A 56,301-nucleotide genomic window follows, 5' to 3' on the forward strand; every position below is an offset into this window, starting at 1 on the left:
AGCTGACGCTGGATAACGCGCTTAAAAATGGCCTTGGTCACGTGCGCATCGGCGACAGCAGCTGGCGTGTGCAGGCGGATAGCGATCTGCCTGCGGGCACGCCAGTGATTGTCACCGGCGTGGTTGGCATCACGCTGATGATTCAGCCGCGCTTTCCATCGGCGTGATGGCAGCAACCGGCCAGGTGATTGATGATCGGGCACTCGGCGCTGTCATCGCCCGGGCAAGCCTCCGCCAGCTTCAGCAAGCGCGCGCGCATCGCATGTAACTCTTCAATGTGCGCAGCAATCTCGTCGGCTTTCTGCAAGGTGCGCGCTTTGACATCGGCGCTGTGGCGCGCGGGATCGTTGAACAGCGTCACCAGTTCACGGCACTCTTCCAGCGTGAATCCCACCTGACGCGCCTGACGCAGCAGATTCAGCTCATCAATATGGTGCGCTGCGTAATGACGATAACCATTGTCACTGCGCGAGGGCGGCGTCACTACGCCCTTCTCTTCGTAGAAGCGAATCGCTTTGCTGGTGAGTCCGGTTTTTTTTGCCACATCGCTGATGTTCATTTTTCCCCCTTGACCTTCCATTCAGGGGAAGGTTTAGGCTTTAGTTCTAATGCAAATTTTGCATGCAGTCAAAATCATTACCTGAGGAGTTAACCATGTCACACAGCCAACTACTGGCGCTGGACGGCTTGTCCTGCGGCCACTGTGTTAAACGCGTCAAAGAAGCGCTGGAGCAGCGCAGCGATGTTGAACAGGCCGACGTCACGCAGCAAGAAGCGCGCGTCAGCGGCGCGGCGAGCGCCAGCGATCTAATCGCTACGGTTGAACAAGCCGGTTATCACGCGGTGCTGAAAGACGGCGCAACCAGCCCAAAGCCTGATCCGTTGACAGCTACAGAGCCGCCGCCGGAGGCGCTGACAACGGAGTCGCAACCGGCACCCTCCACTGAAGCCGATCTTCCTGTGCATCACTTACTGATTGGCGGCATGAGCTGCGCCAGCTGTGTGAGTCGCGTGGAACAGGCGCTGCAAAAGGTGTCGGGCGTCAGTCAGGCACGCGTCAATCTCGGTGAGCGCAGCGCGCTGATCATCGGCGATGCAAGCGCCGAAGCGCTGGTGAGCGCGGTCGATGAGGCCGGTTATTCCGCCGAAGTGATCGATGACGAACAAATCCGGCGCGAACGCCAGCAGGTCAGCGCGCAGCACGCTATGCGCCGTTTTAGCTGGCAATCGGCGCTGGCGTTGCTGCTCGGCGTGCCGATGATGATTTGGGGCATGCTCGGCGACAACATGATGCTGAGCGCAGATAACCAAACGCTGTGGCGCACACTCGGCGTGATTACCTTGCTGGTGATGGTGATGGCCGGCGGCCACTTCTATCGCAGCGCGTGGCGCAGTTTGCGTCACGGCACAGCCACCATGGACACGCTGGTGGCGCTGGGAACCGGCGCGGCGTGGCTCTACTCGATGAGCGTCGCCCTGTGGCCCGAATTCTTCCCGCATCAGGCGCGTCATCTCTATTTCGAAGCCAGCGTGATGATCGTTGGCCTGATCAATCTTGGCCACGCGCTGGAGCAGCGCGCACGCCAGCGCGCCTCGAAGGCGCTGGAACGTCTGCTGGATTTAACCCCGGCGCAGGCGCGGGTCATCAGCGATCAGGGTGAAACGCTGCTGCCACTTAGCGAGGTTCAGTCCGGCATGACGCTGAAACTGGTCACCGGCGATCGCGTACCGGTGGACGGTAACGTTGCCAGCGGCGAAGCCTGGCTGGATGAAGCGATGCTGACCGGTGAAGCGGTGCCGCAGGCCAAACAGCCGGGCGACAAAATCTTTGCTGGTACGCTGGTGCAAGACGGCACGCTGCACTTTGTGGCGCGCGCCACCGGCAGCCACACTACGCTGGCGCGCATCATCAATCTGGTGCGCCAGGCGCAAAGCAGCAAACCGGATATTGGCCGGCTGGCCGACCGTATCTCCGCAGTGTTTGTACCGGTGGTGGTGGCGATCGCGCTGCTAAGTGGTTTGATTTGGTATCTGGCGGGTCCGCAGCCGCAGCTGGCTTACACGCTGGTGATTGTGACGACAGTGCTGATCATCGCCTGCCCTTGCGCTTTGGGTTTAGCCACGCCGATGTCGGTGATTGCAGGCGTCGGACGCGCCGCAGAGCTGGGCGTGCTGGTGCGTGACGCCGATGCGCTTCAGCGGGCCAGCGAAGTCGATACCATTGTGTTTGATAAAACCGGCACCCTGACACGCGGCACACCGCAGGTCAGTGATGTCGTGCTATATAGCGACTGGAATCGCGAGCAGGTGCTCAGCGCGGCGGCGCAGATGGAGCAAGGCTCCAGCCATCCGCTGGCTAAAGCGATCCTCGATGCTGCGCCAGCGGTGAATGCCGAAGCGGTTAAGCAATTTCGTACAATACGCGGCAAAGGTATCAGCGCTACAGTGGCCGACAGAACGCTGCTGCTGGGAAATCAGGCGCTGCTGGATGAGCAGCAGATTGATTATCGCGCCGCGCAGGCCGACATCGAACGCTTCGCCGCACAAGGCGCAACGCCGGTGCTGCTGGCCGATAATCAGCAGCTACTGGGATTGATCGCGCTGCGTGACAGCTTGCGTCCGGAGAGCAAAGCGGCGCTGCAGCGTCTGCATCAGCAAGGTTATCGCCTGATTATGCTGACCGGCGATCACCAGAAAACCGCGCAGGCGATTGCCGCCGAAGCCGGTATTGATGAAGTGATTGCCGGCGTGTTGCCGGATGGCAAAGCGCAGGCGATTACGAAATTGCAGCAGCAAGGTCGCAAAGTGGTGATGGTCGGCGATGGCATCAATGATGCGCCCGCGCTGGCACAAGCCGATGTCGGCATTGCCATGGGCGGCGGCAGCGATGTGGCAGTAGAAACCGCCGCCATGACGTTGATGCGAAACGATCTGCACTGCGTCGCCGATGCGCTGTCGATCTCCAGCGCCACACTGCGCAATATGCGGCAAAACCTGTTGGGTGCCTTTATTTATAACAGCCTGGGGATTCCAATTGCGGCGGGCGTGCTCTATCCATTTACCGGCATGCTGCTGAGCCCGATTGTCGCGGGCGCGGCGATGGCGCTGTCATCAATTACCGTGGTGAGCAACGCTAACCGTTTGTTGCGCTTCAAGCCCGCGCAACGGCAATAGCCATTACAGCCCTGTTTTTCATCGGATGAAATCGCTAGCATGGTTTTTTGCCTTAAAAAGGACAGGGAATGAGACACGGTCTGTGGCACAGCATCCAACAACGGATCGCGACCCTTTTCCCGGCCAGCTACAGCTGGCCGGCGATGGATATTCAGCTGGGCGATCGTCGTTTGCATCTGGCGGGCAGCATTCACATGGGCACGCGCGATATGCAGCCGCTGCCTGCCGGGCTGTTGCGCCAGCTGCATAAAGCCGATGCGCTGATTGTCGAAGCCGATATCACACAAGGCGGATCGCCGTTCAGCAATGATGATGAACATCCGCCGCTGGCCATGCGGCTCGACGACGAGGTGCTACAGCGTCTGCAGGCCTTATGCGATGAACTTTCGCTGTCATTGAGCCTGTTCGATACGCTGCCGTTCTGGCAGATCGCGCTGATGTTGCAGGCGCAACAGGCGCAGCGGCTGGGATTGCGTCCGCAGTTTGGTATCGATTATCAGCTGTTGCAGGCGGCCAAAGCAGCCAACAAACGCGTTATCGAGCTGGAAGGTCCGGAAACGCAGATCGCCCTGCTCAAATCGCTGCCGCAGGATGGTTTGCCGCTGTTACTGGATACGCTGGAACACTGGCACACCAATGCGCGCCTGCTGCAAACCATGATCAGCTGGTGGCTGGACGCGCCGCCGACGCAGCAACCGGTGGCGCTGCCGACCACCTTTAGCAGCGAGCTGAACGACACGCTGATGCGTAACCGCAATCAGCACTGGCGCGAGTTGCTGCTGGCGTTACCGAAAGGACGTTATGTGGTGGCGGTGGGTGCGCTGCACCTGTATGGCGATGATAATTTGCCGGATTTGCTTAGTGGTTAACGTATTGGTCGCCATAAATGGCGCCCCTACAAAAATGCACCAAACACAAAAAAAGAAGGCCAATAATGATATTGGCCCGTCAAAGAGGAATTTGTTTATGATTTTGGTTATCACCAACAATCTCTTGCTGGCGCGGGCCAATTCTCGCGCAAAGTTCAGAATTTCGCCACTGTTTTTCCATCAAAACGGAAATAAGAATTTTCCTAACAAGGACCGATCATGACGCCTGCGGTAAAACTTCTGGAAAAACAAAAAGTCACCTTTACCCTGCATCCGTACGACCACGATAGCCATGAAACCAATTTTGGCGACGAAGCGGTACGCAAGCTGAATCTTGATGCACGTCAGGTGTTCAAAACCTTGCTGGTGTCGCTCAACGGCGATGCCAAAGCGCTGGCGGTTGCGGTGACGCCGGTCTCAACCCAGCTGGATCTCAAAAAGGTCGCCAAAGCGCTGGGCGCGAAGAAAGCGGATATGGCCGATCCGCAGCTGGCACAGCGCGTGACCGGTTATCTGGTGGGCGGCATCAGCCCGTTAGGACAGAAAAAACGTCTGCCGACGGTGATCGATCAGCAAGCGGCCGAATTTGCCACCATCTTTATCTCCGGCGGCAAACGCGGCTTGGATCTGGAGTTGGCCGCACACGATTTGTCTCGCCTGCTGGACGCACCGCTGGCCGACATCGCGCGGCGCGATTAATCGGGCTGCTGAGCGCAAAGTTGATCGATCATCCAGCGCCCAGCCGGTCCCGGCGGATTACGTCGCGACCACACCACATCAACCGCAATACGCTGCGGCCAGCCCGGCACCGGCAACTCCTTTAGCACCTGATGCCCAAACTGCTCCACCAGCCAGCGCGGCAGTATGCTCCAGCCAAAACCCTGCTCCGCCATCTCAAGTAAAAGTAAGTAAGATGGAGCGGCCCACACTCGCCCCGCCGGCAGCGGATCGTGGTTTTGTACCCAGGTATTAAGCCGCAGATGCCGTAGCTCGCCCAACTGCCCTTCACTGACCTGATCCAGCTGGGAAAAAGCATGGTTCTGATGCAGATAGATCGCCATCTGCGCGCCAACCTGCAAGCGCGCCACTGCCAAATCCGGCGGCAGTTGCGGCTGCGCACGCACCACACCAAGATGCACGCGTCCGGCTTGTATCAGATCTAACGCATCAGCATCCTCGGCAATCATGCACTCGAATTCGATATCTGGGTAACGAGCCTCGAACCGGTTGAGGAGATTTTCATGGTGATCGGCCTGCCAAAAATCGGAAATCGCCATGCTGAGACGCGGCTCAACACCCTGCGACAAGCGCACTGCCAGCTCATCCAGCCGCTGGCTCGCTGCCAAAATCTGCTGCACCTGCGCCAGCGCACGTTGACCTTGCTCAGTCAGTACCGGCTGACGGCCGCTGCGATCAAACAGCGTGAAACCGAGATCATCTTCCAGATTCGCGATCGCGCTACTGATGGTGGACTGGCTTTTGCCCAACGCACGCGCTGCCGCTGAAAAGGATCCGCTGGCCACAGTTTGCACAAATGCCTCAAGGGATTCCGGGGAATACTTCATGGTGAACCATCGCTTTTATCGATAGGTGATCATTTTATCTTAGCATCACACAGTGCGAAAATGCGTGTTGTCACCAATAAGGAGGTTTATATGCGTACCCGTTCACTGAAAGAACGTTTTTGTCATGCCGCAGGCTTTGAGGGGTTGGCACTTATCACTGTTGCACCGCTGGCTGCCTGGATCATGGAGAAACCGCTGTTTCAGATGGGCGCGCTGGCGATTATGCTGTCGACCGTCGCCATGCTGTGGAACATGATCTATAACAGCGGTTTTGATCGCATCTGGCCGCCGCAGGTTAAACGCGGATTCGGTTTGCGCGCGATGCATGCGCTGGGCTTTGAAGGCGGGTTTATCCTGATTGGCTTGCCGATTGCCGCCTGGATGCTGAATATTTCGTTGCTGGAAGCCTTTGTGCTGGAAGTGGCGTTCTTCCTGTTCTTCCTGCCCTACACCATGGTTTACAACTGGATGTGGGATAAGTTGCGCCACCGTTGGGTGACGCAGAAATCCTGTCAGGCTTGAGGCGCTCATTTCGAAAGAGGTCGCCATGAATGGCGACCCTACGTGCGCAGAGTTCAATGTTGCTGTGCAGCGCGCGGCCAGATCCATGCCAGAATCATTTGTGGATAGCTTGGCTTGCGTTGCTTCTCCTGCGCTTTGTTGCGCTCTTCAATTTGTGCCGCCGTCAGATGCACAATCCCGCTCGGTTGATAGTCACTCACTTTTAAAGGTGAATGCTGACTGACGTAGTCACGCAGCACATCCGCATCGCGCTGCCCGCTGTTGCTGAAACCAGCATGAGTTTCAATATTCGGATAGCCGTCGCCGCCGCTGGCGTTAAAGCTGTTGGTCGCCATGCGGTAGGTTTTATCCTTTTGCAGCGGTTTGCCGTTGATCTTCACGTCGCTGACGCCTTTGCCATCCGCCACCAGACTGATGTTGCTGAACTGCGCGAAGCCGCCGGAATCCACTTTGATATTGGCCACCGTCGCCAGATAACTCAGCAGTTCATTGCCGCTCAGCGTAACTGAGACCACCTGATTGCCGAACGGCTGCACCTGCAGCAAATCGCGCCAGCTGAGATTGCCTTGCGCCAGCGACGTACGAATGCCGCCGCCGCTCATTACCGCAAAGTCCGCTTTGGTTGCCGCCATTTGTGCGCGCAAAATCAGCTGCCCAAGATTGGTTTGCTCGAAGCGTACTTTGTCGCGCTCGCCGACAAACACGCCGTCGCTGCTGCCGACTTTGACATCCAGCTGCTTGCCAGCACGCAGCTGGAAAGGCGTTAACAGCTTCATCATCGCGCTGTTCGGCGGGATCTCTTCCTGCCAGGTGAGCCAGGATTCGCTGCCATCAAGATTCTTCACTTTGTGCTTGAGGTTAACCGGGATTAGCTGGTAATTCTCCAGCGTCAGCTCGCCATTGCGAAAGGTGAAGTCGCCGCGCCCAACAAATTTGCCCCACTCTTTCGCCTGCATGATCCACACGCCGTTTTGACGATCCGGCTGGCAAGGCTGGCCCGGCTGATAATCTTTTACGCTGACGTTCTCTTTCTCCATGCACACCGCATCCTGTGAATGGCCACCAATGATCACGTTGATGGTGCCCGGCGGCAGGCTGCGCGCCAGCTCCACGTCACCCGGCGCATTGCTGCCGTGCTGGCCGTCGTCGTAATGGCCCATGTGCGTCAGCGCGATGATCACGTCAGGCTTTTCGCTGGCGCGTAATTCCGCCACCGCTTTCTCGGTCTCTTTCACCGGATCGCGAATATCAATGGTCGCAATATTTTCTGGATTGGCGATACGTAGCGTGTCGGTGGTGGTCAGGCCGATCACCGCAATCTTCAGCCCCATGCGGTTAAAGGTCGCCCACGGCTTAAATAAGCGTGTGTCGGTGCCTTTTTGATAGATGTTGGCCGAAAGGAAAGGGAATTTGGCCCACTTCTGCTGCTTTTGCAGCACGCTAAGTGGTTTGTCGAATTCGTGATTGCCCAGCGCCATGGCGTCATAACCCACCAGGTTCATGCCGCGAATATCGGGTTCAGCATCCAGCATGTCTGACTCGGGTACACCGGTGTTCACATCGCCTGCCGACAGGATCAGCGCGCCGCCGCCTTTGGCCTGCACATCGTAGCGCTGTTGATCCATCAGGGTTTTCTGCGCGGCGAGGCCATATTCGCCCTGCGCGTTGGTCCAGTAGCGACCGTGATGATCGTTGGTATGCAGAATACTAAAACGATAACTGCGATCCGTTTGCCACGCCTGCGCCAGCATCGGCAGCAGTAACACTGTCAGCGCCAGCCAGCGCCCCTTTCGCGGTGATAAAAACAAAGCCGATCTCCTTATTCTGCGTTTTTCCACTTAGCGGTGGACTTAATGTGCGTTATCGCCCTTCTGTTTCGCACAGATGGCTGGCTAACTCAAGATGAAACTGGCAAAGCATCAATCAAACAAGCTGCATAACCGTCAGGCGCTTCATTGGATAACCCAATTCTACGCCTGGCGGCGACTTTATCGACTTAGGACCGCTTTAACCGCAACAACACCTGCTGCGAAGCCAGTTTCCCGTCGCAACTATTTTTCCGCGCCACTCTTCATTCTGCGTATTTCCAGCCGATATAGTGAGATAACTGACGAAAATGGAGCTTCAGCTGCGTTTTAGTCTCATTTTTTCAATTTAGTGCGTTTTTACCGCTCAAATGTTTAAACGCGGTCAGTGATTGTGCATTACACTAGGTTGTTACAAGCGGATACATTTGCACACAAGGAGACAGGCATGCATCACACCACACCGTTGATCACTACCATTGTCGGGGGGCTGGTCCTCGCATTTCTCCTTGGTATGCTGGCAAACCGCCTGCGCATCTCACCGCTGGTTGGTTATCTATTAGCTGGCGTATTGGCCGGCCCTTTCACGCCAGGCTTTGTCGCGGATACCAACCTTGCTCCAGAACTGGCTGAACTCGGCGTTATTCTGCTGATGTTTGGTGTCGGTTTGCACTTCTCGCTCAAGGATTTGATGTCGGTAAAGTCCATCGCCATTCCTGGCGCCATCGCGCAAATCGCCGTGGCCACGCTGCTGGGAATGGGACTTTCCTGGACGATGGGCTGGTCGTGGATGACCGGTCTGGTATTTGGTCTGTGTCTTTCCACCGCCAGTACTGTGGTGCTGCTGCGCGCGCTGGAAGAGCGTCAGCTGATTGATAGCCAGCGCGGGCAAATCGCCATTGGCTGGTTGATCGTGGAAGATTTGGTGATGGTGCTGACGCTGGTGCTGCTGCCAGCGATTGCGGGCATGCTGGAACAAGGCAACGCCAGCCCAACGCTGCTGTTGTGGGATCTGCTGCTGACCATCGGTAAAGTCGTCGCCTTTATGGTGCTGATGATGGTGGTAGGCCGTCGCGTGGTACCGTGGATTCTGGCAAAAAGTGCCGCAACCGGTTCGCGTGAGCTGTTTACCCTTGCGGTGTTAGCGCTGGCGCTCGGTATCGCCTTTGGCGCCGTTGAATTCTTTGATGTCTCCTTCGCCCTCGGCGCTTTCTTTGCTGGCATGGTGCTGAACGAATCCGAACTCAGCCACCGCGCGGCGCACGATACCTTGCCGCTGCGCGATGCGTTCGCGGTACTGTTCTTTGTATCCGTCGGCATGCTGTTTGACCCGATGATCCTGATTGAGCAGCCGCTGGCTGTATTGGGCGCGCTGGCGATTATCGTACTGGGTAAATCCATCGCCGCCTGGCTACTGGTAACGCTGCTTGGCCATTCACGTCGTACCGCGATGACCATTTCGGTGAGCCTGGCGCAGATTGGTGAATTCGCCTTTATTCTGGCCGGTCTCGGCATCTCGCTTGGCATGCTGAGCGAGGAAGGCCGCAATCTGGTGCTGGCGGCGGCGATTCTCTCCATCATGCTTAATCCGATTCTGTTTAGCATGCTGGAACGCTACCTCGACAAAACCGAGACCATCGAAGAGCAGACGCTGGAAGAAGCGATCGAAGAAGAGAAACAGATTCCGGTGGATATCTGCAATCACGCGGTGCTGGTTGGTTATGGTCGCGTCGGCAGCCTGCTGGGGCAAAAGCTGATGGAAGCGGATGTACCGCTGGTGGTGGTGGAGAACTCGCGCCCGCGCGTTGAAGCACTACGCGAGCAGGGAATCAAAGCCGTGCTGGGCAATGCAGCACGCGTTGATACCATGGAATTAGCGCGCCTCGACTGCGCCCGCTGGCTGCTGCTGACTATTCCAAATGGTTACGAAGCCGGTGAAGTAGTGACGGCGGCGCGCGAGAAGCGCCCGGATATTGAGATTATTGCGCGTGCGCATTATGACGACGAAGTGACCTACATTATGGAGCGCGGCGCAAATCGCGTGGTGATGGGCGAGCGTGAGATTGCCAACAGCATGTTGCATGTGCTGGAAGAGGAGATTGCGCAGAACCCGATTGTGCGTGAGTGCCCGATTTAAGTGAGTGCGGTCATTGAGAAGGTCGCCATGAATGGCGACCTTCCGTTTTATCGGTCCCAGTAAGACTCTTCTAAGCTGTCTTCCCGCTCCGGCAGGCCGCGCGTCAGACGCGGGGAATGCTGGTTCAGCACCTGATAACTGACCCGGTTCGCGTATTTACACACCTGTGCCAGTGACGAATAGGTCAGGTAGGCGCGGCCGTGTTTGCTGGAGTTAGGTACTTTTTGGCGGTGGAAGTTGTTGGCGGTGATGTCGTGCAGCAGCGCCGCCAGCGCACCATCGCCCGCGCCGTTGGTGTTCATGATCTTCTCTGGTCCGCCCATATAAGGCGCGATATGCGAGAAGATGCGCAGCGGCTGATCGCAATCCTTGTGGCGCATCGCGCGGCTAAATTCATATTGGTTGAACTCAGCCAGCGCGCCCGGCAGCAGCGGATGATTGGTTTTGCGTTTGTACTCTTCTTCGGTGAAACCGGCCATGTACAAACCGGTTGGCCCGGCGGTACACAGCACCAAATCCACCCAATCCAGCGCCATATTTGACGCCAGCAGCGGATCCTGTTCACCGGTCAGCGCATAGGCTTCCTCTTCGTTCATCGCCACAATCGAGACGTGGTCGCGCAGGAAATCGCGCCAGAACTGCGGGTTATCCTGAATCACGTATTTGGTGCCGAGCGTCAATACCACCGGCACATTGTGTTTTTTGGCGTATTCGATGGCGCGCAAGGTGGCTTCCGGCATCGGTTCGCCCGGCTGGCAGCGCACCAGATAGGAAGTCAGCACCAGCGCCGAGGCGCCCGCAATCACCTCTTCCGGAATGCTGTTGGCCTGCAGCTGGTTCATTAAGCCAGGGCTGATGGCGAAGGTACGTTCGCCCTGCTCGCCAATCAGCGTGAAGCAGCGGCCAATCGCGCCATCAACGCCCTGCAGGAAGTTCAGATCCATACGGCTGGAGGTGTTGCACAGGTAGCGATAGGCGTAGCCGCCGATCTGGATGTTATTGCACATCACGCCGAGCAGCACCGAGCGATCATCCGCCAGCACCGAGTAGTTATGCAGGGTATTTCCGATGGTGCCACCGGCAAATTGATGGCTGATAAGCGCTTCGCGCATCAGGTCGTTGTAGAGCGCTTCGGCGGTAGCATCGTCGATCACCAGCGAGTGACCGGCGCTTAAGCCGTAACGCTGCAGAAAGTCGTCATCAACTTTGGCTTCAATATCCACCAGCGTCTGGTCGATACCCACCACCCAACTGCCCTCTTCCTGCTCTTGCTGCGTGGCTTGCAGCAGCGGATCGCGCGCGTTGACGGGGAAATAGTGTTTGGATTTGCGTTTGCCGGGAAATTTCATCGAGAGTGCCGTCAGGGAAAATCAGGCAGAGAATGATATCACACTCTCTGCCACACCCTTAACGGCGCGCGTTGACCAGCTGCACCATCATTTCAATGTGCTCAGCATCGTCGTTGAGCGCTGGAATGTACTCGAACTTTTCGCCGCCGGCATGCAGGAAGATCTCGCAGTTTTCACCGCTGATCTCCTCGAGCGTTTCGAGGCAATCCGCCGCAAAGCCCGGACTCATCACCTGCACGTGCTTGATGCCTTTGGCCGGCAAACTCTTCATGGTTTCGTCGGTATACGGCGTCAGCCACGGCTCGCGACCAAAGCGCGACTGGAAGGTCATCATGATCTTGTGCGGCGCAATACCCAATGCCGCTGCCAGCGCATCGGTGGTGTCTTTGCAGCGCAGCGGATAATCATCGCCTTCATTGGCGAAACGCTGTGGAATGCCGTGATACGACAGCACCAGCAGATCCGGTTCGCCATGCAGTGCAAACGAGCGCTCAACCGAGGCTTTCAGCGCGGCGATGTAAGCCGGATGCTCCGCATAATCGCGGATAAACGCCACTTCCGGCAGCGAACGCAACGGTTTGAAGCTGGTGGCTAAGCCGTCCCAGACTGCGGCTACCGTCGAGCAGGAGAACTGCGGATAGAGCGGCAGCACGATGAGTTTGGTCACGCCCTGATCCAGCAAGCGTTTTAACGCGCTGTCGAGGCTTGGCTGGCCGTAGCTCATACCGAGTTCAACCGGCATATCGAGGCGCTGCGCCAATGCGTCACGCTGACGCTTGCTGAAGACCATCAGCGGTGAACCTTCATCCATCCACACGGAAGCATAAAGTTTCGATACGCGTGGCGAGCGGAAAGGCACGATGATGAAATTGAGAATCGGCCACCACAATAAGCGCGGTGTATCAACCACTCGTGGATCGCCGAGGAATTGTTTCAGATAGCGTTTAACCGCAGGTGTTGTGGGTGCGTCTGGTGTGCCTAAGTTAACCAGCAAAACCCCGGGCTTTTCTTGCCTCATGGTATTTCCTTGATGTCGAAACGAATGGGTCGAATGCAAAATCAGGGGGAAATTGTAGCGGAAATCGAGGGAGGGGAAAGCAATTGCTGCAAAAGGGCCGGACAACCGGCCCCATCAACGCATTAACCGAGAATCGTGGCCAATTGCGTGCTCACTTCAGCGACAGGACGCGTGCCGTCGATTTTGTGATATTCGGTGTTGCCGTCTTGCGCTTCTTTGCCATAGTAGGCAATCAGCGGCGCGGTCAGCTGATGGTATTCCACCAGACGCTTACGCACGGTCTCTTCCTGGTCATCTTTACGTGTGGTCAGCTCTTCGCCGGTCAGGTCATCTTTACCTTCCACTTTCGGTGGATTGTAAGTGACGTGATACACGCGGCCCGATGGCGTATGAACGCGACGACCAACAATACGATCCACAATCAGCTCGTCCGGTACAGCGAACTCCAGCACGTAGTCAACCTTGATGCCCGCTTCTTTCATGGCGTCAGCCTGCGGGATAGTGCGTGGGAAGCCATCGAGCAGAAAACCGTTTTTGCAGTCTTCCTGAGTGATACGCTCTTTTACCAGCGCAATCACCAGCTCGTCAGTCACCAGTTTACCGGCATCCATGATCGCTTTTGCCTGTTGGCCCAGTTCCGTACCTGCTTTGACTGCCGCACGTAACATGTCACCGGTGGAGATTTGCGGAATACCGTATTTCTCCATGATGAATTGAGCCTGAGTGCCTTTACCTGCGCCCGGAGCTCCGAGCAGAATAATACGCATTGCGTAATTCCCCTTGCGAATCGCATTGTTCAATCTGAGAAGGCGAAGAACATACCATTATGGCCCGCGCACCACAAGGAAACGGGCGCGCTCGTCACGAAAGGTCTACTTTGACCTGCTTTGTCAGCAAATACCAGCAGAGTGCCCGTTTTTAGGAATTACGGCTAAGCATGAGCGCGTCTTTGAGCCGTTTTTTCAGTGTTAGCGTGACGTTCTGCTGCTTGTTGACGCCGCCACGCACGTCGGCGCGCAAGCGTAAACGCGCCTGTTGCGGCAGCACCTGAATATCCTGCGGCAATTCACTGGCATTGAGGCCGTTCGGCAGCGGAAAAAGCGCAAAGGGTAAACCCGGTTGCTGAATGGAGTGCAGGATAAAGGGCGAGTCGAGTGCGATATTTTCCACCATCGCAATATTGAACGGACGCCATTCGCTGTTCTCGATCATCGTCAGCGCCTGTTCGGGTGCGTCACGAAGCGCTAATCCTTGCTCAAACAGCCGCAGTTCGCTGCGCACCAGCGTGCTGAAATCGGCGGTGCGCAACGCGATCAACACCAGATCGCCGCATAACGCCGCGTGGCGATCGAGGCGAGCAACAAACAGGCGCGCATCGCTCACCAACCGCTTATGTAGCTGCGTGGCAAATGACTCCGACGCATCGGTAACGCCGTGGCTTTGGCATTCGCTTAGCGCCCGCACCCGACCTTGCTGCATATCGACATGATCCACCAATGCAATGTTGCCCGCCGTCATCGGCAAGGTGGGCAGTACGCTGAGTTCGCTGACCGGATGGTGGGAGGCATAGCGCGTTTGATTGCGCGACTGTTCCTGACGGAGAAACAGCTGGGAAAGCAGCACCCGTGAGATATGCAAAGACGGAGCGAAGAAGAGATCGTAATTTTCAAGCCGGTAATGGCGGGAAAGCAAGCCGCGAAGCTTATCGCGCGCCGCCGCCGTCCTGGCAATAGCAAGTTGTGGAGCCATCGCGTGATAGGTCTCTTATTATTGTGCTGTGTGTGGGAGGTGAAGCCTGCGGTGATAGTCGGCGTGAAACACAGAGAGCCGGAGCCGTCAACCCGCCAGAATCTGGGGGAAAGGTTAGGCCAATGCGGCTGGACATTAAAATGATATAAACTGACAATCCCTGTTAGGTTTTTACACAGGGGACGAGTATGACCGCGCTTCCATCGTTACGTGCACTGCACTATTTCCACCAGGCGGCACTGTATAGCAGTTTTAGCTTGGCGGCCGAACGTCTGCATGTCACCCATAGCGCCATTAGCCATCAGGTTCGACAGCTGGAGAGCTGGATGGGGAAGCCGTTGTTTGTGCGCACCAATGGACGCGTCAAATTAACCTCACACGGTGAACGTTTGCTGGTGAGCTGTCAGAAAGCCTTTAGCGAACTCTCCACTACCTGCGAAAGCATCCGTACCGGCATGCGCCATCACCTTAGCGTCTCCTGCGCGCCCAGCTTTCTCTCACAATGGCTGATTCCGCGTATTGCCAGCTTTTATCAGCGCTATCCCGATATCGAAGTGCAGTTTCAGTCGCTGGTGGAGATCGACCAGCTGCGCAGCGAACACACCGATGTGCTGATTCTCAGCGCCGAGCAGTCGCCGGATGACGATATTGATGCCACTTTGATCAGCGATGATTACATCGGCCCGTTGTGCGCCCCGCAGTTTGCGGCCTGTTTTCAGAGCGAGCAGGATCTCGCCTCGCTGCCGCTGCTGCACGCCGATACGCGGCTGCATGCGTGGGCCGAATGGGCGAAAACCAGCGGCGTGCGCGGCAATTACTGGATCGGCAAGCATTTCGATAATTTGACATTAGGCATTCAGGCAGCGAGAAATGGATTGGGCGTGATTATGGCGCCGCGCTTGCTGGTGCGTCAGGAGTTGAGTGATGGCACCTTGATCGCGCCGCTGGGCTTTGTACGCGTCGATCGCGCGACGTTGATGATGACCAAGACTTCGCGCCAGCACGATGCGGAGATTACCTTGTTTCGTGATTGGTTGCGGGATCAGGCGCAGATATAAAGCGGATAAAAAAAGGTCGCCATGAATGGCGACCCTACGAGTTTGGTGCGATTACGCCGTCAGCAACTGGTTCATGCGACGGATAAACTGGTTGGGATCGTCCAGCGTACCGCGTTCGGCGAGCAGCGCCTGATCCAGCAGCAGCTCAACCCACTCGGCAAAGCGCGTTTCGTCCTGGGTATCAGCCACGCGTTTCACCAGCGTGTGATCCGGATTGATCTCGAAGATGTACTTCACGTCCGGCACGTCCTGACCGGCAGCAGCAAACAGCTTCGCCATCTGCGTGGTCATTTCGTTGGCATCGGTGGTGACGATCGCTGGCGTATCGGTGAGACGATGCGTCAGACGCACCTCTTTCACACGCTCGCCCAGCAGCGTTTTCACGCGCTCAACAAACGGCTCCAGCGCCTTCTCCGCTTCTTTCTGCTCTTCGGTCTCTTCGTCGGCCAGTTTGCTCAGCGAATCATCCGCTTTGCTGACTGACTGGAAAGTTTTGCCGTCGAACTCGGTGAGGTAGCTCATCATCCATTCGTCGATGCGATCGGAGAGCAGCAGCACCTCGATGCCTTTCTTGCGGAACAGTTCCAGATGCGGGCTGCTCTTCGCGGCGGCATAGCTGTCGGCGGTGATGTAGTAAATCTTATCCTGACCTTCCACCATGCGCGTCAGGTAGTCGTCGAGCGAAACGTTCTGCTCGGCGCCTTCGCTCTGGCTGGTGGCAAAGCGCAGCAGCTTGGCAATCTGTTGCTGGTTAGCGTTGTCTTCCGCCGGGCCCTCTTTCAGCACCAGACCGAACTCTTTCCAGAACTGCTGATATTTCTCTGCGTCGTCTTTCGCCAGTTTTTCCAGCATCTGCAGGCTACGCTTGGTCAGCGCGGCGCGCAGGCTCTGGGTCACGCGGCTGTCCTGCAGGATTTCACGCGATACGTTCAGCGGCAGATCGTTGGAATCTATCAGGCCGCGCACGAAGCGCAGGTAGTTCGGCATGAACTGCTCAGCGTCATCCATGATGAACACGCGTTGCACGTAAAGTTTCAGGCCGTGCTTGCTGTCGCGGTTGAACATGTCAAACGGCGCGCGTGACGGCAGATACAGCAGGCTGGTGTATTCCTGCTTGCCTTCCACGCGGTTGTGGCTCCAGATCGCCGGATCGCTGAAATCATGGGCGATATGTTTGTAGAACTCGTTGTACTCTTCGTCGCTGATCTCTGACTTGTTACGCGTCCACAGCGCCTGGGCTTTGTTGATCTTTTCCCAGGTGGTGGTGTCGCTCTCTTCGTCTTTGTTTTCAATTTCAACCGGCAGCGCGATGTGATCGGAGTATTTGCTGATCACGTTACGTACGCGCCACGCATCGAGGAAATCATCTTCGCCTTCACGGAAGTGCAGCGTGATTTCGGTACCGCGATCGGCTTTCTCAATCTCCGCCAATGTGTACTCGCCTTCGCCGGCCGATTCCCAGAACACCGCTTCATCCGCTTTCGCGCCTGCGGCGCGGGTGCGCACGGTGACTTTGTCCGCCACGATAAACGCCGAGTAGAAGCCCACGCCGAACTGGCCGATAAGCTGGCTGTCTTTCGCCTGGTCGGAGCCCATGGATTCGAGGAAGGATTTGGTACCGGATTTGGCGATGGTGCCGAGGTTCTCAATCACCTCATCACGGCGCATACCGATGCCGTTATCGCTGAGCGTCAGCGTGCGATTTTCCGGATTGACCGAGATACGTACGCGCAGGTCGCCGTCGCCTTCATACAGATCGGGCGTCGACAGCGCGCGGAAGCGCAGTTTGTCGGCGGCATCTGAAGCGTTGGAAATCAGCTCGCGCAGGAAAATCTCTTTATTTGAATAGAGCGAATGGATCATCAGGTGCAGAAGTTGTTTTACCTCTGACTGGAAGCCACGCGTCTCTTGTCCTTTCATGGTCATTGCTACCTCAACTGAATCGGGGTTGATGATACGTTGAGAGAGAAATGGGGATGAAGGAGAGGATTTCAAGCCGATGTCTGCGAAGACATCGGCAAGTGATTAGAAATTAATCTTGTGGCGTCCAGCGAGCGAGTGCGACAGCGTGGTGCCATCGACCATTTCCAGCTCACCGCCAACCGGTACACCGTGTGCGATGCGGCTGGCATCAACGCCATATTGTCCGCACAGCTCGGCGATGTAGTTGGCCGTGGCTTCCCCTTCCACCGTGGGATTGGTGGCGAGGATCACTTCGGTTAAGGTTTCGCGCTCGAGACGCTGCTCCAGCCGATCCAGGCCGATATCCTGTGGACCAATGCCATCCAGCGGTGACAAGTGGCCCATCAGCACAAAGTAGCGGCCGCCAAACTGGCCGGTCTGCTCAATGGCGTGGATATCTGCCGGGCTCTCCACCACGCAAATCTGGCCGTTTTGCTGACGACGCGGATTGGCGCAGATGGTGCAGATTTCCTGCTCGGTGAAGGTACGGCAATCAGCGCAGTGGCCAATTTCCGACATGGCGCGGGTCAACGCCTGCGCCAGACGCATGCCACCGCTACGATCGCGCTGCAACAGCTGAAAAGCCATGCGCTGCGCCGACTTCGGGCCAACGCCCGGCAGGCAGCGCAACGACTCCATCAAAGATTCAAGCAGTGGACTGGTTTGCATCAGAACGGCATCTTGAAGCCAGGTGGCAACTGCATACCTGAAGAGACCGCAGCCATCTTCTCTTTCTGCGTTTCATCAATACGACGTGCCGCATCGTTGAAGGCTGCCGCGATCAGATCTTCCAGCATGTCTTTGTCATCTTCCAGCAAGCTTGGATCGACTTCGACACGACGGCAGTTGTGTGCACCGTTGATGGTTACTTTAACCAAGCCAGCGCCTGATTCACCGGTCACTTCGATCGCGGCGATCTCTTCCTGAACTTTGGCCATTTTGTCTTGCATCTGCTGGGCCTGTTTCATCAGGTTGCCCAATCCGCCTTTACCAAACATAGTTTTCTCTCTCTGCTGGGGCTGCGCGCAGTTGACGCGCGGCAGCATGTTCACACCGGTCGAATACTCTCTTCATCCAAATCGGCATCGAAGAATCGACGCAATGTCTGAATATGGGTATCGCTACTGATCGACTGCCGCGCCTGCGACAGCTTTTCTTCATAAATGGCCTGACGCCACTCCAGTGGCGTCAATACCGTGGGATTATCGTCTTCAATAATGGTCAATTCAACCGGCTGACCGGCAGACTGACTCAGCGCGTCTGCCAGCGCTTGCTTTGCCGACGCAGAATTCAGATGGCGCTGGCTGCTACGCAGATGCAGCGTAATACCATTTGTGCCCACCTCTTTCCACGCGTTGAGCGCCACTTGCTGCACCAGTTTCGGCAGCGTCAGCGCGGCGATTTCAGCGGCCCACGCATCGCGCTGCTGGGCTTCTTCCGCCAGACGCAGCGCCAGCTCTGGCGTTTTCTCATGCTCAAGTGCCGAACGCAAGGCTTTTGGCGTCGCCACCGGCTCCGCTTTAACCTCAACCGGCAACTGCGTTTTCCAGCGATAGGCTTCCGGTTTGGCCGGGGCTTTTACCGTGGGATCAGATGCACGTTGTTGCACACGTTCAGTGACGCTAGCGAATCGTTCCAGCGCCGGATTCGCCGGCCGCGCGGAACGCGCTGCCGGCTCACTCTTTTTTGCTTTGCCGGCTCCCTGACGCAGCAACTGCGTTCGCGCCTGTAACAACTGGCTGGTGGCGTCGGGTAACGGATCGGGCGCAGGCTGCATGTCTGGATAATCATCCGACATTGGCGGCGCGTCATGGTTCGGCGGGGCCATCTGCGGCTGCGCAGCCGGTGCGGGCGCGGCTTTTGGTGCGGCTTGTGGTGCAGCAACCTGCGGAGCAGCTTGTGGCGTCAAGGTGGGACGCGCCACCGGCTCGGCAATCGTCGCCTGCGGATGGAACGCCAGCGCACGCAGCAGCGTCATCTCCACGCCTAAGCGCCGATCCGGTGCCAGCGGCAGATCTTTACGTCCCATCAACAGCGTTTGGTAATAGAGTTGTACGTCAGCCGGTGGCATCACGCGCGCTAACTCGCGCAGGCGATCGGCCTGGCTAAGATCGTCCTCGCTGAGCGAGCTCGGTAACAGCTGCACCATCGCAATGCGGTGCAGCAAACGCAGCATCTCGACCAACAGCGCTTCCCACTCCACCCCGCGCGACGCGGCCTGATTCAGCAGCGCCATTACCTGTTCGCCCTGGCCATCCACCAGCGCTTCGATCAGCGCCAATGGCTGTTCGTCGTCGAGCGTGCCGAGCATTTGTGCCACGGTGTCACGCGTTACGCTGCCCTGCCCCATGGCTATCGCCTGGTCGGTCAGGCTGAGCGCATCGCGCATACTGCCGTCAGCGGCGCGCGCCAACAGATGCAGCGCACGCGGTTCGGCAGCAATCTGCTCCAGCTGCAACACATGCGCCAGCTGCTGCTGGATTTGCTCAACGTCGAGCGCCTTGAGATGGAATTGCAGGCAACGTGACAGAATCGTCACCGGCAGCTTCTGCGGATCGGTGGTCGCCAATAGGAATTTAACGTGCGATGGCGGCTCTTCCAGCGTTTTCAGCAGCGCGTTGAAGCTGTGGCGCGACAGCATGTGCACTTCATCGATCAGATAGACCTTGAAGCGACCGCGCGCCGGCGCGTACTGCACGTTATCGAGCAGATCGCGCGTGTCTTCAACTTTGGTGCGTGAGGCGGCATCGATCTCAATCAGATCGACAAAACGGCCCTGCTCGATTTCGCGGCAGTTGTCGCATTGTCCGCACGGCGTTGAGGTGATGCCGGTTTCACAGTTAAGGCCCTTCGCCAGCAGACGGGCGATCGAGGTTTTCCCCACGCCGCGGGTGCCAGAAAAGAGATAAGCATGATGGATTCGTCCCAGTGACAACCCGTTGGCCAGCGCAGTCAGCACATGTTCCTGACCGACTACGTCAGCGAAGGCCTGGGGACGCCATTTTCGCGCAAGTACCTGATAGCTCATGTGGATTCAATCACTGGAATTTAGGGAGAAGGGAGAAAATGCAGCTTCGCAAACCCTGTTTATTTTGGCAGTAGTTTAACAGCCACCAGCGGATCAGCAACCACTAACTTTGCAGAGGTGGCGCCCCGCCGTACAGCGGAGCGCGCAGGCCTTAGTGGCCGGGGAAATTCACCAGGCTGAAGCACTCGACGCCCATGGCGGTCAGGCGGGCTTCGCCGGTCAGGTCAAACAGATTAATCACGAATGCGGCGTCTTTCACTTCACCACCGGCGCGGCGGATCAGTTTCACCGTTGCTTCCAGCGTGCCGCCGGTTGCCAGCAGATCGTCCACCACCAGCACCACATCGCCTGGCTTAATAGCATCTTTGTGCAGTTCCAGCGCATCGGTGCCGTACTCCAGCTCATAGCTTTCGCTGAAGGTTTCACGCGGCAGTTTGCCTGGCTTACGCACCGGCACAAAACCCACGCCCAAACCCAGCGCCACCGGCGCGCCAAACAGGAAGCCACGCGCTTCCGTTCCCACCACCTTGGTGATGCCTTTGTTACGATAACGCTCAACCAAAATGGCGATCGACGCGGCATACGCCTGCGGATCTTCCATCAGACTGGTCACGTCACGGAACAGAATGCCCGGCTTCGGATAGTCAGGAATGCTTTTAATGCTGTTTTTGATGAGTTCAAGCTGCTGCGCAGTTGCGGTCATAAATGTTACGCCTGGAGAAAATATCTAATACGCGCAGCTTCTCTAGCGCCAAACCCCGGAAACCGGGTTGAGCGAAGTCGTTTATAAGGGAAGCCACGCACGAAGATGCCCAAATCTATGCAAATACCCGGCTAAATGCAACCCTCACGCTACTGTTGTGGCGGGCTGATATCCTCGGCGACGACCGGAATGCGCCACATGAAAAGCAGCAGCATGCACAGCATCACGCCTAACAGAATGCGCACCCACAGCAGGTTCACCAGATAAATCGAGACCGAAAAGGTAATCACAATCAGCAACATGGCGCGAGTTTTGGCACCGGGCGGCATGGCACGATGCTGCTGCCAGTGACGAATGTAGCGGCCAAACGGCGATTTCCACAGCAGCCAATGGTGGAAACGCGGCGACGAGCGGGCAAAACACCAGGCCGCCAGCAACACAAATGGCGTCGTGGGTAATAAAGGTAATACAATGCCCAGCGTGCCTAGCACAATCGCCAGCCAGCCAAGGCTCAGTAGTAAAATGCGCTGCATGCCTGATGCCTGAATGAGTCAAAACAGCGTTACGTTAACACAGTCGGAAACAGAGTGATGCCCCAACCGCCCGCACAGCAGCGTCTCCACGCCATGTTAGATCTACTGCGCCAGCAGATTGCGCAACAGCCGGATGGTGCCTGTCGTCAGCCGCGCTTTGATTCCCAACTGTTTCGCACTAGCGGCACGCGTCTGGCGGATTATCTGCGCGAACTGGAAGGCAATATTACGCAGTTAACCGCAGCCGATACCGATGTGGCACGGCGTCAATGGCTGGCGGAGAAAGTGCTGGATCAGATTGCCGCGCTGCAACGCGAATGCCAAAGCCAACAGCTGCGGGTGAAGCGCGAGCGGCCACGCGTCGATGCACGCCAGACCAAACGTGAAGAGTATCAAGGCTACGAAAAGCGCTTACTGGCGATGATTCAAGAGCGCGAGCTGCATCTGGCGCGCGCCGAAACCCTCAGCGTTCAGCAGCAGCTAATTCGTGAAGTTGATCAATTGCAGGAGCGCCTGGCACGCTGCCGCGCCGCTATCTACAAACTGGAGTTGCCGGCTATGCCACGCTAAACGCGGCGCTTTTTCCTCTATACTCATAGCGGTGAAAAAAAGGAGAAAAATCATGACGCTGGTTTTTTGGATTGTAATGGGTTTAGCGGCAGGCTGGCTTAAGCGAGTGATTTTTCCCGGTCGTCCGGGAGGTTTTGTGCCTACGCTGGTGTTGGCGGTGATTGGCGCGCTGATTGGCGGCTATATCGCCACCTACTTCACCACCGGCGATCTTGCCGCCTTACATCCAGCCGGTTTCGCCAGCGCGCTACTGGGCGCACTGTTAATGCTGCTGGTCGCGGCGAAATTACGTATTTAGGAGAAACCATGTCACTGGACAGCGCACCCGACGAAATCAAGCTTGCCGTCGATCTGATTCAACTGCTTGAAGAGAATAATGTTCCCACCGCCACCGTGCTGGCCGCGCTGGCAATTGTTCAGCGGGATTATCAACATAAGAAAGCGGCGGAAGATGCTGCTTAACGTGGCCCGGTGGTAAGTGTTGGACTAAGGCGCAACATATCCAAAAATGCATCCACCAGCTGCGGCGCATCGGCAGCCAAATCATAAGCCTGCGGATTGAATAGCCAGTTTTCCATCATGCCGTTGATGTAGCCGCACATCAGGTGTGCAGACTGGCGCGTGTTGATGTTGCTGGGCAGCTGACCGACCTCAATACACTCTTTCAACACCACTTCAATGCGGTCGTAACACTCCAGCAGTAAGCTTTGGCGCATATCCTGTAACGTCGACATTTCGCCAACAAATTCACACTTGTGGAAGATAATCTCCATTAATGCGCGTCTTTGCGGATCCTTTGCTGTGGCGTCAAGGATATAGATCAACATTGAACGTACAACAGAAAGTGGATCACCCGGGTATTTTGTCTGATACTCAAGTTCCACATCGTCCAGCCCAGCGTCACAACGCAGCCAGATTTCATGCAAGAGATCGGCTTTGTTTTTGAAATGCCAGTAGATAGCCCCGCGCGTGACGCCGGCCGCTGTTGCGATATCCGCCAGAGACGTGGCGGCCACACCATGTTCGGAAAAGTGTGCTAATGCGGCGTCAAGAATTTGATGCCGTGTTTCAAGAGCTTGCGCTTTGGTTTTTCGTGCCATGCTGGGCTTTTTTTACAAACTTGTAAGTTTACATACATTTGTGAATGTATGTACCATAGCACGACCCGTGTTTTAACGCAGCAATGGGTTTATCGGTTTGTGATCCATTGATCATTTGATATCGGACACTAGAGGTTTATTTATGAATAAAAACAGAGGATTAGCGCCTCTGGCGGCCGTCCTGATGCTTTCAGGCAGCTTTTTGTTAACAGGATGTGATGATAATAAATCCCAGCAAGCCGCCCAGCAGCAGCCCCCAGAAGTGGGTGTTGTGACGTTAAAAAACGAACCATTGCAAATTACCACTGAGCTGCCGGGCCGTACCTCGGCTTTCCGCGTTGCGGAAGTTCGCCCTCAGGTGTCAGGGATTATTCTCAAACGTAATTTTGTTGAAGGTAGTGATGTAAAAGCCGGTCAGTCGCTGTATCAGATCGATCCTGCCACCTATCAGGCGGCCTACGACAGTGCTAAAGCGGATTTAGCCCAGGCTGAAGCAAATGCTCGTGTGGCGCAGTTAACCATCACGCGCTACAAGCCGCTGCTGGGTACTAAGTACATCAGTCAGCAGGACTACGACACCGCCGCAGGCACAGCAGCCCAAACGGCTGCAGCCGCTCAGGCTGCGCGTGCCAACGTCGAAACCGCGCGCATCAATCTGGCTTATACCAAAGTGACCTCGCCCATCAGCGGTCGTATTGGTAAATCGTCAGTCACCGAAGGTGCGCTGGTTTCAAATGGGCAAACTACCGCGCTGGCCACCGTGCAACAGCTCGATCCTATGTATGTCGACGTGACCCAATCCAGTGATGAATTCCTGCGTTTGCGCGCAGAACTGGAATCCGGTCAGCTGAAACAGAACGACGGTAAGGCCAACGTCACCCTGCTAATGCAAAACGGTAACGCATACCCGCAAACAGGCACATTGGAATTCTCTGATGTGAGCGTGGATGAAACCACCGGTTCAATCACGCTGCGTGCCATCTTCCCGAATCCGGACAATCGCCTGCTGCCAGGTATGTTTGTGCGCGCACGTCTGGATGAAGGCACCAATCCAACCGCATTGCTGGTACCGCAACAGGGCGTAACGCGTACCCCAACCGGTCAGGCAACGGCGATGGTCGTAGGCGCGGATAATAAAGTGGAATCTCGCAATATTACCGCTAATCAGGCATTTGGTGACAAATGGCTGGTAACGGAAGGTCTTAAAGCAGGCGATCGGGTGATCACCACCGGTATCCAGCGCGCCAAACCGGGTGCGCAGGTGACGCCACAAGAAGTCTCCGATGATGCCAAAGCTGCACCAGAATCACCGTCTGCTAAATCATCGTCATAACAGGAGCCACTGATACATGGCTAAGTTCTTTATTGATCGCCCCATTTTTGCGTGGGTGCTCGCCATCATCATCATGTTGGTTGGTGTGCTATCGATTATCAGCCTGCCGATTGAGCAATATCCCAATGTTGCGCCGCCGGCGGTTGAGATCCAGGCGACCTATCCGGGTGCTGATGCGAAAACGCTGCAAGATTCGGTGACGCAGGTCATCGAGCAAAACATGAACGGTATCGATGGCCTGATGTATATGTCATCGAGCAGTGATTCGTCGGGCACATTGACGCTGACACTGACCTTCCAATCCGGTACTGACGCAGATATCGCGCAGGTTCAGGTGCAGAACAAACTGCAGCTGGCCACGCCGTTACTGCCACAAGAAGTGCAGCAACAGGGGATTCAGGTTAAGAAATCTTCCAGTAGCTTCCTGATGGTGGCGGGTTTCGTCAGCGATGACGGCACCATGACGCAGAATGATATTTCTGACTATGTTGCCTCTAACATCAAAGATCCGGTCAGCCGTATGCCGGGCGTGGGTGATACACAGGTGTTTGGTGCGCAATATGCCATGCGTATCTGGCTGGACCCGCACAAGCTGAATAACTATTCACTGACGCCAGTAGATGTCATCAGCGCGTTGAAAGTTCAGAACACCCAAATTGCTGCTGGCCAACTGGGTGGTACGCCACCTGTGCCCGGTCAACAACTTAATGCCTCGATCATTGCGCAAACCCGTCTGACTTCAACAGATGAGTTCGGTAAGATCTTGTTGAAAGTGAATCAGGATGGTTCTCAGGTGCGCCTGCGTGACGTGGCGAAGATTGAACTCGGTGGTGAAAACTACGAGATCATCGCGCGTTATAATGGCAAGCCCGCTTCTGGTATCGGTATCAAACTGGCAACGGGCGCTAACGCGCTGGATACCGCCGATGCGGTAAAAGCTGAGCTGGCAAAACTGCAACCGTTCTTCCCGTCAGGCATGAAAACGGTTTATCCGTACGACACCACGCCGTTCGTGAAAATTTCGATTTTCGAAGTGGTGAAAACGCTGTTTGAAGCGATCGTGCTGGTGTTCCTGGTGATGTATCTGTTCCTGCAAAACTTCCGCGCAACGCTGATTCCTACCATTGCCGTGCCGGTAGTTTTACTCGGAACCTTTGCGATCATCAGTGCCTTTGGCTACTCGATAAACACCCTGACGATGTTCGGGATGGTGCTCGCCATCGGCCTGCTGGTGGATGACGCCATCGTGGTGGTCGAGAACGTTGAGCGTGTGATGGCGGAAGAAGGCTTGCCGCCGAAAGAGGCCACCAAACGTTCGATGGAGCAGATCCAGGGCGCGTTGGTCGGTATCGCGTTGGTGCTGTCTGCGGTATTTATCCCGATGGCATTCTTCGGCGGTTCAACCGGTGTCATCTATCGCCAGTTCTCGATCACCATCGTTTCCGCGATGGCGCTGTCGGTGCTGGTGGCGTTGATTCTGACTCCAGCGCTTTGTGCCACCTTGCTGAAACCTGTTCCTAAAGGCGCTCACGGTAAAACCACCGGTTTCTTTGGTTGGTTTAACCGCGTGTTCGATAAGAGCACCAACCACTATGTTGATAGTGTGGGCCATATCGTGCGCAGCACCGGTCGTTACCTGCTGATTTATCTGGTGATCGTGGTCGGCATGGCGTATCTGTTCCTGAAACTGCCGACCTCATTCCTGCCGGAAGAGGATCAGGGTCTGTTACTGGCGCAGGCGCAGCTGCCGGCTGGTGCTACCCAGGAACGTACCCAGAAAGTGCTGGATCAGGTGACGGATTACTTCCTGACTAAAGAGAAAGACAGCGTGAATTCGGTGTTTACCGTCAACGGCTTCGGCTTTGCCGGTCGTGGACAGAACACCGGTATCGCGTTCGTCAGCCTCAAGCCGTGGGATGAGCGTGGCGATGCCAGCCTGAAAGTCCCTGCGATTGCCGGTCGTGCCATGCAGGCGCTCGGTCAAATCAAAGATGCGATGGTGTTCCCGTTCAACCTGCCAGCGATTATCGAACTGGGTAACGCCACCGGCTTCGACTTCATGCTGACCGATCAGGGCAACCTGGGTCACGAAAAGCTGACCGCCGCGCGTAACCAGCTGTTTGGCATGATTGCCCAGCATCCGGATACGCTGGTGGGCGTGCGTCCAAACGGTATGGAAGATACGCCGCAGTACAAACTGATTATCGATCAGGAAAAAGCGCAGGCGCTGGGTGTGTCGCTGTCAGACATTAACACCACGCTGGGCGCCGCATGGGGCGGTTCTTACGTCAACGACTTCATCGACCGCGGTCGCGTGAAGAAGGTGTACGTAATGGGCCAGGCCGATTCACGTATGTTGCCGGACGATATCAGTAAGTGGTTCGTGCGCAACAGCGGCGGCACCATGGTTCCGTTCTCCGCCTTCTCTTCGGCGAAGTGGCAGTACGGTTCACCACGTCTGGAGCGTTACAACGGCTTGCCATCAATGGAGATTCTCGGCCAGGCAGCACCAGGCAAGAGCTCCGGTGATGCCATGAACCTGATGGAGGAGCTGGCTGGAAAACTGCCTGCGGGTATCGGTTACGACTGGACCGGCATGTCCTATCAGGAACGCTTGTCAGGTAACCAGGCACCGGCGCTGTACGCTATCTCGCTGATTGTGGTGTTCCTGTGTCTGGCCGCGCTGTATGAGAGCTGGTCGATTCCGTTCTCAGTGATGTTGGTGGTACCGCTGGGTGTGGTCGGCGCACTGATCTTCACCACGGCGCGTGGCTTGAGTAACGACGTCTACTTTGTGGTGGGCTTGTTGACCACCATAGGATTGTCGGCGAAGAACGCCATCCTGATCGTCGAATTCGCCAAGGATTTGATGGAGAAGGAAGGCAAAGGGCTGGTGGAATCAACGCTGGAAGCATCCCGTATGCGTCTGCGTCCGATTCTGATGACCTCGCTCGCCTTTATCCTCGGCGTAATGCCGCTGGCGATCAGCACCGGTGCGGGCTCTGGCGCACAGAACGCGGTAGGTACCGGCGTAATGGGCGGGATGGTCACAGCGACCGCGCTGGCTATCTTCTTCGTTCCGGTGTTCTTCGTGGTGGTACGTCGCCGCTTCAGTAAGAACAAAGGTGACCTGGAACAAGGTCATCCGGTAGAGCACAAACACTAAGTTCTACCCTTCCCTAAAAGGCCGCTGATGCGGCCTTTTTTATTGCTGCTTCCCTGCCCCGCCAAAATCCCTGTGTTTTTCACGGTTGCAATCAGCCATTTTCAGGCTCATAATATTGTTATAGTATAACATTACATAACGAGGTGACTATGAAACCGAATATCCATCCCCTTTATCGCCCAGTGGTGTTCCACGACACCTCGGCCAACGAATACTTCAAAGTCGGCTCCACGATTAAGACTGAGCGCACCATTGAGTTTGAAGGTGAAGTGCTGCCGTATGTCACGCTGGATGTCTCGTCAAAATCTCACGTGTTCTATACCGGCAAGCAGAAAGATTTCGCCAAAGAAGGCAGCACCGCGCGCTTCAATCAGCGTTTTGGCAGCTTCCTGTCGCGCAACAAGTAAGGCTGGAGAGAAGAGATGCAGGTATTGAGTTCATTGCGCTCTGCCAAGACGCGCCATAAAGATTGCAAAGTCGTGCGTCGTAAAGGTCGCATCTATGTGATTTGCAAAACCAACCCGCGCTTTAAGGCGGTTCAGGGAAGAAAGAAAAAAAGGTAGGAAAGTGTCGTGATAATTGGCCGGGATGCTCCCCGGCCTTTTTTTTACTTCATGCTATGCAGAATGGCGTCCACATTGTGTTTGAATGCGGCCACATAGGTCGCTGCCGGGCCATTCGCTTCCGACAAGGCCTCCGGATAGAGTTCCCCGCCCGGCTGTGCGCCGGTTTCGCTGGCAATCTGTTTTACCAGACGCGGATCGGTTTGATTCTCCATGAAGTAAGTTTTGATGTGCTCGGCCTTCAGCTGTTTGATGATCGAAGCCACATCGCTGGCGCTGGCTTCCGCTTCAGTCGAGAAGCCCACCGGCGCAAGGAAGCTGACGCCATAACGTTGGCCAAAGTAGCCAAAGGCATCGTGGCTGGTCAGCACCTTACGCTTGTTCTTCGGTACTTCAGCAAAGGCGGTTTTCGCCCAGCTATCCAGCTTCTGCAGCTGCTGAATGTAACTTTCACCGCTTTTACGAATATCCGCCGCATCTTGAGGATCGGCTTTGATCAGCGCATTCATCACATTGGTGGCGTAGATCACACCGTTTTGCATGCTGTTCCACGCGTGGGGATCGGTGACGCTTTTACCGTCCTCTTCCATCTTGCGCGTGTTAACGCCGTTCGAGGCCACGACGAGGGTGCCTTTATAACCTGACGCGCTGATCAGGCGATCCATCCAACCTTCCATGCCCAAACCGCTGACAAACACCACATCCGCTTTTGACAGCGCCTGGCTATCCTGCGGCGTCGGTTCGAAGGTGTGCGGATCGCCGTTCGGGCCGACCAGCGATTTCACGTTGACGTGATCGCCACCGACCTGTTTAACGATATCCGCCAGCACGGTGAAGCTCGCCACAACATCAACGCTCTTCGCCAGCGACAGTGGGCTAATTAGCATGGCGCCAATCGCCAGACTCAGCGGTAACTTTTTCATTCATATCCCCTTATTGGTTTCGTTATCGACGGCGCAACAGGCCGCCACATGGTCCTGTCAAAACAGAAAGCAGAAACAGCACCGCAGCACTCAGCACCACCGCCGGTCCAGCCGGCAGCGAGAAATGCCACGAAAGAATCAGACCGATAAACGCAGAGACGATCGCCAGCAACATGGCGATGCCGAGCATGCAAGCCAGATGGCGACTCCAGAAGCGTGCGCTGGTGGCCGGCAGCATCATCAATCCCACCGACATCAGCGTACCCAGCACCTGAAAACCCGCCACCAGATTAAGCACCACCAGCATCAGGAACAGACCGTGCACCAGCGGTGCGCTCCATTTGCCCTGTGCGCGCAGAAAATCGGGATCGAAGGCATCGATCACCAGCGGACGGAAGATCACCGCCAGCAGCAGTAGAGTCGTAGCGGCAATGCCGCCAACCAACAGAATTGCCGCGTTATCCACCGCTAGCAGCGATCCAAATAACACGTGGAGTAGATCGACGCTGGAACCGCGCAGTGATACCAGTGTGACGCCGAGTGCGAGAGAGCCGAGGTAGAAGCCCGAGAAACTGGCATCCTCTTTGAGATGCGTGTAACGGCTGACCGCCCCCGAGAGCAGCGCCACCGCCAACCCGGCAATCAGGCCGCCGATGCCCATCGCCACCAGCGACAATCCCGACACCAGATAACCAATCGCCGCGCCGGGTAACACAGCATGTGATAACGCATCGCCGACCAGACTCATGCGGCGCAGGGAGAGGAAAACGCCCAGCGGCGTGGCGCTAATGGCTAATGCAATGCAGGCCACCAACGCACGGCGCATGAAACCAAATTCGATAAAGGGTTGAAGTAATGTCACGACGCTACCCTACGCAACGTTGGCGTTTGTGCGGAATCAGCGTCATCAAGCGATAACACATCCTGAAAATAGCGCGCCACCAGCGGCCGATCGTGTAGCACCACTAATAATGTGGTGCCCGCCTGCTGTTGCTGTTCGAGGATCGACATCAGTAAAGTGACGGTTTGGCTATCAATGCCGTTGAAAGGTTCATCCAGTAGCCAGAGCTGGCTGCGCTGCAGCATTAAGCGCGCGAACAGCACGCGCTGCAGTTGTCCGCCAGATAACGTGGCTGGCTGCGCATCGGCAAACTCACGCATTTGCACCGCATCCAGCGCGGCATCAATTTCCAGACGTAAGGCGCGATTAATGCCACCAAACCAGCCGCTGCGTGGCCAGCAGCCCATCGCTACCAGTTCATACGCAGTAAGAGGAAAGCGGGTTTCGAGTTCACTGCGTTGTGGTAACCAGCCCAGCGCTTTGCGCGGGATCTGCAATTCACAGCGGCCGGAAATGGGCGGCAGTAAGCCGGCAATGGTTTTCAGTAAGGTCGATTTGCCGGTGCCGTTAGCGCCAATTAACGCGGTCATGCTACCCGTTACCAGCTCACCATTGACGACAGGCGTCACCGCACGGCCTTGATAACCTGCTTGTAAGCGGTTGAAATGCATCATTTTTGCATGCCCCACCATAAGGCTACTGCCAACAACGCAATCAGCATCAGCGCAACCAGCAAACGGCCGCCAAGGGAAAGAAGTAAACCGCTGTGTTTCATACTCAACGACCAACTAATGTTATAACATAACAATTATACTACCCGACTCTTCCTCTGTTGCGCCCGCGCAAAAGTGTTTCAAAAGTTGATCGCTCATGAAGATAGCCGCTGTAATTCGCCGTTTCGCCATGATTGAGTTATGAAACCCATCACAACGATTACTCTTTCTTTTTATTAGCGACTTGCAATGTCACCCAATAAGCTCAATGATAGAAACATCATTCTTTTACTGGATACAAAATGCCGTCTATTATTCATTGTGATATTGCTGTGGATGAGGACGATTGCGAAAAGTTGCTAAGAATTATCCAGGGGAATATTCTCAAAATAGCCGAGGCATTAGCCGGTGATTTACAGTGGTATTCTCAAAACGCGCAATTAGTTCCCGAGAGCTTCCAGATTATTTCTATTCAACCAACCAACAACAATCGATTTAAAATGCTTTACGATTTCAGCTGGAATTTATTTAATCCTTGCCTGGATTTAAATGAAACGTTTAAGCGTCGTGAAGAAGTGCTGTTTCAGGTACAGCCCGGCGTGCTGGTGTTTGAAGTGATTGACAATGAGCGCCCCTCTCCTGCCGACGAATTGTAATATTTGGTAATTGAGGTGAGCAAAGCTAATGATTGTGGATTACATTTAAGGAGTCGCTGAATTCAATTTTATTCAAGATCGCTTCCTGGTAGCTTTTCCTAATCTCGCCGCGCTGCGGTAACTATGCTAGCTATGGAGGGGAAAAAGATGGACGAATACTCACCGAAACGGCATGATATTGCCCAGCTTAAATACCTGTGTGAGAACTTGTTCGACGAAAGTATGGCGACATTGACTGATAGCCATCATGGTTGGGTTAATGATCCTACTTCGGAAAGCAATTTACAGCTCAACGATTTGATTGAGCATATCGCTTCTTTCACGATGAATTACAAAATTAAGCACGTTGAAGATGAAGCCCTGATTACGCAAATCGATGAATATCTTGACGATACCTTTATGCTGTTCAGCAGCTATGGAATCAATACTCAGGATCTACAACGGTGGCAGCGTTCTGCAAAACGTTTATTTAATCTGTTTGCCGAAGAGTGTGCTTATCTCCAACAACCTAGCCATTCCTTTTAGCACCAGACTGAGACCGGTTTATTTATGAGCAACCAAGCCTTAACCAAAACAGATTATTTGATGCGACTGCGCCGCTGTCGCTCAATCGATACCCTTGAACGGGTTATCGAAAAAAACAAGTATGAATTACCTGATAATGAACTGGCGGTATTCTATTCGGCAGCCGATCATCGTCTGGCTGAACTGACCATGAATAAGCTTTACGATAAAGTACCGGTTTCTGTCTGGAAGTTCGTCCGCTAAGTTTTTCCCCTAACAGCCGCTCTGCACCATCATCGTATTAATCAAGGATTGAATCACAGGCAAAGGATTGCCAGATTTCTCTGTGCGTAAAATTCTGTGGAGTAGTAGGCGGGTACAAATGGTGGGGGCCCTGCCAGCTACATCCCGGCACACGCGTCGCCTGCTGCGGCTGCTTCCTTCCGGATCTGACCGAGTTCACAAGTTAGCATTGCGGGAGAACCAACAGGGCCCCCATTGACAAGCCCTCATTTCGAGAGCGCAGGCATTATCAAGTATGCCCCTGGCAATTGCAAGCGCAGGCCCGACAACCGTTGGTTTCTTGCACAAGCACACAGCAATGCGCTGATGTCTACCCTTCTGCATGCTAAAGTTTGCCCTTTCCTGCTGAAAATAGGTGCGCATATGAGCGACCAAAACAATTTCTCCGAGCGCGTGTGGCAAATTGTCGCAGCCATTCCGCCAGGAAAGGTCACCACTTACGGTGATGTTGCACAACTGGCCGGATCGCCACGTGCGGCGCGTCAGGTAGGTGGCGTATTACGTCGTTTGCCGGAAGGCAGTAAGTTACCTTGGTTTCGCGTTATTAATCGTCACGGCAGGATTTCGCTGCAGGGCAACGATCTGTTTCGTCAGCGTGATGCGCTGGAAGCGGAAGGCATTGAAGTGAGCGATGCTGGCGAGATTGAGCTGGAAAAGTATCGTTGGGAAATTTAGCGGTGCGATATGTCGCGCACAAGCCCGCCACAAACCGCACTGAACTTAACACGCCGGAAGTCATCGTTGTGGAGTAAAGCGTCACACGCCATGGATGGCGTGTGCCGAGCGATCAGGGACGAGACAGCGACTTTACGGAACAATGATGACTTCCGGCGCTCTCTCGTCCCATCAATCGAAGTTACATACTCGTCGGTGCCGGCACCGAAGACGATGGCGTCACCTGCGTAGGTGAAGTCGAAGGCACGGTTGTTGCGGCACCCGGCTGGGTTTGCATCGCGACGTTAGTCACGGGAACCAACAGCAGTTCGGCTTTTGTTCCGCCCTGATTAATCACCGGTTTCACCGTATCGGTGATAAACGCCAGCTTGCCATCAATTGAAATCGCCGCACTTAACAGAATGCGCGCGTTCGGCTGGATGTCAGCTGGATTGAACGGCAGAACAAACTGGAACGGTGACTGTTTCCCTTCCGTACGCACCACGCGCTGCGACAGCACTTTCGAAGGCGCATCGGCCAGCGATGCATCAGACAGCGTCACAGTTAGCACGGAATCCGGTGGCAGCGCGATGCGCTGGCGGATATACACCGAACCACTAACATTAGGCTGCGCAATGGCGGCCTGCTGCCCCGCTACCGCTGAGCCGAGTGTAGGTGTGGCTACCGGCTTACTGTGGTCCGCACAACCGGTAATTGCCGCAGCCAGGGTCATACCGCTAATAACTTGCCAGAGTTTCATCGATGTCGTCTCCTTATGAACACTATGATTGTCGGCGGTAAATTCATTGCTTAGCTTTTCAGCCGCCGAATGACCTTAATTCTGGCACAAATATCGGCATTGCGCCTAAACCCTCCGCCAGCCCGCTGAAATAGCGGCAAAATCATTGACGGAAACTGGTCGGATCTTTCACACTGACGCGATTAGTCACGCTGAGGAATCCGCTATGAGTCAGGCACTGCACAACCTGCTTAATTTGTTAAATCTGGAAAAACTGGAAGAAGGCCTGTTTCGTGGTCAGAGCGAAGATCTTGGTCTGCGCCAGGTGTTTGGTGGTCAGGTGGTTGGCCAGGCGCTGTATGCGGCGAAACAAACGGTGCCGGAAGAGCGCATCATTCACTCTTTCCACAGCTACTTTCTGCGTCCAGGCGATAGCCAAAAAGCCATTATTTACGATGTCGAAACGCTGCGTGACGGCAAAAGCTTCAGCGCACGCCGCGTCAGCGCGGTACAGAATGGCCAACCGATCTTCTACATGACCGCCTCGTTCCAGGCACCTGAAAGCGGCTTCGAGCACCAGAACAGCATGCCGCAGGTGCCGGGCCCAGATAATCTGCCATCGGAACAGGATTTGGCAAAAAAGCTGGCCGCCCATCTGCCACTCAAACTGAAAGAAAAATTCCTCGCCGAGCGTCCGCTGGATATTCGTCCGGTACAGATTCATAACCCACTAAAAGGCCACGTTGATGAGCCTCTGCGTCAGGTGTGGATTCGTGCAAACGGCGAGTTACCAGCCGATCGTCGTATCCATCAATACCTTTTGGGATATGCCTCGGATCTCAACTTCCTGCCGGTGGCGCTGCAGCCGCACGGTAAAGGCTTCCTCGAAGCCGATATGCAGGTTGCCACCATCGATCACTCAATGTGGTTCCATCGCCCGTTCGACTTATCTGAATGGCTGCTGTACAGCGTGGTGAGTACCTCCGCCTCGGGCGCGCGCGGTTTTGTGCGTGGCGAGTTTTATGCCCAGGATGGCAGACTGGTGGCGACCACGGTGCAGGAAGGCGTGATGCGCCAACGCGACGTATAAAAAAAGGGGCGATATTATCGCCCCTTCTGCTTTTTATAATTTTAGCGCACTGCTCTTCTTCAGCCCGACGGTTACTGGTTGTAAGCGTTCTCGCCGTGGCTGTTCACATCCAGACCTTCACGTTCCTGATCTTCCGGAACACGCAGGCCAACAATCATATCTGCCAGTTTGAAGCCAATGAAGGCCACAACTGCAGTCCAGACGATGGTCACGCCCACGCTGAAAAGCTGAATCCATACCTGATGGCCCATGGTCACGCCTTCTGCGTAGCCTACGCCGCCCAGTGAAGAGGAGGCGAAAACGCCGGTCAGGATACAACCGAGGATGCCACACACGCCGTGCACTCCGAACACATCACATGGGTCATCAACACGCAGCCATTTCTTCAGGGTCGTTACGCCCCACAGACCGGCTAAACCACCCGCCAGACCGATAATCAGCGCGCCGCCGACACCGACATAACCACAAGCTGGGGTAATCGCGACCAGACCAGCGATGAAGCCTGAACACGCACCGAGCAGAGAAGGTTTACCACGTACCGCCCACTCGCCGAACACCCACGACAGCACCGCACCCGCCGTAGCCACTACGGTATTCAGGAACGCCAGCGCAGCGATTTCGTTAGCGGAGGAAGCAGAACCGGCGTTGAAGCCGAACCAGCCCACATACAGAATCGCGGTACCAAGGAACACCATCGGCAGGTTGTGTGGTTTGAAGGCTTCTTTGCCGAAACCAGCACGTTTACCCACTAAATAAGCACCCACCAGGCCAGCAACGGCGGCGTTGATGTGAACCACGGTGCCGCCCGCGAAGTCGAGCGCGCCATCTTGCGCCAGCAAGCCACCCGCCCAAACCATGTGTGCGATTGGCAGATAAGCCAGCGTCAGCCACACCACCACGAAAATCAGTACTGCGGAGAAGCGAATACGTTCAGCCAGCGCACCGACAATCAGACCGACGGTGATACAGGCGAAGGAAGCCTGGAACGCAACGTGAATGTACTGATAGAAGCTGCCCATCACCGCTTTCAGCTCGATATTTTTCAGCATCGCCCACTGGAAGCTACCAAAGAAGGAGTTGCCCTCACTGAACGCCAGCGAGTAGCCGTAAATCACCCACAGCACGCACACCAGCGAGAAGGTCACTGCCACCTGCGTCAGCATCGACAGCACGTTCTTACCGCGAATCAAACCGCCGTAGAACAGCGCAATGCCTGGAATCGACATAAACAGTACCAGCGCGGTACAGATCATCATAAAGGCGTTATCGGCTTTATCCGCGACGGCAGGCGCTGCCGCCATCGCCAGAGAAGGTAACAGCGCAAGGCTGGTGAGGCCCAACTTCGTTATCAGTTTATTCATTTCTTTCCATCCCATCACAATTCAGAGCCCCAGTTACAGTGCTGCTTCGTCGGTCTCGCCGGTACGAATACGAATGACGCGCTGCAGTTCTGCGACGAAAATCTTGCCGTCGCCAATTTTGCCGGTATAAGCGGCTTTGCTGATGACATCGACCACTTCATCAAGTTGGTCGTCCGCAATAGCGATATCAATTTTTACTTTAGGCAGGAAGTTAACGCTGTACTCGGCACCGCGATAAAGCTCTGCGTGACCTTTCTGGCGACCGAAACCTTTAACCTCGGTAACTGTCAGTCCCTGAATGCCAATAGAGGATAAGGCTTCACGCACGTCCTCCAGCTTAAATGGTTTGATTACCACGGTAACCAGCTTCATACGTTCCCCTCCGGATAAGAAATTGAGTGAGTCTTCGCGGACACGTAGGGATATAAGCAAAGGCTGTGCCATAAATAAAAAAAGGGGAATGTCAGTAGCATAGGCGCGCTGCATCACGCTTCGTTATGTGAAGCACAGCGCAGATTGGGGAGGAGGTGTAGGAAAGGTGTTGCAATATTGCACTTCTTTGGTGCTTCAAGCCTCAAAGAAGTGCATCAATACAGAACATTCCGATAAAACTGTGCAAAAAAGGTGCAATTCACCCTTCAGCTTGTACGGGGATGCCCGCCGCGAGTTCATCGCCGGCCTGCTGCAGCTGATACATCTGCCAGTAGCGGCCCTGCTCGGCCAGCAGCTCAGCATGCGTACCGCGCTCCACCACCTGACCGCGATGCAGCACTAAAATCTGATCGGCTTCGGTGATGGTGGAAAGGCGATGCGCGATCACCACCAGCGTGCTGTGCTGGCGTAGTGCACGTAACGCGTGCTGAATCGCCTGTTCCGTACCGGAATCGATATTGGCCGTGGCTTCGTCGAGGATCAGGATCTGCGGCAATGACACCAACACGCGCGCCAGCGCCAGTAGCTGTTTCTGCCCAACCGACAGATTATTGCCCTGCTCGCCTAAACGCGTATGGATGCCGTCTGCCATGCTGCGCGCCAGCGGTGCCAGCTGCACCGTCTCCAGCGCCTGCCACACCTGGTCTTCCGGGATATTGCGCCCCAAACGCACGTTGGCCAGCAGCGAATCCGCCAGCACAACCGGATCCTGTTGCACCATCGCAACGCTTTGACGTAAGGCGGCGTGCGACAGCTGGGGCAGCGGGCGACCATCCAGCTCAATGCTGCCGCGCGTCACCGGGTAATAGCCCATCAGCAAATTCGCCAGCGTACTTTTCCCGCTGCCGGTATGCCCCACCAGCGCAACAAAATGACGCGCGGGCACTTCAAGATTGATGTTGCTGAGCACATCGCGATTATCGCGATAGGCAAAGCTCACATCGCGCAGCGAAATGCTGCCCGAGGCCAGCGGCTGAATATCGCTGCCGTAACCTTGCTGCTCTGCATCCATCAGTTCGAAGATGCGCTCGCCAGACACCACCGCTTGTTGCAGCATCGACTGCTGCGTGGTGAGTTCAATCAGCGGTTCATTGAGGCGGCCAAGATAGGTAATAAAGGCGTAGAGCACGCCAACTTCAAACACGCCCGGCGTGGCGAAGCTAAACAGCATCAGCAAACCGCACAAAATCATCGCCGAAAACAGACTCAGCAACGGGCGCAATAAAAAACCATCCAGCCGCAGCGTTTCCATACGCGCCAGATAGTGCGAACGGCTGGCTTCACCCATGCGCTCACCAAAGCGCGCCTGCTGGCGGAACTGCTGGATCACGCTCATGCCGTTGATCACTTCATTAAAGCCGTTGTTGATGTCCGCCAGATAGCTGCGCACGCGACGCGCAATCGGCGTACTGAAGCGCTGATAAATCAGCATAACCGTCAGCACCAGCGGGAAAATTACGATCGCCACCAGCGCCATGCGCCAGTCGAGGGAGAACATCGCCACCAGCATCGCACCAATCAACGCGGCGGCGCGCAACACCGTTGCTACCACGGTAACGTAGAGATCTTTGATCACCTCGGTGTCATTGGTAACGCGCGAGATAATTTGTCCGACCGGCTGCGTATCGAAGGCGCTAAGCGGCTGGCGCAACGCCGCGTTCATCACGTCCACGCGTAATTGCAGCACCACGCCAATCGCCGCGCGGTTAAACAGCAATGCCTGGAAATAGTGCAGACCGGCAGCCAGCAATTGCAGCAGGATAAAGCCCACCAGCAGGCCGCCGACGATGCCCCACGGCATCTGATGTTTCGCCACCAGATTATCGATGAAGTAGCTCACCAACACCGGCCCGGTCACTTCGGCCGCCGCAGCAATCCACAGCATGCTGACCGCCAGCCACAGCGATTTACGCCACGGTTTGCCATACGCCAGTAGACGTTTCAGCGTCGGCCATAAACGTTGTGATTTAGCCACGGCTTGCTCCTTCTGCCACTTCATCATCATCCAGCGCGGCTTCCAGCTGCTGATAACGGTACATTTCGCGATACCAGCCCTCTTTGGCCGCCAAAGTGTCATGATCGCCGCGCTGCGCCACGGCGCCCTGCTGCAGCACCAGAATTTCGCTGGCTTCGGTGAGCGCCGACAAACGATGCGCGCTGATAATTAAGGTGCGCCCTTTGCCCCATTGGCGCAGGTTATGCAGGATGTCATGTTCAGTGCGACCATCAACCGCCGACAGCGCATCATCCAGAATCAGGATTTCCGCATTCAGCAGCAGCGCGCGTGCAATCGCAATGCGCTGCTTCTGTCCGCCCGATAACATCACGCCGCGCTCGCCCACTTCGGTCTCATAACCTTGTGGCAGACGCAGAATATCGTCGTGGACGCAGGCCATGCTTGCCACGCGCTCCAGCTCTTGCTGCGTCGCATTCGGGCGACCCAGCGCCAGATTGGCGGCGATGGTGTCGGAGAACAGGAACGGCGTCTGGCTGACCACCGCCAACCGACTGCGCCAGCTATCGAGTCGCAATTGCGGCAGCGGCGTATTGTGGTAGCGAATATCGCCCTGATCGATGTCGAAGTGGCGCTGAATCAGGCTTAGCAGCGTGCTCTTGCCGCAGCCGGTTGGCCCGCATAAGCCGAGCATCTGGCCCGGTTTTAGCTGGAAGTTAACATGGCTCAGCACCGGACCAGAACTGGCCGGATAGCGAAACTCACGAATGGCAACCTGCATTACGCCAGGTTCGGGTGGCAACACTTTCGCGCCATCTTCAACTGCAGGTGCTTCCGCCAGCAAGGAGCGGATACGACTCCACGCCGCACTGCCGCGCTCAACGATGTTGATCATCCACGCCAGCGCCAGCATCGGCCAAATCATCAGGCCGAGGTACATCACAAAGCTGGTAAGCTGCCCGAGCGTCAAGCTGCCGTTCCACACCATCCAGCCGCCACCGGCAATCGCCAGCAGGTTGGAGAAGCCAACGGCGATATAAATGATCGGATCAAAACGCGCATCCACGCGCGCCACATGCAGGTTTTTCTTGCCGGTATCGGCAGCGATGCCAGCAAACTGCTGCGACTGATGATCTTCGAGGCCAAAGGCTTTGATCATGCGAATGCTGGTCAGGCTTTCCTGGGTTTGATCGTTCAGGCTGGAGAACGCCGCCTGCGCCACTTTGAAGCGCTGATGCAGGCGTGCGCCATCTTTCTGAATGGCGAAGGCCATAATCGGCATCGGGATCAGCGCCAGTAACGTCAGTTCCCAGCTGATTTGGGTGCTCATCACAATCAGCACCACCAATCCCATCACCAGCGAATCCACCAACGTCAGCACGCCTTCACCGGCGGCAAACACCACGCGATCCACATCATTGGTGGCGCGGGCGATCAGATCGCCAGTGCGATGGCGCAGATAAAATGCCGGATGCTGACGACTGAGTTGACGATAGAAATCTTCACGTAGCTCAACGGCTAATTGGTAGGATGCGCCAAACAGCAGCACGCGCCAGACATAGCGCAGCAGATAGACGATCACCGCCGTCACCAGCATCACGCCGATCCACATAAAGATCTGCCCGGCGCTTAAATCATGCTGGGTAACGCCGTCGACAATCACGCCAACCACATGCGGTGGCAGTAATTGCAGTAAGGCAATAACGATCAGCAAGCTGACGGCGCCCAGATATCGCCGCCACTCGCGCAGGAAATACCAACTTAACTGGCTGAATAATTGCACAAGCGTGTCTCTTTCTGTGCCCGCTAGGGCGCTACCGGCAAGGCGGTGGTGTATTTAATCTCTTCCATGGCAAAACTGGAGGTCACATCCATCAGTCCTGGCACGCCGTTCACCAGACGCTTATAAAAGCTGTCATAACTCTTCATGTCCGCGACCTGAATGCGCAGCAAATAATCGTACTCGCCCGCCATGCGATAAAACGCCATCACTTCCGGCATTTGCTGCACCACGGCGACAAATTGCTTAAACCACTCGCTGCTGTGCTGCTGGGTTTTGACAAACATAAAGGCAGTGAGAGACAGACCGATTTTTTCGCCGTCCACCAGCGCCACGCGCGCACGAATAATGCCATCATCTTCCAGTTTTTTCAGGCGTTTCCAGCACGGCGTGGTGGTGAGGTTCACCGCATCGGCCAACGTCTGCAGCGACAAGGTGCAATCCTGCTGCAGTATTGCCAGCAACGTGCGGTCAGTTTTATCTAACATTTGCCACTCCGGGAGAAAATTTTTCTCTAATCTCGCCATTATAGCGCGGTTTTAGCAACCTCTTTTTCCTGCCAGTGCCTTACACTGTGCGCAATAATGATTACGGAAATACCACATGCAAACGCCCTGGGTTCGCCACGCCATCAATGAAATTAACGCCGATTTTCAGCGCTCGGCGGATACGCATTTGATCCGCTTTAAGCTGGATGATTTTCCTGGCATTCACTTCTATCTCAAAGATGAAAGCACGCATCCCAGCGGCAGCTTAAAACATCGCCTGGCGCGTTCCCTGTTTCTCTATGGTCTGGCGAACGGCTGGATCCACGAAAATACGCCAATAATTGAAGCCTCTTCCGGCAGTACTGCGGTATCGGAAGCTTACTTCGCGCGCCTGCTTGGTTTGCCGTTTATCGCCGTAATGCCGGCCAGCACCGCAAAACGCAAAATCGAGATGATTGGTTTTTACGGTGGCGAGTGCCATTTCGTTGCCGATCCCTGCCAGCTGTACAGCGAATCCGAGCGTTTAGCGCGTGAGCTGAATGGCCACTTTATGGACCAGTTCACCTACGCCGAGCGCGCCACTGACTGGCGCGGCAACAACAATATCGCCGAAAGCATTTTCCGCCAGATGTCACACGAACCGTTCCCGGTGCCGCATACGGTGATCATGAGCGCCGGTACCGGCGGCACCTCGGCAACGCTGGGCCGCTATATCCGCTATCAGGGCCATGACACGCGCCTGCTGGTGGTCGATCCGCAACATTCGGTGTTCTTTGACTACTGGCACAGCCGCGACAAAACGTTGCGCAGCGAACGCGGCAGTCTGATTGAAGGCATTGGTCGTCCGCGTGTCGAACCGTCGTTTCTACCCGACGTTATTGACGAGATGATGAAAGTGCCGGATGGCGCGACCATCGCCGCGATGCTGCAGTTGGAAAAGGTGCTTGGACGTCGTCCTGGCGCCTCAACCGGCACCAACTTCTGGGGCATGATGCAGGTGGCGAAACGCATGCGGGAAAACGGCGAGCAGGGATCTTTGGTAACATTGCTGTGTGACAGCGGTGAGCGCTATCCGGACACCTATTACAATGCGCAGTGGGTAGAGCAGAATATCGGCGAGATTGCGCCTTGGGTGCGGGAACTGCAATAAAAAACCGGACGTCCTGTCCGGTTCACTGTAAGCCTCAGCATTCGGGGGAATAATCGAGGTGTGGTGTGGTCATCCAGTGATTAAGGTAGTGAGACACCGCCTGTGTCTCGCAATGTCCGATAATCGGTAAATGGGGCAACGACGCTTTCAGTTGATTCATGGCGTTGCCCATAATGAAACCGCTGCCAACGCGCTCCAGCATTTCGCGATCGTTCATGGCATCGCCAAACGCCATACACTCCGCCAGCGACAGCGAAAGATGCTGGCACAGACGTCCCAACGCCGCGCCTTTATGGCAATCAACCGGCAACACTTCCAGGCAATCCCAGGCTGAGAAACAAATGTTAGCCCGATCGCCTAACGCATCCTGCAATTCACTTCTTAACACCTGCAACATTTCATGCGGCGCAATAAAACAGATTTTGGTGACTTCATGCGCCGACATCTGACGCAAATTACGCAGCTGATAGTGGAAGCCGCTCATCGCATGCGCTTCCAGCGCACCGATCAGCGGTTTATCGGTAAACCAGCCTTCATCATTGAAAATATGAATCGAGGCGGGCGTTTGCCAATGGGTATGAATCACCTCTTCCGCCACTGATGGCGATAAATCGCAGCCGTAAAGCTGATTGCCTTCCAGATCGTGAATGCGCGTGCCGTTGCCGGTAATTAGCCACGCAGGCAAGGTGATTTGTTCGCGTACTCGCTGCATATCCATAAGATGACGCCCGGTGGCAAACGCCAACGTAACACCGCGCTGATGCAACGCATGCAGGCTTGTCAGCGTTTCATTTCCTAACCGGTGCGAAGGCAGTAACAGCGTGCCATCCATATCAAATGCCGCGAGGCGAGCCATGCGAATTCTCCTGTCTGAGTGAGGCAGTTACTATCGCCTGGTAATTACGGAACTAATAGTGAATACTTTTACAAAACTGTTCCGGGTTTAGCGATGCGCGAACTTCATCGGGTTAATCAATTCCAGCGCCTGTGGCAACTCAGCCACGGCGAAACGCAACGCCTCAGCGTCGCTGCGATGGCGCAACACTGCTTTTGCAGCGAGCGCCATGTGCGCACGCTGCTGCGGCAGTGGCAGGATGCCGGCTGGCTGAACTGGCGCGGAGAATCCGGGCGTGGCAAACAGGGCGAGCTGACTTTCCTGCTGTCGCCGGAGCAGCTGCGCCAGCAGCTGTTAACGCAGCAACTCGACGCTGGCGAGGCGGTACAGGCATTGCAGGTGCTGGATCTGCATCCCGAGCGATTAGTGAAAATGCTGCGGCCGCTAATGGGCGGTCAGTGGCAGAATCAATCGCCGGTGCTGCGCATTCCTTATTACCGCGCGATGGAGCCGCTGCGTCCGCTACAGCTAACCGGACGCGCCGAGCAACATCTGGCGCGCCAGGTTTTCTCCGGGCTTACGCGCTTTCGCGATAACGATGTTGAAGGCGATATCGCGCACCATTGGCAGCACGATGCCAGCGGCCGTGACTGGTACTTCTGGTTGCGCCCACAGCTCAGTTGGCATAACGATGAACCGGTGCAGGCGGCGCAGTTGGTTGAGCAGCTGCAGCAGATCATTCTATCCCCGCGCGGCTCGCGGCTGCTGGCAGCGATTGAACGGATTGAAGCGCCGCATCCGCTGGCGATACACATACAACTGCGTGAAAGCGATTACTGGCTGCCGCAGCGGCTGGCGCACCAATTCAGTCTGTTACCTCATCCTGAATTCGCCGATGTCGGTAGCGGGCCGTGGAAACTCACGCACTTCACCGCCGAAATGGTGCGGCTGGAGAGCCATGCGCGCTGGCATCTGCAGCGCCCATTGATCCAGCGGATGGAATACTGGATCACTCCGCAGCTGTTTGATCGTGATCTCGGCACCAGCTGTAGCCATCCGGTACAAATCGCCATTGGCGATCCTGACGAGCTCGGTTCGCTGCGTCCGGTTGATCGCAGTATCAGCCTGGGATTTTGCTATCTGGCGCCACGCATCTCGGCGCACTTCAGTGCCGAACAGGCCCAATCGCTGATTGCCCTGATTCAGCGCAGCGGCGTGATTCAGCAATTGCCACTGGATGAGGGGTTGATTACACCGAGCCATGAACTGCTGCCTGGCTGGCCGGTACCGCGCGCAGTAAGAGAGAGAATTTCACTGCCGCCGACGCTAACGCTGCATTACCACCTGCCGGTCGAACTGCATGTGATGGCGCAGGCGTTGATTCCACTGCTGGCACAACACGGCTGCACCCTCACCTGCGTCTTTCATGACGTAAAAAGCTGGCGTGACGATATCGATCTCAATGAGGCCGATGTGGTGATGGGCGATCGGCTGATTGGCGATGCACCGCTGTTTACGCTGGTGAACTGGCTGGAGAACGATCCGGTCTGGCATCCGCTGCGCGAACAGGTCCTGCAAACGCCGCTGAGCGCCATTGCCCAACAGCCTGATGCATTGCAGCGTAGCGAACTGACTCAGCAACTGTTTCAGCAGCTGATGTGCGACGGCCATTTATTGCCGCTGTTTAACTATCGCTATCAGGTATTTGCCCCGCCCGGCGTGGAAGGCATCCAGCTGAATAGCCTGGGCTGGTTTGATTTCACCCGCGCCTGGATTCCGCCGCCAACCACAGCTAGCGCTGTTCAGCCTGCATCCGAGCCAGTACCATAAGCGCACAGATTTTAGAGGAAGAAAAAATGAAACGAGCCGTTGTGGTATTCAGTGGCGGGCAAGACTCCACCACCTGTTTAATTCAGGCACTGCAACACTATGATGAAGTGCATTGCGTTACTTTTGATTACGGCCAGCGCCATCGTGAAGAGATCGAAGTTGCGGCAGAACTGTCACACAAGCTTGGCGCACGGGCGCACAAAGTGCTCGACGTTACGCTGCTCAATGAGTTAGCCGTCAGCAGCCTGACGCGCGACAACATTCCCGTGCCAACCTACGATCCGAATGCCAGCGGTTTGCCGAGCACCTTTGTGCCGGGCCGCAATATTCTGTTCCTGACGCTGGCATCCATTTATGCCTATCAGGTGGAAGCTGAAGCGGTGATCACCGGCGTATGCGAAACCGACTTCTCCGGCTATCCGGATTGCCGCGATGAGTTTGTTAAAGCACTCAATAGCGCGGTCAGCCTCGGCATGGCGCGCAATATTCGCTTTGAAACGCCGCTGATGTGGCTGAACAAAGCCGAAACCTGGGCGCTGGCCGATTACTGGCAGCAGCTGCCGCTGGTACGCGCTGAAACGCTTACCTGCTATAACGGCGTAAAAGGTGATGGTTGCGGCGAATGCGCGGCCTGCCATCTACGCGCCCGTGGCCTGGCAGATTATCAGGCGAATGCGTCAGCGGTGATGGCAGCGATGAAAGAGAAAAGCGGCCTCAACTGATTCAGACCGCAGGGTAAACTGGCGTCATCGGCGCCAGTTATTCATTTTCGACCATCAACGATGCCAGACGCTGGTGTAACTCCCCTTCCAACGGCACCGCTTTTTGCGTGCGCAAATCGATACAGACAAAGGTCAGTGCGGCATCCGACACCACCGAATTATCACTCGCCAGCAAGACACGCTGCGTAATGATGCCGCTTTTACCGCCGAGCTGAGATACTTCACTTTCAATGTTCAGTACGTCGCCCAATACCGCCGGACGACGATAGTTGATGTTGATATTCACCACCACAAACGCCAGCTGCTGCTCCATCAGCCAATGAAACGCATCGACATCCTCCAGCCACTGCCAGCGCGCCTCTTCCAGAAACTCCAGATAGCGCGCGTTATTCACGTGCTGATAAACATCCAGATGATAACCGCGCACTTTAATTGTGGTTTGCATTATTGCTCCTGTTCAGGCTGAGAATGACAACTGGTAAGACCTGTTGAGCATAGCACAGCCTGAATCCGGGCTTTTTCAATCCTTCAAAGTCGCGAGACGCTTCACAGTTTAAGCCGAGCGCTGTTGCGCTCAATCAGTGCGCTACCGATACCCGGCACCTCCTTGAGTTGTTCAATGGCGGTAAACGGGCCGTATTGTTCGCGATAACTGACAATGGCCTGCGCTTTCTTCAGTCCGATGCCGTTCATACCGGCTGCGAGCTGTTCGGCTGTGGCTGAATTGATGCTGACCTGTCCTTCGTTTGGCGTGGAGACTTGCGTCGCCTGCGTTTCACTGGGACTTTCGGCAGCCGCCAGTCCGGTGGTATAAACTGCGCCGCCCAGCGCCAGCGTAATGCAGAGGGCTTGAAACGTTGATTTCACCATGCTGTGTTTCTCCTTGTGTTTGACAGCAACAGCAGGGTGTCACAGCTCAATTCAACGCTCAAAAGGACAATCACAGAAATGGAAAAGGCCGCATAAGCGGCCTTTCGGGTATTGCAGTGGTTTAACTTTTTTTGTGAGGCTTACTGGTTTTGTGCGGCGGCGCCGTACTTAATCTTCGCCTCTTTACGCAGGTTTTCCAGCAGCGCTTCAAAGGCAATTTGCGCGTTATTTTGCGTTACGCCTTTCACCATCTCATCGATCTGCGCCTGCGGCATGTTGCCCGCGCTCACTTTATCCAGCGCGATCAGCACCACATTGCCCTGCATATCTTCACTCACGCCCCACGACGGTTTATTGTCGGCAGGTTGTGGCAGATTGAAGGCCGACTGAGCCACCGGATCCTGCGCATTACGATCAAACGATTTGCTGGCGCTGAGCGTTAAGCCTGCAGCCTTCAGTGCATCTGCTTTACCGGCTTTCAAATCGGCCAGCAGTTTGTCTGCCTGCGCTTTTGCCTGCTGCGTTGCTTTATCATGCTTCAGCGAGTCGACGATCTGCGCTTTCACCTGATCCAACGGCTTCACCGCTTCCGGTTTGTGCTCGCTGATGCGCAGCACAAAGGCACGATCGCCATCCACAGAGATGATGTCGGAGTTGTTACCCGGCGCACCATTCTGGCCCACTAAACCACCGTTGAAGATGGCTTGCTTAACCTGATCGAAGTTCAACTCGTCTGGCAGGTTATCGCGGGTGATCCAATTGGTTTCTACCACTTTCAGGCCGGAAGCCTGCGCCGCGCCGGCCAACGATTCGTTATCGTTGCTGGCTGCTTCGCTCACTTTCTGCTGAATTTTGTAGAAGGCATCAACCGCTTTCTCTTGCTTCACTTTATCGGCAACGATGTCATGAACATCGGCCAGCGGTTTAACCTGCTCCGGCTGAATATCATCCAGACGCACCACGAGGTAGCCAACCGATGATTTGATGGCACCGGAAAGCTGGCCTTTCTGCGTCAGATTGGCGTTTTTCAGCTCGTCTGGCGTGGTGCTCGGCTCCAGCCAACCCATATCGCCACCTTTGCGGGCTGAGATTGGGTCGATAGATTTGCTTTTCGCCAGCGCGGCGAAATCTTCGCCTTTCTTCAATGCATCAACCACGGCGTTAGCATCGGCTTCCGTCTTAGTCTGAATCACGCTGTAGCGATTACGCTGTGGCTGTGAATAATCCGCTTTGTGTTGATCGTACCAGCTCTGAATGTCTGCTTCGCTGGCCGTTTCCTGCATGCTTGCGGCATCCATTTTGATATAGCTCACGCGGAACTGCTCAGGCGCCATGAAGCTATTCTGATGCTGCTGGTAATACTGGCTGACTTCGTCGTCGCTGACCGTTTGTTTAGCCGCCAGCGCGTTGACATCAATCACCGCCTGACGCACTTCACGCTGCTGGGACACCAGATCCACCAGCTTGCTGGTTTCGCCTTTCAGCATGAAATCGGTGTTAGCAATCGCGTTGATCAGCTGCTGCGTCGCCAGCTGCTTGCGCAGCGCTTCAGCATACTGATCAGCCGTGAAGCCCATGCTGGTGATCAGGCCGCTGTATTTGGCGTTGTCGAATTTACCGTTGGTCTGGAAAGCTTTCTGATTGAAGATCGCCTGTTTTACCTGATCATCGCTGATGCCGATGTGCAGATCTTTGATGTACTGATCAAGTAACGCCTGATCAATCAGCTGCGACAGCGCCTGCTGACGCATCTGCTGCATATAGCCTTCGTTGCTGGCTAACTGCGAGAACTGATCGCCCAGCATCTGCTGCTGACGATTGCGCTCGTTGTTAAAACCCTGCTCCAGCTCTGCACGGCTGATCTCGTGGCCGTTCACTTTAGCAGCATAATCACCGCCGCCACCGATCAGGTAGTTGCCCACCCCGGTGAGTACGAAAGACAGGATGATCAATCCCAGAATAATCTTGAGCACGACATGATTCGACGCCGCGCGTAAATTGTCCATCATGGTATGACAACACTCCGCTGTAGTGTGAATGTAAAGCTCTAACACGATGTCATCATCGTGCAACTGCTGTTCAGGCTGGCAGTTGGCAACCATGCGGAGACAACAACCAAAGGCTATCGTCGCGCATCAAGAATAAAAAAGGCACATCAAAAATGATGTGCCCGTATGTTACATGAGAACGGCTTTTGCGTCCTCAATCCACGGAAGAAAATGCTTCAATGGATGTATCAGCGGTCATTAATTGACGGAATCTTTCAGTGCTTTACCTGCACGGAAGCCCGGAACTTTACCAGCCGGAATGGTGAGCTCTTTACCCGTTTGTGGGTTACGGCCGGTGCGAGCTGCACGCTCACGTACAGAGAAAGTACCGAAACCAACCAGTGCCACTTCATCTCCGCCTTTCAGAGCTTCGGTAACGGAGTCCATGAATGCATCTAAAACACGTCCCGCTGCTGCTTTAGAAATATCAGCATCTGCAGCAATTTTGTCGATCAACTGTGACTTATTCACTCTCTTCATCCCCTCTTTTATTATTCACATCGCACCCGCGCTTCCCGCCCGGTGCGAACGCGCAGCCAGTTATATCAAGCCTGTGGAGCTGAAACAACGGTATTCATCTCAATCGTTGATCCAGCAGCCCACTAAGTTAGCGGCACAAAAAAAAGCTGGCAAGCACCATTTTGCCTGCCAGCTTCGCTTTTTAGCGGTTTATGTCGCTAATCACTATTTTGCGGTCGCAACCTGCATGCCGTAAGGCGCATTTTCCAGTGCCAGGTTCAGCACTTCTTCAATACGCTTCACCGGATGAATCTCGAGATCGGCAATCACGTTCTGTGGAATATCTTCCAAATCGCGCTTGTTTTCGTCCGGGATCAGCACGGTTTTGATGCCGCCACGGTGTGCCGCGAGCAACTTCTCTTTCAGGCCACCAATCGGCAGAACCAAGCCACGCAGGGTGATTTCACCGGTCATCGCCACATCAGAACGCACCGGGTTACCGGTTAAGCATGACACCAGCGCGGTGCACATGGCGATACCTGCGCTCGGACCATCTTTCGGCGTCGCACCTTCGGGTACGTGCACGTGGATGTCACGTTTCTCGTAGAAATCACCGTTGATGCCCAGTTTCTCTGCACGCGCGCGCACCACAGTCAGCGCCGCCTGAATCGATTCCTGCATCACTTCGCCCAGCGAACCGGTATACGTCAGCTTACCTTTACCTGGCACGCAGGCGGTTTCGATGGTCAGCAGATCGCCGCCCACTTCCGTCCACGCCAGACCGGTCACCTGACCCACACGGCTTTCGCTCTCTGCGCGACCATAATCAAAGCGCTGCACGCCAAGGAAATCCTTGAGGTTGTCGCCATTAATTACGATGTGCTTTTTCGACTTATCCATTAGCAGCGCTTTCACTGCTTTACGGCACAGCTTGGAAAGTTCGCGTTCCAGACTACGCACGCCCGCTTCACGGGTGTAGTAGCGGATGATACCAACAATCGCGCTGTCGTCGACGGTGATCTCTTTCTCTTTCAGCGCATTACGTTCAATCTGCTTCGGCAGCAAATGTTGCTTCGCGATGTTTAGCTTTTCATCTTCGGTGTAACCGGAAAGACGAATCACTTCCATACGGTCGAGCAACGGCGCCGGGATGTTCATGGAGTTTGAAGTCGCCACGAACATCACGTCAGAGAGATCGTAATCCACTTCCAGGTAGTGATCGTTAAACGCAATGTTCTGCTCAGGATCCAGCACCTCAAGCAGCGCTGAAGCCGGATCGCCACGCATGTCAGAAGACATTTTGTCGATCTCATCCAGCAGGAACAGCGGGTTTTTAACGCCCACTTTTGCCATTTTCTGGATCAGCTTGCCTGGCATAGAACCGATGTAGGTACGACGGTGTCCGCGGATTTCCGCTTCATCACGCACGCCACCCAGCGCCATACGCACGTATTTACGTCCGGTAGCTTTAGCAATCGACTGTCCCAGCGAGGTTTTACCCACGCCTGGCGGTCCAACAAGGCACAGAATTGGGCCTTTAATTTTGCTGACGCGACTCTGCACCGCAAGATACTCAAGGATGCGGTCTTTGACGCGTTCCAGACCGTAATGGTCGATATCCAACGTTTCCTGCGCTTTACGCAGGTCTTTTTTCACCTTGCTGCGCGCCACCCACGGAACCTGAACCATCCAGTCGATGTAGCCACGCACCACGGTCGCTTCTGCAGACATCGGCGACATCATCTTCAGCTTCTGCAGCTCAGCTTCGGCTTTTTCACGCGCTTCGGTCGGCATTTTGGCCGCTTCAATCTTACGTTTCAGCGCCTCGTACTCATCCGGCGCATCATCCATTTCGCCCAGCTCTTTCTGAATGGCTTTCATTTGCTCATTCAGATAGTACTCACGCTGGCTTTTCTCCATCTGCTTTTTAACGCGGTTGCGAATACGCTTCTCAACCTGCAGCAGATCGATTTCTGATTCCATCATCGCCATCAGATATTCCAGACGTTCATTGACGTCGGACATCTCCAGCACGGACTGTTTATCAGCCAGTTTCAGCGGCATATGCGCTGCGACGGTATCGGCCAAACGGGCCGCATCGTCGATGCTGTTGAGGGAGGTTAAGACCTCAGGTGGGATTTTTTTATTGAGCTTGATGTAGCCTTCAAACTGGTTGATGGCCGTGCGTACCAGCACTTCCTGCTCGCGCTCTTCAATTTCTGGCGAGACAAGGTATTCGGCCTGGGCAACGAAATGGTCGCCATTATCAGCCAGCGTGCTGATGTGCGCGCGTTGTAAACCTTCAACCAGCACTTTTACCGTGCCATCTGGAAGTTTCAGCATCTGCAATACAGAAGCGACGGTCCCTACTGAGAAGAGATCGTTAATGCCAGGTTCATCCGTTGAAGCCTCTTTCTGTGCAACCAGCATGATCTTTTTATCATGATCCATCGCGGCTTCGAGGCACCGAATCGATTTTTCCCGGCCAACAAACAACGGAATTACCATGTGCGGATAAACCACCACGTCGCGCAACGGCAACACGGGGATTTCAATGCGTTCAGAACGCTCAGGATTCATAGAGCTCTCTCTTAGTTTAATGTCCGCCAGGTGGTGGGTACCGCGCAATAGAGGTTTTGCAGTTAAACCCACAGGATATTGAGTATATGGGGATGCTTGTACGACATTCAATGTCACTGGCGAGAGAAAAACAAAAGGGGAAAGATTTTTCCCCTTTTTTAAGATAACAACGTGGTGCAATTGTTTATTTATTCACCAGAAGCCTGGGCTTCATGCTTTCCATAAATCAACATCGGCTCGGATTGAACTTCAATGACTGATTCATCAATCACCACTTTTTCAACGTCATCCATCGAAGGCAGGTCGTACATAGTTTCAAGTAACGCACCTTCAACGATAGAACGCAGACCACGCGCACCGGTTTTACGTGACATCGCTTTTTTAGCGATTGCCGTTAAGGCTTCGTCGCGGAATTCCAGTTCTACGCCTTCCAGATTGAACAGCGCCTGATACTGTTTGGTCAGCGCATTCTTCGGCTCACGCAGGATCTGAATCAGCGCTTCTTCACTCAGTTCGCTCAGCGTCGCCACAACCGGCAGACGACCAATGAACTCAGGAATCAAGCCAAACTTGATCAAATCTTCTGGCTCAACCTGCGACAGCAATTCGCCTTCACTCGCCTTCTGGGATTTGCCCTTCACGGTTGCGCCGAAGCCGATGCCGGATCCGGTTTCAACACGCTGGGAAATCACCTTATCGAGACCGGCGAATGCGCCACCACAGATAAACAGAATCTTGGAGGTATCAACCTGCAAGAACTCCTGCTGTGGATGTTTGCGTCCGCCCTGCGGCGGTACGGCAGCTACGGTACCTTCAATCAATTTCAACAGCGCTTGCTGTACGCCTTCGCCCGATACGTCACGTGTGATCGACGGGTTGTCAGACTTACGAGAAATCTTGTCGATTTCATCGATGTAGACAATGCCGCGCTGCGCTTTCTGCACATCGTAATCACACTTCTGCAGCAGCTTCTGGATGATGTTTTCAACGTCCTCACCCACGTAACCTGCTTCGGTCAGCGTGGTGGCATCCGCCATGGTGAAAGGCACATCCAGCAAGCGCGCCAGCGTTTCTGCCAACAGTGTTTTACCGCTACCGGTTGGACCGATCAGCAAAATGTTACTTTTGCCCAGTTCAATGCCGTTGCTGGTATCGCCATTACGCAAGCGTTTGTAGTGGTTATATACCGCTACTGCCAACACTTTCTTCGCCCTTTCCTGACCAATAACATAATCATCAAGGTGATGGCGGATTTCATGCGGCGTCGGCAGTGAGCTACGCTCGCGATGCGGCGCAACTTCCTTAATCTCTTCACGAATAATGTCGTTGCAAAGATCAACGCACTCATCGCAAATGTACACTGACGGCCCGGCAATTAGCTTACGGACTTCATGCTGGCTTTTGCCGCAGAAAGAGCAGTACAGCAACTTACCTGAACCGTCTTTGCGCTTATCTGTCATCAGCTAACCTCTTTTCTTTCTCAGACCAAATTTGTTGTACGGCGCTGGCCGTACATCAACGGCCGATATGCATTCAACCCATCTGCCTGCTCCCCGTTAACTATAGCGTAAGGGGCAAGCAGATGTGTCTTATTGGCGATGCGTCAGGATTGAGTCGACCAAGCCATACTCAACCGCTTCGCTCGCAGAGAGGAAACGATCGCGCTCGGTGTCGCGTTCAATCTCTTCCAGCGATTTGCCGGTGTGCTCAGCCATCAACTCATTCATGCGCTGCTTCACTTTCAGAATTTCACGCGCATGGATTTCGATATCCGTCGCCTGGCCCTGATAGCCGCCCAACGGCTGATGAATCATCACACGTGAATTAGGCAAGCAGAAGCGTTTGCCTTTGGTGCCTGCGGTCAGCAGGAACGCACCCATTGAACAAGCCTGACCCATACAGATGGTGCTGACATCGGGCTTAATAAACTTCATTGTGTCATAAATCGACATCCCAGCAGTAATCACGCCGCCTGGCGAGTTAATGTAGAGGTAAATGTCTTTTTCAGGATTCTCAGCTTCCAGAAACAGCATCTGCGCCACGATCAGGTTAGCCATATGATCTTCAACCTGACCGGTCAGGAAGATCACACGCTCTTTGAGCAGGCGAGAGTAGATGTCGTAAGAACGCTCGCCGCGCGAGGTTTGTTCGACCACCATTGGCACCAGCGCCATGTGCGGTGCAGTAAATTCACGATCGCCACTGTATGACATTACCGTCTCCTGATAAATTTCATTGGCAACATTCTGTACCGATTTTACGTAAGCCGAGGCGCAAACGCTACGTGCCACGGCCTCAAACCGAAATAACAACCCGGTTAATCAGTCAGTCTCACTGTTTTCATGCATTCTCCCTGTATCTGGGGATGCTGCCCAGTTGTTTCAAGCATAACAACCTTTTGCCCATTCGCTAACACGGAAAAAGAGCTTAGCGGATAATTTGCCGATTAATTAAGCAAATAGAGGACAAATCCGTGTACTTAGCGCCAGAAACGAAAAAGCCCGCGACTTTTCAGTCACGGGCTTAGCACTAACGGTTAACGAATGAATCAGGCCGCAGAGGTCTGGTTCATCAGTTCCTGGAAGTTAGTGGCTTTATCGGTCACTTTCGCTTTCGCCAGTACCGCTTCAACCGCTTGCTCTTCCAGAGCCACGTTGCGCATGTTGTTCATCAGCTCGCTGTTCTTGCTGTAGAACTCGATCACTTCCTGCGGATCTTCGTACGCAGAAGCCATCTCTTCGATCAGCGTCTTAACGCGATCTTCATCAGCCTGCAGTTCGTTGATGCGAATCACTTCGCCCAACAGCAGACCAACCACTACGCGACGTTTAGCCTGCTCTTCGAACAGTTCACGTGGCAGTTCCAGCGCTTGCTTCTCGTTACCACCAAAACGCTGTGCAGCCTGACGACGCAGAACGTCGATTTCGCTGTCGATCAGTGCAACCGGAACGTCGATGTCGTTGGCGTTAACCAGACCGTCGATTGCCTGCGTCTTCACGCGGTTACGGATAGCACCTTTCAGCTCGCGTTCCATGTTCTTACGCACTTCTGCACGCAGACCGGCAACTGAACCATCTTCCACGCCAAAGCGCTTGATGAACTCTTCCGTCAGCTCTGGCAGTTCGCGGGTTTCAACTTTCTTCAGCACGATGTCGAACTTCGCATCTTTACCTTTCAGGTTTTCTGCGTGGTAATCGTCTGGGAATTTCACGTCGATAGTGAAGGTTTCGCCGGCTTTATGGCCAACAACGCCCTCTTCGAAGCCTGGGATCATACGACCCTGGCCCATTGCCAGCACGAAGTCAGAGGCTTTGCCGCCTTCAAACTCTTCGCCGTCAACAGAACCGCTGAAGTCGATGGTCGCGCGATCTTCAGCAGTCGCTGCTGCATCGCTCTCTTTCCAGGTCGCCTGCTGCTTCTGCAGGGTTTCCAGCATGGTATCAACGTCAGCGTCAGTCACTTCGACTACTGGCTTCTCGACTTCGATTGCGTCCAGGCCTTTCAGCTCAACTTCTGGATACACTTCGAACTCAACCGCGTAGGTGAAGTCTTCGCCTTCTTTATATTCGCCCGGCACATAGTTTGGTGCGCCAGCCGGATTGATTTTCTCTTTAATGATGGCGTCAACGAAGTTGCGCGTCATCAGCTCGCCCAGCACGTCCTGGCGAACAGAAGCACCGTAGCGCTGAGAAATGATGTGTGCCGGCACTTTGCCTTTACGGAAACCGTCGATACGGACTTTCTTAGCCACTTCCACCAGTTCTTTCTTCACTGCGCTTTCGATGCTGTCAGCTGCAACAGTAATCGACATGCGACGGCCCAGACCCTGAGTGGTTTCTACTGAAACTGTCATCTTGTTACCTCAAAAAATCACGTGCTCGGTCAACTTCAGACACCACACATAAAATGCGCCGTATCCAACAACCGGGACGGCCTCTGCAGGCAGAACCTAATCCCTGTCACCAGAAGCGTCCCGAAGACATTCCGGAAAAATAGACGCAGCATTATAGCGGCATCGCTGGAATGAGTCGAGGCTGCAAACTCACCACTTTTTAGCGGTTTTGCTGCTTTTTTGCGCCGTAGATCGCGTTTGAGTGTAATAAATGAAATGAAAACGGCCCGCAGGCCGTTTTTGGAGATGTGAAAGAAGGGAATTCAAGCAAGCGTGCCAGCACCGCGACAATTCGGTGAAGCCAAAACCGTATCCTGCAATCCATCCCACTCTTTTTGTGTGTAAGTATGCAGTGCCAGCGCGTGTACGCTGCCCGCCAATTCGGTTGCCAGTTCGCCATAAATAGCGCGATGACGTTGCAGAAAGCGCTGACCGGTAAATCGATCGCTGACAATCACCACTTTAAAGTGACTTTCAGAACCGGCGGGCACGTTATGACGGTAGCTTTCATCATGCACTTCAAGATGTGCAGGCTCGAAAGCGTTACGCAACTTTTCTTCTATTTGTTCGCGAATCATGATTAACACTCCTTTCCGGCGAGCGCTGTGCCCATCTGTTTAAATATTAGTAGGTTTTTCACCGCTTCCGCAGCTTGGCCGTAAATAAATCCGTCAGCGCTGCGCATAGTAACTCGCTTATCTCTCAGGTCAACTGGCTGGCGTTTCATCCTGTCCGAAAAAAGCCTTTACAATCAATTTCCATTGGCCCGGGGCTTTTTTCACCGCTGCGCAATGCTATGATGGCCGCAGTTTTGCAAACCAACCCATATGCTAACGAGAATGAGTATGTTGAAAAAACTGTTATTCCCTCTGCTGGCTGCTTTTATTTTGGCCGGCTGTGCCAGCAACAACACCACATTGGATATTCAACCGAAGATTCAATTACCGCAGCAAGATCCCAGCCTGATGGGCGTCACCATCAGCGTTAACGGTGCCGATCAACGTTCCGATCAGGCGCTGGCAAAAGTGAACCGTGATGGTCAGTTGATCACGCTGACACCCTCCCGCGATCTGCGCTTCCTGCTGCAGGAAGTGTTAGAGAAGCAGATGACGTCGCGCGGCTACATGATTGGCCCAAGCGGTGCCGTTGATCTGCAGATCGTGGTGAATGGTCTGTACGCTGATGTGACACAAGGCAACGTGCGCTACAGCATCACCACCAAGGCGGATATCTCCATCATCGCCACCGCGAAAAACGGTAACAAGCAGGTGAA

Annotated in this window: 56 protein-coding genes, 1 other RNA gene and 1 other annotated feature (2 of these 58 running past the window's edge); of the genes, 23 read left to right on the top strand and 34 right to left on the bottom strand. The window is 55.0% G+C overall.

The genetic code is table 11. The annotated features are described in order from the left end of the window. Positions 1-167 carry the end of an NfeD family protein gene (locus PanJK_RS11225; protein ID WP_008103840.1) on the top strand. 295 nt of this gene lie to the left of the window's left edge, so 167 of the gene's 462 nt are visible here — the last part of the coding sequence; its start codon lies off the left edge, out of view; it ends in the stop codon at positions 165-167. Here PanJK_RS11225 and cueR read toward each other — a convergent pair. Next, complete coding sequence (gene cueR, locus PanJK_RS11230) at positions 143-559, bottom strand: Cu(I)-responsive transcriptional regulator (RefSeq protein WP_265299675.1); 417 nt, start codon at positions 557-559, stop codon at positions 143-145. The two genes, PanJK_RS11225 and cueR, sit on opposite strands and share 25 nt — an antisense overlap. 95 nt (positions 560-654) lie before the next feature. On the opposite strand from cueR, the gene copA reads away from it, so the two are divergent. The 3 genes from copA to ybaK all read left to right on the top strand — a co-directional run bounded on the left by copA (position 655) and on the right by ybaK (position 4,742). Continuing rightward, positions 655-3,174 (top strand): copper-exporting P-type ATPase CopA, encoded by a 2,520-nt coding sequence (gene copA, locus PanJK_RS11235; RefSeq protein WP_265299677.1) that lies wholly within the window; start codon positions 655-657, stop codon positions 3,172-3,174. A 68-nt stretch (positions 3,175-3,242) separates the two neighbouring features. Next, positions 3,243-4,043 carry a TraB/GumN family protein gene (locus PanJK_RS11240; protein ID WP_265299679.1) on the top strand — a complete coding sequence of 267 codons (801 nt, stop codon included), beginning with the start codon at positions 3,243-3,245 and terminating at the stop codon, positions 4,041-4,043. Positions 4,044-4,262: 219 nt separating this feature from the next. Beyond that, positions 4,263-4,742, top strand: coding sequence for a Cys-tRNA(Pro)/Cys-tRNA(Cys) deacylase YbaK (gene ybaK / locus PanJK_RS11245; RefSeq protein ID WP_256695831.1), 480 nt, complete (start codon positions 4,263-4,265; stop codon positions 4,740-4,742). Here the strand turns inward: ybaK and PanJK_RS11250 are convergent. Next, positions 4,739-5,608 (bottom strand): LysR family transcriptional regulator, encoded by an 870-nt coding sequence (locus PanJK_RS11250; RefSeq protein ID WP_256695830.1) that lies wholly within the window; start codon positions 5,606-5,608, stop codon positions 4,739-4,741. The genes ybaK and PanJK_RS11250 overlap by 4 nt on opposite strands. Before the next feature lie 90 nt (positions 5,609-5,698). Between PanJK_RS11250 and PanJK_RS11255 the strand changes: the two genes are divergently transcribed. Further along, positions 5,699-6,130, top strand: coding sequence for a multidrug/biocide efflux PACE transporter (locus tag PanJK_RS11255; RefSeq protein WP_008103853.1), 432 nt, complete (start codon positions 5,699-5,701; stop codon positions 6,128-6,130). A gap of 53 nt (positions 6,131-6,183) precedes the next feature. Here PanJK_RS11255 and ushA read toward each other — a convergent pair whose 3' ends face one another. Next, entirely contained in the window at positions 6,184-7,938 is a 1,755-nt protein-coding gene (gene ushA / locus PanJK_RS11260; protein ID WP_321161849.1) for a bifunctional UDP-sugar hydrolase/5'-nucleotidase UshA, read from the bottom strand. Between the two features lie 445 nt (positions 7,939-8,383). On the opposite strand from ushA, the gene ybaL reads away from it, so the two are divergent. Continuing rightward, positions 8,384-10,072, top strand: coding sequence for a YbaL family putative K(+) efflux transporter (gene ybaL, locus PanJK_RS11265; RefSeq protein WP_256695829.1), 1,689 nt, complete (start codon positions 8,384-8,386; stop codon positions 10,070-10,072). A 47-nt stretch (positions 10,073-10,119) separates the two neighbouring features. Here ybaL and PanJK_RS11270 read toward each other — a convergent pair whose 3' ends face one another. The 4 genes from PanJK_RS11270 to PanJK_RS11285 all read right to left on the bottom strand — a co-directional run bounded on the left by PanJK_RS11270 (position 10,120) and on the right by PanJK_RS11285 (position 14,188). Further along, complete coding sequence (locus PanJK_RS11270) at positions 10,120-11,421, bottom strand: inosine/guanosine kinase (RefSeq protein WP_265299684.1); 1,302 nt, start codon at positions 11,419-11,421, stop codon at positions 10,120-10,122. 58 nt (positions 11,422-11,479) lie between these two features. After that, on the bottom strand, positions 11,480-12,439 hold the full coding sequence (gene hemH, locus PanJK_RS11275) for a ferrochelatase (protein WP_154153565.1): 960 nt from the start codon (positions 12,437-12,439) through the stop codon (positions 11,480-11,482). Positions 12,440-12,561: 122 nt separating this feature from the next. After that, entirely contained in the window at positions 12,562-13,206 is a 645-nt protein-coding gene (gene adk, locus PanJK_RS11280; RefSeq protein ID WP_061717437.1) for an adenylate kinase, read from the bottom strand. A gap of 151 nt (positions 13,207-13,357) precedes the next feature. Beyond that, positions 13,358-14,188, bottom strand: a complete 831-nt coding sequence (locus tag PanJK_RS11285) for a DUF6024 family protein (RefSeq protein ID WP_265299689.1) — start codon at positions 14,186-14,188, stop codon at positions 13,358-13,360. Between the two features lie 188 nt (positions 14,189-14,376). Between PanJK_RS11285 and PanJK_RS11290 the strand changes: the two genes are divergently transcribed. Continuing rightward, a complete protein-coding gene (locus tag PanJK_RS11290; protein WP_265299691.1) occupies positions 14,377-15,246 on the top strand; it encodes a LysR substrate-binding domain-containing protein in 870 nt (289 codons plus the stop codon). A gap of 51 nt (positions 15,247-15,297) precedes the next feature. Here PanJK_RS11290 and htpG read toward each other — a convergent pair whose 3' ends face one another. The 6 genes from htpG to PanJK_RS11320 all read right to left on the bottom strand — a co-directional run bounded on the left by htpG (position 15,298) and on the right by PanJK_RS11320 (position 21,472). Beyond that, complete coding sequence (htpG, locus tag PanJK_RS11295) at positions 15,298-17,172, bottom strand: molecular chaperone HtpG (RefSeq protein WP_265299693.1); 1,875 nt, start codon at positions 17,170-17,172, stop codon at positions 15,298-15,300. Between the two features lie 99 nt (positions 17,173-17,271). Continuing rightward, positions 17,272-17,877: a recombination mediator RecR gene (gene recR / locus PanJK_RS11300; RefSeq protein ID WP_008103873.1), complete on the bottom strand. Its 606-nt coding sequence runs from the start codon at positions 17,875-17,877 to the stop codon at positions 17,272-17,274. After that, positions 17,877-18,206, bottom strand: a complete 330-nt coding sequence (locus PanJK_RS11305; RefSeq protein ID WP_008103874.1) for a YbaB/EbfC family nucleoid-associated protein — start codon at positions 18,204-18,206, stop codon at positions 17,877-17,879. The genes recR and PanJK_RS11305 overlap by 1 nt, the downstream gene beginning before the upstream one ends. Before the next feature lie 50 nt (positions 18,207-18,256). Further along, positions 18,257-20,236, bottom strand: coding sequence for a DNA polymerase III subunit gamma/tau (gene dnaX / locus PanJK_RS11310; protein WP_265299699.1), 1,980 nt, complete (start codon positions 20,234-20,236; stop codon positions 18,257-18,259). After that, positions 18,854-18,915 (bottom strand) — a sequence feature (DnaX frameshifting element). It overlaps the preceding gene by 62 nt. A 151-nt stretch (positions 20,237-20,387) precedes the next feature. Next, complete coding sequence (gene apt / locus PanJK_RS11315) at positions 20,388-20,939, bottom strand: adenine phosphoribosyltransferase (RefSeq protein WP_008103878.1); 552 nt, start codon at positions 20,937-20,939, stop codon at positions 20,388-20,390. Positions 20,940-21,088: 149 nt separating this feature from the next. Then, positions 21,089-21,472, bottom strand: coding sequence for a DUF454 family protein (locus tag PanJK_RS11320; RefSeq protein WP_265299701.1), 384 nt, complete (start codon positions 21,470-21,472; stop codon positions 21,089-21,091). Positions 21,473-21,529: 57 nt separating this feature from the next. Here PanJK_RS11320 and priC point away from each other — a divergent pair, with 57 nt between their 5' ends. From priC to rsmS, 3 genes are read left to right on the top strand one after another with little or no spacing between them, the layout of a single operon-like run. Further along, the gene (priC, locus tag PanJK_RS11325; RefSeq protein ID WP_265299703.1) at positions 21,530-22,042 is read left to right on the top strand and encodes a primosomal replication protein; all 513 of its coding nucleotides are present in this window, start codon (positions 21,530-21,532) and stop codon (positions 22,040-22,042) included. A gap of 52 nt (positions 22,043-22,094) precedes the next feature. After that, a complete protein-coding gene (locus PanJK_RS11330) occupies positions 22,095-22,340 on the top strand; it encodes a GlsB/YeaQ/YmgE family stress response membrane protein (RefSeq protein ID WP_265299705.1) in 246 nt (81 codons plus the stop codon). 8 nt (positions 22,341-22,348) lie between these two features. Then, positions 22,349-22,504, top strand: a complete 156-nt coding sequence (rsmS, locus tag PanJK_RS11335) for a pleiotropic regulatory protein RsmS (RefSeq protein WP_265299708.1) — start codon at positions 22,349-22,351, stop codon at positions 22,502-22,504. On the opposite strand, the gene acrR is transcribed toward rsmS, so the two are convergent. Further along, complete coding sequence (gene acrR, locus PanJK_RS11340; RefSeq protein WP_265299710.1) at positions 22,501-23,142, bottom strand: multidrug efflux transporter transcriptional repressor AcrR; 642 nt, start codon at positions 23,140-23,142, stop codon at positions 22,501-22,503. The two genes, rsmS and acrR, sit on opposite strands and share 4 nt — an antisense overlap. A 142-nt stretch (positions 23,143-23,284) precedes the next feature. Between acrR and PanJK_RS11345 the strand changes: the two genes are divergently transcribed. From PanJK_RS11345 to ykgO, 4 genes are all read left to right on the top strand, one after another. Next, positions 23,285-24,475: an efflux RND transporter periplasmic adaptor subunit gene (locus PanJK_RS11345; protein ID WP_008103889.1), complete on the top strand. Its 1,191-nt coding sequence runs from the start codon at positions 23,285-23,287 to the stop codon at positions 24,473-24,475. Between the two features lie 16 nt (positions 24,476-24,491). Further along, positions 24,492-27,641: an efflux RND transporter permease subunit gene (locus PanJK_RS11350; RefSeq protein WP_265299713.1), complete on the top strand. Its 3,150-nt coding sequence runs from the start codon at positions 24,492-24,494 to the stop codon at positions 27,639-27,641. A gap of 149 nt (positions 27,642-27,790) precedes the next feature. Continuing rightward, positions 27,791-28,048 (top strand): type B 50S ribosomal protein L31, encoded by a 258-nt coding sequence (locus PanJK_RS11355; protein WP_008103892.1) that lies wholly within the window; start codon positions 27,791-27,793, stop codon positions 28,046-28,048. Positions 28,049-28,063: 15 nt separating this feature from the next. After that, positions 28,064-28,204, top strand: coding sequence for a type B 50S ribosomal protein L36 (gene ykgO / locus PanJK_RS11360; RefSeq protein ID WP_008103894.1), 141 nt, complete (start codon positions 28,064-28,066; stop codon positions 28,202-28,204). A 44-nt stretch (positions 28,205-28,248) separates the two neighbouring features. Here the strand turns inward: ykgO and PanJK_RS11365 are convergent, their stop codons facing one another. From PanJK_RS11365 to PanJK_RS11375, 3 genes are read right to left on the bottom strand one after another with little or no spacing between them, the layout of a single operon-like run. Then, positions 28,249-29,127 (bottom strand): metal ABC transporter substrate-binding protein, encoded by an 879-nt coding sequence (locus PanJK_RS11365; protein WP_265299715.1) that lies wholly within the window; start codon positions 29,125-29,127, stop codon positions 28,249-28,251. A gap of 22 nt (positions 29,128-29,149) precedes the next feature. Beyond that, the gene (locus PanJK_RS11370; RefSeq protein ID WP_265299719.1) at positions 29,150-29,989 is read right to left on the bottom strand and encodes a metal ABC transporter permease; all 840 of its coding nucleotides are present in this window, start codon (positions 29,987-29,989) and stop codon (positions 29,150-29,152) included. Beyond that, on the bottom strand, positions 29,986-30,642 hold the full coding sequence (locus PanJK_RS11375; protein ID WP_265299721.1) for a metal ABC transporter ATP-binding protein: 657 nt from the start codon (positions 30,640-30,642) through the stop codon (positions 29,986-29,988). The genes PanJK_RS11370 and PanJK_RS11375 overlap by 4 nt, the downstream gene beginning before the upstream one ends. Before the next feature lie 341 nt (positions 30,643-30,983). On the opposite strand from PanJK_RS11375, the gene PanJK_RS11380 reads away from it, so the two are divergent. The 3 genes from PanJK_RS11380 to PanJK_RS11390 all read left to right on the top strand — a co-directional run bounded on the left by PanJK_RS11380 (position 30,984) and on the right by PanJK_RS11390 (position 32,105). Then, positions 30,984-31,337, top strand: a complete 354-nt coding sequence (locus PanJK_RS11380) for a hypothetical protein (RefSeq protein WP_256695814.1) — start codon at positions 30,984-30,986, stop codon at positions 31,335-31,337. Positions 31,338-31,484: 147 nt separating this feature from the next. After that, positions 31,485-31,862: an Hha toxicity modulator TomB gene (gene tomB / locus PanJK_RS11385; RefSeq protein WP_007886936.1), complete on the top strand. Its 378-nt coding sequence runs from the start codon at positions 31,485-31,487 to the stop codon at positions 31,860-31,862. Between the two features lie 24 nt (positions 31,863-31,886). Then, positions 31,887-32,105 carry an HHA domain-containing protein gene (locus tag PanJK_RS11390; RefSeq protein ID WP_007886938.1) on the top strand — a complete coding sequence of 73 codons (219 nt, stop codon included), beginning with the start codon at positions 31,887-31,889 and terminating at the stop codon, positions 32,103-32,105. 128 nt (positions 32,106-32,233) lie between these two features. On the opposite strand, the gene ffs is transcribed toward PanJK_RS11390, so the two are convergent. Then, positions 32,234-32,330, bottom strand: an RNA gene (gene ffs / locus PanJK_RS11395) — signal recognition particle sRNA small type. A 177-nt stretch (positions 32,331-32,507) separates the two neighbouring features. Here ffs and PanJK_RS11400 point away from each other — a divergent pair. Continuing rightward, entirely contained in the window at positions 32,508-32,819 is a 312-nt protein-coding gene (locus PanJK_RS11400) for an MGMT family protein (protein WP_256695813.1), read from the top strand. A 181-nt stretch (positions 32,820-33,000) separates the two neighbouring features. Here PanJK_RS11400 and PanJK_RS11405 read toward each other — a convergent pair whose 3' ends face one another. Next, positions 33,001-33,558 (bottom strand): YbaY family lipoprotein, encoded by a 558-nt coding sequence (locus PanJK_RS11405; RefSeq protein ID WP_256695812.1) that lies wholly within the window; start codon positions 33,556-33,558, stop codon positions 33,001-33,003. 205 nt (positions 33,559-33,763) lie between these two features. Here PanJK_RS11405 and tesB point away from each other — a divergent pair, with 205 nt between their 5' ends. Further along, on the top strand, positions 33,764-34,627 hold the full coding sequence (gene tesB / locus PanJK_RS11410) for an acyl-CoA thioesterase II (RefSeq protein ID WP_265299727.1): 864 nt from the start codon (positions 33,764-33,766) through the stop codon (positions 34,625-34,627). A 71-nt stretch (positions 34,628-34,698) separates the two neighbouring features. Here the strand turns inward: tesB and amtB are convergent, their stop codons facing one another. The 5 genes from amtB to PanJK_RS11435 all read right to left on the bottom strand — a co-directional run bounded on the left by amtB (position 34,699) and on the right by PanJK_RS11435 (position 40,642). Beyond that, on the bottom strand, positions 34,699-35,988 hold the full coding sequence (amtB, locus tag PanJK_RS11415) for an ammonium transporter AmtB (RefSeq protein WP_008103907.1): 1,290 nt from the start codon (positions 35,986-35,988) through the stop codon (positions 34,699-34,701). Positions 35,989-36,021: 33 nt separating this feature from the next. Further along, a complete protein-coding gene (gene glnK / locus PanJK_RS11420) occupies positions 36,022-36,360 on the bottom strand; it encodes a P-II family nitrogen regulator (protein ID WP_007886947.1) in 339 nt (112 codons plus the stop codon). A gap of 259 nt (positions 36,361-36,619) precedes the next feature. Further along, complete coding sequence (locus tag PanJK_RS11425) at positions 36,620-38,395, bottom strand: SmdB family multidrug efflux ABC transporter permease/ATP-binding protein (protein ID WP_265299730.1); 1,776 nt, start codon at positions 38,393-38,395, stop codon at positions 36,620-36,622. Beyond that, positions 38,388-40,157, bottom strand: a complete 1,770-nt coding sequence (locus PanJK_RS11430) for a SmdA family multidrug ABC transporter permease/ATP-binding protein (RefSeq protein ID WP_265299732.1) — start codon at positions 40,155-40,157, stop codon at positions 38,388-38,390. Before PanJK_RS11430 ends, PanJK_RS11425 begins: the two co-directional genes overlap by 8 nt. Before the next feature lie 23 nt (positions 40,158-40,180). Further along, a complete protein-coding gene (locus tag PanJK_RS11435) occupies positions 40,181-40,642 on the bottom strand; it encodes an Lrp/AsnC family transcriptional regulator (RefSeq protein WP_256695808.1) in 462 nt (153 codons plus the stop codon). Between the two features lie 115 nt (positions 40,643-40,757). Between PanJK_RS11435 and PanJK_RS11440 the strand changes: the two genes are divergently transcribed. Then, a complete protein-coding gene (locus PanJK_RS11440) occupies positions 40,758-41,792 on the top strand; it encodes a PLP-dependent cysteine synthase family protein (protein ID WP_256695807.1) in 1,035 nt (344 codons plus the stop codon). 34 nt (positions 41,793-41,826) lie between these two features. On the opposite strand, the gene cof is transcribed toward PanJK_RS11440, so the two are convergent. Next, positions 41,827-42,648 (bottom strand): HMP-PP phosphatase, encoded by an 822-nt coding sequence (cof, locus tag PanJK_RS11445; RefSeq protein WP_265299739.1) that lies wholly within the window; start codon positions 42,646-42,648, stop codon positions 41,827-41,829. A gap of 93 nt (positions 42,649-42,741) precedes the next feature. Here cof and PanJK_RS11450 point away from each other — a divergent pair, with 93 nt between their 5' ends. Together PanJK_RS11450 and queC are read left to right on the top strand one after the other, a co-directional pair. After that, a complete protein-coding gene (locus PanJK_RS11450; protein ID WP_265299741.1) occupies positions 42,742-44,457 on the top strand; it encodes an SgrR family transcriptional regulator in 1,716 nt (571 codons plus the stop codon). 26 nt (positions 44,458-44,483) lie between these two features. Continuing rightward, positions 44,484-45,179: a 7-cyano-7-deazaguanine synthase QueC gene (gene queC / locus PanJK_RS11455; RefSeq protein WP_256695804.1), complete on the top strand. Its 696-nt coding sequence runs from the start codon at positions 44,484-44,486 to the stop codon at positions 45,177-45,179. Between the two features lie 37 nt (positions 45,180-45,216). Here the strand turns inward: queC and PanJK_RS11460 are convergent, their stop codons facing one another. The 9 genes from PanJK_RS11460 to bolA form a co-directional block, all read right to left on the bottom strand. Next, positions 45,217-45,624: a YbgC/FadM family acyl-CoA thioesterase gene (locus tag PanJK_RS11460; protein WP_256695802.1), complete on the bottom strand. Its 408-nt coding sequence runs from the start codon at positions 45,622-45,624 to the stop codon at positions 45,217-45,219. A 101-nt stretch (positions 45,625-45,725) separates the two neighbouring features. Then, on the bottom strand, positions 45,726-46,049 hold the full coding sequence (locus PanJK_RS11465) for a ComEA family DNA-binding protein (protein ID WP_008103924.1): 324 nt from the start codon (positions 46,047-46,049) through the stop codon (positions 45,726-45,728). Positions 46,050-46,189: 140 nt separating this feature from the next. Next, positions 46,190-48,058: a peptidylprolyl isomerase gene (ppiD, locus tag PanJK_RS11470; protein WP_154191760.1), complete on the bottom strand. Its 1,869-nt coding sequence runs from the start codon at positions 48,056-48,058 to the stop codon at positions 46,190-46,192. Between the two features lie 237 nt (positions 48,059-48,295). Continuing rightward, a complete protein-coding gene (hupB, locus tag PanJK_RS11475) occupies positions 48,296-48,568 on the bottom strand; it encodes a nucleoid-associated protein HU-beta (RefSeq protein ID WP_036648244.1) in 273 nt (90 codons plus the stop codon). A 213-nt stretch (positions 48,569-48,781) separates the two neighbouring features. Beyond that, positions 48,782-51,136: an endopeptidase La gene (gene lon, locus PanJK_RS11480; protein ID WP_265299749.1), complete on the bottom strand. Its 2,355-nt coding sequence runs from the start codon at positions 51,134-51,136 to the stop codon at positions 48,782-48,784. A 188-nt stretch (positions 51,137-51,324) separates the two neighbouring features. After that, positions 51,325-52,596 carry an ATP-dependent protease ATP-binding subunit ClpX gene (clpX, locus tag PanJK_RS11485; protein ID WP_265299752.1) on the bottom strand — a complete coding sequence of 424 codons (1,272 nt, stop codon included), beginning with the start codon at positions 52,594-52,596 and terminating at the stop codon, positions 51,325-51,327. Positions 52,597-52,725: 129 nt separating this feature from the next. Then, positions 52,726-53,349: an ATP-dependent Clp endopeptidase proteolytic subunit ClpP gene (gene clpP, locus PanJK_RS11490; RefSeq protein ID WP_008103933.1), complete on the bottom strand. Its 624-nt coding sequence runs from the start codon at positions 53,347-53,349 to the stop codon at positions 52,726-52,728. Positions 53,350-53,684: 335 nt separating this feature from the next. Then, on the bottom strand, positions 53,685-54,989 hold the full coding sequence (gene tig, locus PanJK_RS11495; protein ID WP_265299757.1) for a trigger factor: 1,305 nt from the start codon (positions 54,987-54,989) through the stop codon (positions 53,685-53,687). A gap of 302 nt (positions 54,990-55,291) precedes the next feature. Then, on the bottom strand, positions 55,292-55,606 hold the full coding sequence (gene bolA / locus PanJK_RS11500) for a transcriptional regulator BolA (protein ID WP_008103937.1): 315 nt from the start codon (positions 55,604-55,606) through the stop codon (positions 55,292-55,294). 267 nt (positions 55,607-55,873) lie between these two features. Here bolA and PanJK_RS11505 point away from each other — a divergent pair, with 267 nt between their 5' ends. Continuing rightward, on the top strand, positions 55,874-56,301 hold the 5' portion of the coding sequence (locus tag PanJK_RS11505) for a lipoprotein (protein ID WP_007886975.1). Its footprint extends 151 nt past the window's final position; the window shows 428 of its 579 coding nt (coding positions 1-428); the start codon lies at positions 55,874-55,876; its stop codon lies off the right edge, out of view.

This window comes from Pantoea sp. JK, from assembly GCF_026130245.1.
Lineage (GTDB): Bacteria > Pseudomonadota > Gammaproteobacteria > Enterobacterales > Enterobacteriaceae > Pantoea > Pantoea trifolii.

Bases quoted from the DNA above. Each gene is read 5' to 3' on its own strand.
- PanJK_RS11290 (WP_265299691.1), top strand. From the start codon at position 14,377: ATGACCGCGCTTCCATCGTTACGTGCACTGCACTATTTCCACCAGGCG.
- PanJK_RS11250 (WP_256695830.1), bottom strand. From the start codon at position 5,608: ATGAAGTATTCCCCGGAATCCCTTGAGGCATTTGTGCAAACTGTGGCC.
- apt (WP_008103878.1), bottom strand. From the start codon at position 20,939: ATGACCGCAACTGCGCAGCAGCTTGAACTCATCAAAAACAGCATTAAA.
- ybaL (WP_256695829.1), top strand. From the start codon at position 8,384: ATGCATCACACCACACCGTTGATCACTACCATTGTCGGGGGGCTGGTC.
- priC (WP_265299703.1), top strand. From the start codon at position 21,530: ATGCCCCAACCGCCCGCACAGCAGCGTCTCCACGCCATGTTAGATCTA.
- PanJK_RS11390 (WP_007886938.1), top strand. From the start codon at position 31,887: ATGAGCAACCAAGCCTTAACCAAAACAGATTATTTGATGCGACTGCGC.
- PanJK_RS11240 (WP_265299679.1), top strand. From the start codon at position 3,243: ATGAGACACGGTCTGTGGCACAGCATCCAACAACGGATCGCGACCCTT.
- PanJK_RS11465 (WP_008103924.1), bottom strand. From the start codon at position 46,049: ATGGTGAAATCAACGTTTCAAGCCCTCTGCATTACGCTGGCGCTGGGC.
- PanJK_RS11440 (WP_256695807.1), top strand. From the start codon at position 40,758: ATGCAAACGCCCTGGGTTCGCCACGCCATCAATGAAATTAACGCCGAT.
- clpX (WP_265299752.1), bottom strand. From the start codon at position 52,596: ATGACAGATAAGCGCAAAGACGGTTCAGGTAAGTTGCTGTACTGCTCT.
- ppiD (WP_154191760.1), bottom strand. From the start codon at position 48,058: ATGATGGACAATTTACGCGCGGCGTCGAATCATGTCGTGCTCAAGATT.
- PanJK_RS11365 (WP_265299715.1), bottom strand. From the start codon at position 29,127: ATGAAAAAGTTACCGCTGAGTCTGGCGATTGGCGCCATGCTAATTAGC.
- PanJK_RS11355 (WP_008103892.1), top strand. From the start codon at position 27,791: ATGAAACCGAATATCCATCCCCTTTATCGCCCAGTGGTGTTCCACGAC.
- PanJK_RS11380 (WP_256695814.1), top strand. From the start codon at position 30,984: ATGCCGTCTATTATTCATTGTGATATTGCTGTGGATGAGGACGATTGC.
- PanJK_RS11270 (WP_265299684.1), bottom strand. From the start codon at position 11,421: ATGAAATTTCCCGGCAAACGCAAATCCAAACACTATTTCCCCGTCAAC.
- PanJK_RS11435 (WP_256695808.1), bottom strand. From the start codon at position 40,642: ATGTTAGATAAAACTGACCGCACGTTGCTGGCAATACTGCAGCAGGAT.
- PanJK_RS11285 (WP_265299689.1), bottom strand. From the start codon at position 14,188: ATGGCTCCACAACTTGCTATTGCCAGGACGGCGGCGGCGCGCGATAAG.
- acrR (WP_265299710.1), bottom strand. From the start codon at position 23,142: ATGGCACGAAAAACCAAAGCGCAAGCTCTTGAAACACGGCATCAAATT.
- lon (WP_265299749.1), bottom strand. From the start codon at position 51,136: ATGAATCCTGAGCGTTCTGAACGCATTGAAATCCCCGTGTTGCCGTTG.
- queC (WP_256695804.1), top strand. From the start codon at position 44,484: ATGAAACGAGCCGTTGTGGTATTCAGTGGCGGGCAAGACTCCACCACC.
- rsmS (WP_265299708.1), top strand. From the start codon at position 22,349: ATGTCACTGGACAGCGCACCCGACGAAATCAAGCTTGCCGTCGATCTG.
- PanJK_RS11255 (WP_008103853.1), top strand. From the start codon at position 5,699: ATGCGTACCCGTTCACTGAAAGAACGTTTTTGTCATGCCGCAGGCTTT.
- ykgO (WP_008103894.1), top strand. From the start codon at position 28,064: ATGCAGGTATTGAGTTCATTGCGCTCTGCCAAGACGCGCCATAAAGAT.
- PanJK_RS11320 (WP_265299701.1), bottom strand. From the start codon at position 21,472: ATGCAGCGCATTTTACTACTGAGCCTTGGCTGGCTGGCGATTGTGCTA.
- PanJK_RS11345 (WP_008103889.1), top strand. From the start codon at position 23,285: ATGAATAAAAACAGAGGATTAGCGCCTCTGGCGGCCGTCCTGATGCTT.
- PanJK_RS11450 (WP_265299741.1), top strand. From the start codon at position 42,742: ATGCGCGAACTTCATCGGGTTAATCAATTCCAGCGCCTGTGGCAACTC.
- htpG (WP_265299693.1), bottom strand. From the start codon at position 17,172: ATGACCATGAAAGGACAAGAGACGCGTGGCTTCCAGTCAGAGGTAAAA.
- PanJK_RS11305 (WP_008103874.1), bottom strand. From the start codon at position 18,206: ATGTTTGGTAAAGGCGGATTGGGCAACCTGATGAAACAGGCCCAGCAG.
- tomB (WP_007886936.1), top strand. From the start codon at position 31,485: ATGGACGAATACTCACCGAAACGGCATGATATTGCCCAGCTTAAATAC.
- amtB (WP_008103907.1), bottom strand. From the start codon at position 35,988: ATGAATAAACTGATAACGAAGTTGGGCCTCACCAGCCTTGCGCTGTTA.
- PanJK_RS11400 (WP_256695813.1), top strand. From the start codon at position 32,508: ATGAGCGACCAAAACAATTTCTCCGAGCGCGTGTGGCAAATTGTCGCA.
- ybaK (WP_256695831.1), top strand. From the start codon at position 4,263: ATGACGCCTGCGGTAAAACTTCTGGAAAAACAAAAAGTCACCTTTACC.
- PanJK_RS11460 (WP_256695802.1), bottom strand. From the start codon at position 45,624: ATGCAAACCACAATTAAAGTGCGCGGTTATCATCTGGATGTTTATCAG.
- PanJK_RS11405 (WP_256695812.1), bottom strand. From the start codon at position 33,558: ATGAAACTCTGGCAAGTTATTAGCGGTATGACCCTGGCTGCGGCAATT.
- hemH (WP_154153565.1), bottom strand. From the start codon at position 12,439: ATGAGGCAAGAAAAGCCCGGGGTTTTGCTGGTTAACTTAGGCACACCA.
- PanJK_RS11330 (WP_265299705.1), top strand. From the start codon at position 22,095: ATGACGCTGGTTTTTTGGATTGTAATGGGTTTAGCGGCAGGCTGGCTT.
- clpP (WP_008103933.1), bottom strand. From the start codon at position 53,349: ATGTCATACAGTGGCGATCGTGAATTTACTGCACCGCACATGGCGCTG.
- glnK (WP_007886947.1), bottom strand. From the start codon at position 36,360: ATGAAGCTGGTTACCGTGGTAATCAAACCATTTAAGCTGGAGGACGTG.
- tesB (WP_265299727.1), top strand. From the start codon at position 33,764: ATGAGTCAGGCACTGCACAACCTGCTTAATTTGTTAAATCTGGAAAAA.
- cueR (WP_265299675.1), bottom strand. From the start codon at position 559: ATGAACATCAGCGATGTGGCAAAAAAAACCGGACTCACCAGCAAAGCG.
- PanJK_RS11375 (WP_265299721.1), bottom strand. From the start codon at position 30,642: ATGATGCATTTCAACCGCTTACAAGCAGGTTATCAAGGCCGTGCGGTG.
- PanJK_RS11350 (WP_265299713.1), top strand. From the start codon at position 24,492: ATGGCTAAGTTCTTTATTGATCGCCCCATTTTTGCGTGGGTGCTCGCC.
- dnaX (WP_265299699.1), bottom strand. From the start codon at position 20,236: ATGAGCTATCAGGTACTTGCGCGAAAATGGCGTCCCCAGGCCTTCGCT.
- adk (WP_061717437.1), bottom strand. From the start codon at position 13,206: ATGCGTATTATTCTGCTCGGAGCTCCGGGCGCAGGTAAAGGCACTCAG.
- cof (WP_265299739.1), bottom strand. From the start codon at position 42,648: ATGGCTCGCCTCGCGGCATTTGATATGGATGGCACGCTGTTACTGCCT.
- recR (WP_008103873.1), bottom strand. From the start codon at position 17,877: ATGCAAACCAGTCCACTGCTTGAATCTTTGATGGAGTCGTTGCGCTGC.
- copA (WP_265299677.1), top strand. From the start codon at position 655: ATGTCACACAGCCAACTACTGGCGCTGGACGGCTTGTCCTGCGGCCAC.
- tig (WP_265299757.1), bottom strand. From the start codon at position 54,989: ATGACAGTTTCAGTAGAAACCACTCAGGGTCTGGGCCGTCGCATGTCG.
- bolA (WP_008103937.1), bottom strand. From the start codon at position 55,606: ATGATTCGCGAACAAATAGAAGAAAAGTTGCGTAACGCTTTCGAGCCT.